Below are 57,671 nucleotides of genomic sequence, written 5' to 3'. Positions count from 1 at the left end.
CAAAGTCTGCTTTCGATGACCAGAATAAATCAATATTTTCATGTACAAATTCTATATTCTTTAGATCTGAGTTCTCCCAATCCAGCATTTTAAGATTTATAGTTCTAGTCCCATTAGTCTGCGTCGTAGGCGGCTTGTGAAGTAACTTGAACACCATCTGTTCAAACGGATATAGCTTCCTAGAAGGAAACATCAATTCCAGATTCCATTCATCATGTTGACCAGAAACTTCGAAATGTTCCATCCCGAGTTCCTTCATTCTAGGTACAATATGATCTGTTACATAACTGTCCAGTACATGGATAAAGGCTTGATTGGTGTGATCGCCAATAAGATAAAACCCTTCAATCCCCTGACTCCATACTAACGCACTCTTTGGTGCTGTAAGTTGATCGACAAAGATCCAACCAGGATTATTGCCTTCAATCACAGAGAGAGTTTCGGGATGGATATGCTCGCCCTGAAGTAGTGGCTTCACTTTATAATAATCCTCATGAGGTATTTCATGCATACAAACACTCCCCTTATTTTCCTTACAGATGCTGTATACATAAGTATAAAGTAATCGTCCTTCATCGGCTGGTAAAGTTCATTCATAACTGAAAATTACTGTCCACGTATAACTGTTTTTCTAGCCTTAATTATTAAAAATGAAGGTCTCCTTCTTTCATTTATTAATTTGGGCATCTTCTCAAGACCCTCAAGGCTGGATTCAGGTTCAACAATTCCTTCAATAGTCAGTCCATTTTGGATCAAAGTATTAAGTAATGTTGAAAGTTTTCTATGATATTTTATGACACCATCGATTCCCCAAAACTGTGATCTGAGACCTTCTTCTCCATAATTATCAATGGGCCAATGTAGGATATTTTGATCGGAATCTTTAACCCACCCACTTTGAATCTTTTTTGATAAAACAACAGGATGCTCTGTTGAGAATACCAAGTAACCATTGGGTTTAATCCATTCTGAAATCCTACTAATGAGTGTTTTATAATCCTCGACATAATGAAAAGCTAACGAACTTACAACCAAATCAAATTCATTTCGATTAAATTCGATTTCTTCCATTGAGCCCTGTATATAACGGATCTCAGGTCGTTTCCTTGCCATAGCTAACATCTTCTCTGATATATCTACACCTGTTACCTGTGAAGCATTGTTATCAATCATATAGTTTGCCATTTCACCAAAACCACAACCCAGATCGAGAACATTTAAATCCTGTAGGTCTGGAAGTAACCCTCTTATTGCAGGTTGTTCAATAAAGTCATTGTATGTAATTCTTGACTCCCTTAAGTTCTTATACATTTGGAAAAACTCAGGGTTGTCATAAATGTTCTGTTGCATCATACACCTCCACGATATTATTGATGATGTTTACGAAGTCGGTTGTAATATAGCCAAGTCCGACTAACATATGATCCAAACATTAGAATTAAGATGGCGTACAAGATCATATTTATGATCTGCAATCGATCCAGGTTAGAATAAGTCGATAATCTTACATTTAAACCAATGATATACATATATAAAATAGTGAGGGGTAAGAACATAGCAGAATACGTTAAAGCTATACGTCTAGCTAGTTTCAACTGATTTAACTTATCGCTGTATATTTGCGGTTTGGCTTTACCTGGTACATATTCTTGGCCCCATAAAACCCATTTCTGACTCCATGAACTCGAATGATACAGACATATCCAGCCAGAATCAGTATGAATGTTGAAGTAATTGGTATCAGCAGTATTTTGTAAGTCCGCACAATAACACATCTTACGAGGCTTCCCTTTTTTAAAATAAAAGGCAGTTCCTGTTTTGCCAACGCTGTACAGATTATATCCCTTTTCTTCCATTCCCTCTAGCCACTCTTCAAGCCGATCCGGCGAATACATCCATCCAATCTTCCACTTCAAAACAAGTTGACCTGAACTTTTCAAACGCTTCTCTTCATTCTTACTTAGCCTGTCTTTCAGAGGGGATGTCCCCTGACCATTTTGCTTGTTTGTTTGTATGAATTCCCCTGTTAATCTTTGGTTCGTCTTGTTTAATGTGATCAGCGAATATACGGTGAAAATGCATAAGATAATGCTAAGCCCTAATGCAGTAGCGGGAATAAAACCAAAAGGTCCGTTGAAGACATTAAAATGACCAGACTTGGAAACACTCAATGCTATCGTACTTATTAAAATTACATTGAGTAATGCAACCATTAAATAAATCAATATCCCCATAAAAATATACATGATCTTCTTGTTATGCTTTACGATTCCCTCTCGATCAGGGAGAGCTCTAATCTGTTCTAAAGGCAGCCGATTCATCGTCACAACCCATTTGCCGCTCTGTAACACCTTCGTCCATCCGAAATTTAATAGACCCTTAGAGAGGGATTGGTTGGGAACTTTATCGAATACGATTCGATAGTTTGCTGCTTTCGGTTCGCCCTGCTGAAAGTAAAAATATCTATTTAAACGGTTGATTCGGATAAGTTCGTAGCCTTTTTGGGCCATAGAAGCTAACCATTCTTCAGTTTTCTGAACATCATAACTCCAAAGGGGTCTAAATATTTTGATAATCATCTATGTCACCTCCATATTTTGTAGCATTCTCATGTAGCTCTTTAAGTCTATTAATCTCCGTAGCAAGAATTAGCATCCCTATGTCTGTTCTTTCATAAACTGTTTTTCTCTCCTCATCAGCAAAAACAGTAATCATCCCATCTTTTTGCATCTTCGTTAACGTGCCATAAACTGTACCTGAACCTAACAAAAGACGTGCTTTCGTGATTTTCTCCACATGCTTCACTATTCCATATCCATGACGTGGTTCATCTAAGGATAAAAGAATATAGAATGCTGTTTCAGTCATGGGTACGTATTTCTTCAATACTTTCTCAGGGTTCAACATGCCCAGCTCCCTTTATTTATACGTCGCATTTAAATATGTCTTAACGTGACTATATCACGTCGTGACATAGTCTACAATATTAATGCTCGAAAAAAATAAAAAAAGTATGTAGAATCGCTTCATCAGCCATTCTACACACTCTACATTTAACTGCTCCAACCTGCCTAACGAATATCTTTTACACGAATATTACTTCCTAACAGACTCGAATCACTACTTAATCGGAATGACGGGTAATTCTCATCTGCTTCAAGTCGCATCTGTTCATCAAATAAAGACTCCTGTTGCCGGTCAACAAAAAAAGTAAAAGGCTCTTTCTGAACTTCAATATCTGTAGCATGAGGTTCACTAATGACCTGAATTACGATCACGCCATTACAACCACAGCCCTCTGTATCGAAGAATAATTTAAAATATCCTGGTCGTTCACCAAGGCTTTTTTCTAACTTTTCAATAGTGTGGGAGTTCAATTGTATGAACATAGGATGATCTACTCCTTATTTATAATTGAGCTATTACTTTCCCAAAGTATAATTTGCTTTTCTTCCATCCTCGTGTGAGTGCCATCACTTCTATTTTGACAAACATGAGTCTGAGCATAAATTAAACCGCCTTCTGCGTCTCCCGTTCACCACCTAGCTTAAACACGAGAATGCCTCCAACAATAACAATCACTCCGACCAACTGCTTCCAAGTAAAAGGAACCTTCTCCAAACCTAACCAGCCTAGTGAATCCCAGAGCAGTGCGAACCCAAGCTGAGAGATTAATACGATTGAAATCGCATACGTAGGGCCCAATCGCTTAGTTCCTTGCACAAGGCATATTACTACCCCAACCCCGATCAAACCACTGATCCAATACCAAGGCTCCATATTTCTCAAAGTAAATATACGGTTTCCTTCAACGATAAGACTCATGATAAATGAAGCTAGGAATCCCATCCCTAACACTAAAGTTGTCGTGGCCCAAGATCCAACCTTTTCATTAACTTTTGTATTAAATATATTTTGCAGACTCACTAGTGATCCCGCGATAAGCGCTAATATCAAACCAATAATCATAACTTACTCCTCCATTTATCGACTTTACGCAAGGCCATTAAAATTTCAGTATCACTACGCCAGCGATCATCAAACCGATGCCGATGAACTGCGGCAGTCTCATTTTTCTCTTTTCCATTCCAAACCAGCCTTTAATATCAATTAAGAACGTCAGACATAGCTGAGCAATCAACAATGAGGATATCGTAAACGTAACACCAATTTGCTGAATGGCCGTTACTTCACTGAAAATAATGACAGCCGCAAAAGCGCCACCGATCAAATATAAGGGTTTTACTTGCTTAAAGCCTCCCCTTTTCCCATCTCTAACGAACAAAAGAATTAGGAAGGACATGATGAACCCTGTTAACTGTGTAATTGTCGCTGCCTGCCAAGTCCCGATATCTTGACTAATTCGAGCATTCGACACGCCCTGTAGCGTAATACAAGCCCCCGCTAAAAATGCAAATATAATTCCTCTCATTTCTCTCTCTCCTCAACTTCGATCTCTTCCATATTAAATAGCATTTCGGGGGGTTAAAAAAGGACATCTGTCCTTAATGAGAAGAAACGTTGCTATCGCCCAACAATGACCTTTGGCTCATAGAAATAAAAAGACCGTCCCAAGCCAACTCGCTGGCTTAAAACGGACTTCAAATGCTGTATATGGTTGATTATGAGAGCAAATTCTTCTCATGCAATTGATCAAAAATAATTTGGGTAACAACAGATACGCGATCCCGATCCTTATAGCTTAACCAAGATAATTCCTCGATTTCGGACGCTGGCGTTAATGTCCCTTCATAATCCGCAATATAACAAGTCATTTTGACTGTAACACCCTCTGCTTTCCCATGAGCTTCTGCCTCAAACGTTCCAAAATAAGAAACAGTCTCTGTCTTGATCTGAACAGAAATCTCTTCCTCGATTTCGCGCACGAGCGTCTCTTCGTCTGTTTCTCCGGCTTCTCTTTTTCCTCCCGGTAAATAATACATATCTTTCCCTTTGGAACGCGCACATAAGACTTGTCCATTCTCGATATGAATCCAGGCGATTTTATCAATGATTGTTGTCATATTGTTCTCCCCATGCCTTTTTTTCAACAATTATATCATACAGCTGAACGTATACATTTATGCAACGTCAGCTTTAGATTTTTGAACGCGAAGCTTAGATTGAGGTAGATGATGAAGCAAATAGTATACAGCAACTGAGATAAGCGTCACGAACCCTGCAACTTCGTACATCATACGGTAATCTGTATAAGAAGCAACTACACCCATAATATAGGAACCCGCTCCATACCCCAAATCAAATAACAAGAAAAAGGTTCCATTGGCGCTTCCTCTACGTTCTTTATCGGCTAATTTAAGTGCAAGCGTCTGAAAGCATGGCATAAGTGCGCCATACCCAACCCCCATAATGATGCCTGAGAACATCAACATGAATCCGGATTTAGCTTGACTTAAGCTAAGCAGACCTACAGCGAAGATCAGAATTCCGGGATAAATGAGAATATGTTCATTATATTTATCGAATACTTTACCGATTAGCGGTCGAAACAGCACAATCATAATCGCAAAGGCCACAAAAAAATAACCGGTAAGCTGTGATTGGTTAATTTCTTTTGTAAAAGAAGCGATAAAACCAGATAAAGAACTATAGGAGAACGCAAGCGTAAATCCGACAAGCGAGATGGGCAGTGCTTTGGGTTCAATGACGTCACTCCAGCGAAGACCCTTTCGCATCTTCACAGGTTCCTTAACGGCTTCTTTAACCGTATCCTTCTCTTCTTTGGGCATACGAACGCCTAATGTGAATAACAGCGAAAGCGCAGCAATCACACATACACCTAACAGCAATACATGAATGTTCTCATCTTTCCATAGAAAAAGACCCAAAGCTGGTCCAATGACCATCGCAATGCTCATAAACATACTGAAATAACCGATACCTTCTCCTTGGCGTGAGAAAGGGATTAACGTGGAAGCTATTGTACTTGTCGCTGTCGAGGCAACCGCATAACTCATACCGTGAATGAAACGAATCACCAGAAACAATACAATTCCATTAGCTCCAAAGTATCCTATACAGGCGAGTAGAAATAAGACCAGCCCAATAACCGCCATTTTCTTTTTACCGAATTTATCAACCCATTGTCCTGAAAAAGGACGGATCAATACACCTCCGAGGACATAGATGGTAATGGCTAACCCCATTTGTTGCTGATTCCCGTGCAAGCTTTCCTTCACGTATAACGGGAATGCAGTCGCCAGAATGTAAAAGGTCAGAAACATAAAAAAACTACTCAAACAAACAACAATAAAATTCCGGGTCCATATCTTCTCTCTAATCACAGCAGACTCTCTCCATCCTACCTAAATCTTTTTATATGTTACAATAGTATAGGACCGAAAATTAATTAAGTAAAATACATATTATATGATGGATATATCACATTAGAGTTATGAATAAAGAGAGGTCAATGTTATGGAATTCCTTCAGCTTCAATATTTCCGTGTAGTTGCTCGTCTTGAGCACATGACTAATGCCGCCAAAGAATTAAATGTATCTCAACCCTCACTTAGCAATTCCATCCAACGTTTAGAGAAAACCTTAGGTGTTCCCTTATTCGAACGCCAAGGCAGAAATTTAAAATTGAACGAATTCGGAAAAACATATCTTCGTCGTGTGGAGCAAGCATTTCTGGAACTGGATGAAGGTCAGCATGAGCTCACGGATATGGCTGGACTTGAACATGTAGTAATATCTATAGCAGTAACACTACCGTATGTATTGCCCACTTTACTAAAAGAGTTTCTTACCCTTCACCCGCACGTTCGGATCATTCAGCGTCAGCTTGGCTCAGCATTAGAAATGAGAAACGATTTGGAGAGTGCGGTGATTGATTTTTGCATATCTTCGACACCTGTCACCGGACCAGACATCGAATGGTTTACCTTAGCAGAAGAGGAATTATGTTTAAGTGTGCCGAAGAATCATCGTTTTGCCAATCGAGAGAGTATTTCTTTGATTGAAGCTGCTGGTGAGAATTTCATTTCTTTGTCTTCTAGATCTAATTTCCGTGAAATTACAGATGCATTTTGCCGTCAAGCTGGATTTGAACCGCTAATTGCTTTCGAGCTCGAAGAAGTAAGTGCCGTTCAAACCTTAGTTGAGATGGGGCTGGGTATCACCTTTACTCTCCCTTTAGCCTTAAGCAGGAGAAGTAAAAACACAGAAATCGTTCAATTGAAAATAACCGATCCGTTTTGTCAGCGCACTTTTGGCATCGCTTGGAGCAGAAAACACTTTTTATCACAAGCGGCTATACAATTTCAGAAATTTGTTGTGGATTTTTTTAGTAAACCTCATGAGTATAGTTAAGGAGAATATGCCATCTTATATCTACCGTAATCACATCTAATAAGCTACTTATACCAAGAGGATTGTAAAGCGTACATGTTTGCATAAATGCTATTGTGATGTACTAAGTCTTGATGATCTCCTACTTCAGCAATTTCTCCATGATACATAACATAGATCGTATCAACATTCTTCACCCAACCCAAGCGATGTGAAATAAAAATAGCTGCTTTATCTTGGCAGATTTCTAATAATTTCGTATAGATCTCCATCTCGGCATTCGGGTCAATTGCAGAAGTAGGTTCATCGAATACTATAAGCTCCGCATCATTGTATAACGCGCGCGCAATCGCCAGCTTTTGCCATTGTCCCCCTGATAGCTGCCTGCTTCCTTCTACTATTTGCCCCAAATTCACATCTAATCCGCCTAATTCATGGAGCAAATCTATCAGCTCACATTGTTCTAGAACCCTTAGTATTTTAGCATCATCCGAAGGTGTATTCGCATCGCCCAATAGGATATTTTCTCTTAGTGTCAGTTCAAACTTCACAGCATTCTGAAATACAACGGACACCTTACCGTGAGGTTCTAAATGATCCTTCCAGCAAATCGTTCCGGAGCTTGGTCTATATTGACCTAATAACATTTTAATCAACGTAGATTTCCCTGCTCCATTTTCCCCGACGATCGCTATTTTCTCACCCGGCTTTATGGTCATATTGATGTTAGATAAGACATTCTTGTTCGATTTGGCGTATTTAAAATAGACATTTGAAACGGTAATTGGGAGCATAGAATCAGTCGAATTATTTATGTTATTTTTGCGAAAATCCCTGTTCTTATATGTAAGTACTTCATTTAAGTCATATAATTTGCTACTGCTGATGTAAAGCTTGCTTAACGGCCAGGTCAAACTCATAATTTTACCACCACTCGATAACAGCGCCAGAAATAACACCGAAATTGTTCCAATTGTAACTGTATTAGACTCCCCCATTTTGTTTAACAGGTATACTAGAACTACAAAGATAGCACTCGTCTGGACCATAGCCACGACCATCCCTGTTTTGATCTCGAATTTTCTGGCGCTAAATCTTTTATTATGCTGCTTCTTCATAAGCATTGCCCAGAGATTTGTAAAATAAGAGATGGAATCATAAATTCGCATTTCTCGAATCGCATTAGGGTCTTCCAAAGTGTTAGCAAGATAGTCTCCCATTCTTCCATCGAAGGTGAGTTCTCTTCCTGTTCTTCTCACTTTAATTTCCGTAAATAATCGAATGGATAAGGTAGTCACGATCATAAGTGCTACCACGAATGTGACCAAGAAATAACCACTTGTCGCCGACAACCAGATGATGCTTATTAGTCCTGAGATAATTCCTACACTCGATACCAAAAAACCTGTAATCCCCTCTAAATCTTCTCCAACTACCTTTTTAGCTCTTTGCAGTTTATTTCCAAACTCTTCATCATCAAAATCCTCAAAATCAACCCGGTTTGCAATATCTATCAGTTCGGATTGAAAAGCGAGGGTTAGTTCCGCATTCATTCGATTCTTCATCATGTTGGTTATGCTTAATGAACAAGCTTGTACGCCATGAATCACAACAAACCATAGAATAGGGAGCAGCGTCATAACACCGCGAGCCACACCGTTAATGATATTCACTTGGACAGCGTAAGAATAAAAAGTTAATAAACCACTGATTATAGCGACTATGATAGTGATTGTTGAGATCATCGGACTTTTTCTAAACATTCTCACGAGTATCATTACAAGATTAGTGATGTCAGACTTCAGCATGGATTTCTCCTTTCTTATACATATAAAGAGGACTGGCGATTAAACATCTTTTTGTATTTACCATCAACCCTCATTAATTCTTCATGCGTTCCACTTTCCACGATTTCTCCATACTCAAACAGAAAAATTCTATCGACGAATTTGGACATATACAGCCGGTGAGTCACAATAATGGAGGTCCGCTGCTCTCCTAATTTCATAAAGGTATCGAACGCCTGTTGTTCCGCATAAGGATCCAGGGCAGCAGTCGGCTCATCAAAAATCATAAGAGCGCCGTCATTGAGATAGGCTCGAGCAATCGCTAGTCTTTGCCATTGTCCCCCAGACAAATCTATCCCTCCAAACTGAGGACCTACTAAAGTATCCAATCGAACACCATAATTATCGGCTTCTGCTTTTTTCATCGCGGCTAATAATCTTGAATCGTCATGAATAGTAGCCATATTACCTAATGCAATGTTTTCTCTAATTGGTCTTTGTAACTTAATGAAATCCTGAAAAACAACTCTGGTATCCTGTGTCACGTTATGCGCTAAGACTTCATTCTCACCTTTAAACCACTGGATGTTTCCAGCTGTTGCAGGATACAACCCTAAGATCAACTTAACAAGCGTAGATTTACCCGAACCATTCTCACCTACAAAAGCAATTCGTTCACCTGGATGAATGGTCATGTTTATATTACTCAGGGTGTTCTTAGCGTTGGTCGGATATCTAAAAAACAGCTGATGAACTTGGACCTTCATCGGATCGGTGTTCCTGTTGGAATTCACCTCCTGATCTCTAAGCACCTGCTCTTCCAAATCTAAATAAGACGTATAATCCTCGTACCGTAAACGACTCTTCGCTAAGTCCGCGTAAACTCTTGTTAATGCAGGAATAACAATGAATAATTGACTGGATATCTGAAGTAATAACACAAAAAGCCCAGCGCTCTGTCCGCTACTTCCAATCGTGATCGCCAAAATGGCAATCGTTGTCCCATTTAATAAGATCATGATTAGACTTTGGGAGAAGTTGAGGGTTTCAGAATAAATAACCTTACGGTGCATTTGTTTGAAGTTATTCGTAAAGCTCTCTTTCATTGAGGAAAACAAATAGGAGGACATTCTGTACATTCTTACTTCCGGAATGGAATTTCTGTTAATCAACAAATCGACTAAATAGTTGATCATTCGCACAGAGGAGGTTTGATTCGCTGAAATGGATTCTACTTTCTGTGACATTCGCTTCATAAAATAAAGCTGTAGAATCTGCACCCCTAAAATAATCAAAGCCAGAATATAGAAGCCATAAACAGATAAGACAACCATTAACACAACTAGTGTTATTAGGTGAACTGTCACACCTGTCCATTGGTCTAACAGATCAATCAAGGAAAGTCGTTTTGCTTTTTCTCTTTTAGTTTTTGTAGCGGGGGCCTCCATAAGTGTCGTAGATAATTTGGAAGTTTTTTCCAAAATTCTATGTTCCAGTTCATATATACTGGTGGATGTTAAATTGGTGATAGCAATGGCTCGAAGAGAACTATTAAGGCCAGCGAGATATAACATTACCATAAGCAAACTTACTAATAACAAGATATGTTGGTAGGTGTTAGGATTGAAGTTCTGAATGAGGTCAACCACATATTTCGTTGTGAATAATTCTGCAAAAAGGATTGGGGCACTCAGTAAGTTAGTGATAAAATATAAAAGTGAGTTTCTTCTGTCTTTCACATATAATAGTTTTACAACATAGAGAAAGTCAGGCAGGCAGCATCTCTCCTTATAAGTGTATTCCATTCTGTAAACACTTTCATTGTTTAGACGTGGAAACCGATTATAACGTTTAATGTTTATAATTGGAAGAGATATTTTCGAAATGACCAAACGAACAGGAGTGTACATTCATGAAACTTCAATTTAACTTATTCCCGGGCGGATTGCCCAAGGCGCTCACCATGAGCTATGATGACGGACAGAAACACGATATTCGCTTGGCGGAGATTTTTGATCAACATGGGATTAAAGGTACTTTCCATTTAAATAGCGCAATGATAAACGCACCGGGATTCTTATCATCTGCTGATGTTAAACATTCGCTCAGAAACCATGAGGTATCTGCCCATTCCGTTACCCATCCACATCTAGAGCGTCTACCTTTACCTATGGTGATTGATGAGCTGTTCGAAGACCGTAAGCGACTGGAGAAACTAGTGGATTATCCGGTACGAGGCATGTCCTATCCATACGGTACATACTCTCAGGAAATCATTGCTCCTCTACAGTCTGTTGGGATTGAATACAGCCGAACTGTCCATTCAACCAAACAGTTTGATATGCCTTTGAATTTCATGGAGTGGCATCCAACTTGTCATCATATAGAAGATCTGCATCACGTATGGGAGCGATTTACAACGGAAGGGCCATCCCAAAAGCTGAGACTCTGTTATGTTTGGGGTCATAGTTATGAATTTGCACAGCAGAACAATTGGGAGCTTATCGAATCCTTTTGCCAACAAGCAGGTGGACATTCGGATATTTGGTACGCTACCAATATAGAGATTTATGATTATGTTGATGCGCTATATTCACTGAAGATGAGTGCTGACAAAACGGTCATTCGTAACAACTCAGCTATTGATGTTTGGGTATCCGTAAATGATCAACCTGTTCATATTAAAGGTGGAAGTACGATGATGATGAAATAATCCAAAATGCAAAAAAGAGCGATTTTAAGCATCGCTCTCTTTTTGCTTATTACATAAAAGTGATTGAAATTATTTGGATTGAAGTGTAAATGTCACTGTTTTTGCTTTTTCCTCAAGGATTGGAGTATAGGTGAATGTCATTACATTCCCTTTGCGACTCTTCAACACTAACATTCTGGTCAATACATATGGATCTCTGCCATCATTTACTCTATCCCATTCCTTACGATCCTCACTAGTAATTAGTTTTTCATAGAGATTGATGATTTTACCGGTGTTGCTATAAACTAAATATAAGTGTGTCGTATCTAATAAACGAACGAGCACAACGTCTTCCGCAGCATACTCCACTATGAAATCTCCGGTTGCTCCTGTTAACTTTTCCATCTCAAATAACTTGCCCAAACCGCCATCCTTAGTAATATATTGAACGTTCTTCCCATCGGTCATATACACCTGAGTGGAAGGCACTTGTGGTGCATGGATATAAGCCGAGTTATTGTAATGATAGTCCATTTGCTTGAGAATAGTGCCCGCTTTGACCAATACTTGATAACTGCTATTAAAATCGGTGAACATGGCATAATGATTGTCCGTTAACTGGAGTAAGTCCGTACCATTGCCCATTTTTTCAATCTCAAAAGCGTAGTTGTACGCAGATTCCTTAAAAGGTAGTCGACCAATAATTACTGGTTTCCCAGTTTCCGTTGCACGGTAATACAAATCGCCGTTTTTTTGAGATATCCAATAGGATCTTCCATCTACAGAAGCAGAAACCAATCTAGCTTCATCTATAATTTGGATAACCCCATCCGTTTTATTAAGCCCCGCCTTACCTCCAAGTACACTGACCGCTGAGACCAATGGAACGTACACCGAGCCTTTTATAATACGTGGGGACTTTGTTAAGGTCACCACTGCCTCATTCACTTTTGACTTTACAGTACCAGCCGTGAAGTTAACCTCACGCTCAGGACGAACCAGTTTGGCCGTTTTGGACGGTTGATCCCAAGATAATGTATACCCCATAGCATCTGCGAGTGATTTCAGGGGTACAAAAGTTGTATTCTCCGTGATCACCTGTTTACTGCTGATTCCGATTTCTTTATAGTTGAATTGAATTTGGTTTTCTGCTTGGGCTGATACCGATCCATACCCCGTACTTAAAATCAAAACAGTCAAGATTCCTAGCGTTACCTTCCATTTGTTCATTTCTTTTCGTCTCCCTTGACTCTATAGTCATATGTAATTAGACGACAGAATTTGGAAAAAGTTTCTTGTTTCCGTTTTACGTATAAAAAAGGCCTGATCCACGGTAGACTACCGCAGTCAGGTCTTCTGTCTTTTATAAAGTAATCTTAACTTCTAGCAAACTCATAAAACGCCAAGGCATCTCCCCATGTCTGGAATCCTGCTTGCGCTAGTTTATCACTGCCTCCGCCTTTTCCATTGTAAGTACTAAGATGCTCTTTGAAAAAAGCTCCACAGGAGATCTCCGCGCTGCCATTCTGTGCAAATACAACCTTATTTTCAGCAGAACTAGCCAATAAAACCGGAACATCACATTTCGCGGTAAGCTTGTTAGCTAAACTTTGTAAATCTTTCAGCGATTTATCCTCGAACACTTTTGAGATCAGCTTTCCTTCTTGTTGTGCTAAAAGCTCCTGTACGACATAATCATCATTCTTCTCTTTAAGTAGGGTAATTTCAGCTTGCAGCTGCTTTTGTTCATTCTCCCATTTTTCAATGCGATCGATAATTTCATCTTTTCCCGTATTGAATTTGGAAGATAGTGTTCCAACAATTTGCAGACTGCTATTAAACTCCTCCAAAGCACGGTATCCACATTTAAAATAGATCCGCGTATTGCCTTTTTGTTTCTCCGCTTTCAGAAGCTTTATTATACCAATCTCACCTGTTGAAGATACATGCGTACCACCGCAAGCGTTATATTCAACATCTTTAATTTCTACAATCCGGATGTTTTCCGTCACTTTAGGTTGTTTGACCAATTTAAGCTGTGAAGCCTCTTCCCCTGTTACAAAATAGCTCAGGATACTATGGTTCTGGTAAATCTGCCGATTAACCTCCCACTCTATGGAATGAAGTTGTTTAGGCGACAGTTCTGAAGCTTCTATATCAATGGTGCAATAATCCTCACCCAAATGAAAGCTTAGAGTCATAAACTGGTACAAATTGAGACAGATGGCTGAGAGCAAGTGTTGTCCACTATGCTGCTGCATATGATCAAATCTTCTCTTCCAATCGATCTGACAAGTGACGGATAAATCATTAGGCAGACGTTCCAGCATATGCAAGACAAGATCTTCCTCACTGATTACATCAAGTACCGGAATATCCCCAATAGTCCCTAAATCACAAGGTTGCCCACCGCCATGCGGATAAAAAGCGGTCTCCTCCAAAATAACATAGCGTCCATCTTCTCGTTCTATGGTTTCAGTAATACAGGTCTCCCAATCAGTAAGGTATGTAGAATTGTAGTATAGTTTGTTGGTCATGTATGTATCCCTCTCTTTTATACGTTTATGGCACATTAAGCTTATAGTATCATATCGGATTTCAAAGACAAACTGCACAATGAAAAACGCCTTGCGGCGCTTTTGGAAGGAATTCACTTTGTTGTTCTACTTTCAGTTGTCTTCTACCTTGTTCATCAGTAATCCTGTACTCTCATCCAAGAATTCCGCTGTCATACTCTAGAACCATTACCCCTGTTCAAGGAAAATAATGCCCTAGCCGAGCAAGTGCTTCACAGTGTCATTTGGACTTTCTGGCACCACCGTAGACATGGTTTGATTTTCCACAACGTGGTTCGCGAGCCAAGGACCCACCTGTGGGGGTATGGTTGGTTTAGTGCGAATGATACTGAACTGCTCTTATTAATCAGGACGAGTGGGATCAATTATGGAATAGTGATGATTATCTATGTAAGCATCAAAAGCATCTATGCCTTCTTGTAAAATTATACGCGATTCTTTGGGGGTAATTGGTACTACCCACAAGACATTAATTATTTCTTCACCTATTTTTATTTGTTCTAAATCCTCACTTTCTCCTCTTAGTTCATCAATCAAAAGGGCTTTTGTAGTCCAGTTTTCTGGTGCGAGTGCGCTCTCAGTCATTACTCGTGGTACTTCCGAAGATTGGATATGTTCAATATTATGGGCAATTATGTCACAGAAATATGAGAATATGCGATCAATGTTTTCTTGTCCCAAATCGGGTTTTAAAGCTATCATCCATTCATTCTCAATAGGTTTTCCAGTTTTCCGAATGGAATTAGATAGGCCGACTGTTGCGAATCTTGCAGGATTATTAACGTCAATTGATGGAAAATAATATAACTCAATATATACGCCAATCTCCGGTTTTGTCATTATGACTCTATATTCTGGCATAGACCATTCTTTAATATATAAATTGAGAATAATTGTTCTCCTAATGTCGAATTCCAGATTGATCCCTCGGCATGACTCTTTATTGATTTGCACATCCATCACCTTTTTTCAATATTGGTTTTTTGGTTTAGAATTTGGGCTGGTATCATCGTCCTCCTTCATCGTTCGCGGTCTGCCATTTCAGTAATTGAAAGGGCAGATCTCTCCAATTAAGAAGTTATTAATCTCTTTTCGATGAATGGTGCTTCATGACTGCTTCCTGAGCTTTAAGGACAATATCATCTACTTCGGAAAGCTGACGCTCAATAGAGGCTAGAGCCTTTAGTAAAAATAAGCCAAGACTTTCATCCCCTAAGGATAATTCCAATTCGGCGAAACATTCGATGTCTTGGAGTTTTTCTATATTTTTTTTGCTATTGATTTTTTTAGGGTATTCGATGTATTTATAGAGGGTTAAGACTGCTTCTTCCCCCTTTGTTTTAAAGTTGTGAACAGTTCCTTTGAATAGGGTGTCTTTGAATCCTTCCTTAAGCCTACCTTGTTCATTCAAGGCATCCAGATGAAAGGTTGCTAAATATTTTTCGTTTCTTACGGCATGATCATTAATGCTGTAGGATACATTCTCTTCGTCAAGAATCTTTATTATTTCATCAATTGACTTGAACTTCAGTCTTGCAAATCTCGCCGGAGAAAATTGCTTGCGCAAAGAATCTTCATTATTTGAAAGGTATGCCTTAAAAGAAATTTCAGCATTTCCTTCCAGGAGTTCTTTGAAATAAACAAGATGCCTTTCATCTACCATATCTACCTCCTGCAACTCTTGAGCTTTTGGGTATATTATGTTTACGAGTTATTTTTTTGACTCAGGATTGGAGATCATATTGAAAAATGTGGCCCAGAGATAGTGTATGATGCCGGAGAACTGATATTTTGAAGCGATTAATCCAGATCTCTAGCCCAGCTAACTAACTCTTCATCGTCGAAGTTATATGGATATTCGTAAATATTAGAGTAATAGTACTCCGATTCTAATAAATCTCTAATTATATTGAAAACCTTATTGGTGGCATGAAATCCATTCCTGATGGGCGCGGTGAAGGCAAGCGAGCCATTATGAAATCCATCTAAAGAACCGGAAAGCTCTCGTTTGACTATAGATTCAGCTGTCTCTATCTTTTCTTTAATAAGCTCCTCTTTGTAAATTTGAATGCAGAAATTTCCACCATGTTTTATTAATTCAAACTCTCCATTGGGATGGAGTTTTATTGTATCTCCTTTCGCAAGCCCTAGAGCCAGCCCAGGAGATGCACATAATTTGAATATTTTATCGCTTATGCATTCTGCAGGAAGCTCTTCAAAGACTGCTTCCTCTGAATTTATGCCGGCAAAAACATTAATTAAGGTTAATTTATGTTCCATACGAATACTCCTCAAAACTGTCTTTTTAATGTATGAGATTTGAGATTACATCCTTCATGTATCCGCTATCGCTTGTAATTCAACGGGGCGATAATAAAGGAGGTTCCTCTTTTTTGAAAGGGGTTACTTCAAAATGCTTTCAAGGCGGCAATGTCATGTGCCTTGTTAATAATTTGGGCGTTGCTGGCCCTGTTTTCTCAAATCTAGGAAAGATATTCAAGAAATCATAGCAGGTACTAAAACGCCTCGTCAAGTGCTAGAAGCGGTAGACAAGTCTTCGACGCCGGATATACTCGGATAACGAGATTCCGGTAATGAACGGAAACCCAACAAATCCGATGTATAGTAACATTGAGCTTTACTGCCAGTATGTAGATTGAGAATCACCAAGGATTGTGCAAGTAATTCAACAAAAGAAAAGTTCAAGTGGTATCTCTGCTTGAACTTTAAATGGTTATATTGAGGTGAATCTGGCGTTAAATCAATTCTTTCTCACTATTTCGTAACTCTACTTTCCGCTGTACCAAACCAAATACGCTATACGCATTTTACCAATAAAGCGAACGAATAAAATACTTATTTTCGGAGCGAGGCATTATATAGGTGAGTGTATACAAACCATGTAATGCTTGCTGTTAATAATGCCGACGAAATCAAAGCTGTAAGAATACTATATGTTTGCCAAATAAGTATCGTTGGCCAATCTAATGCACAGCACATTATACATAGGGCAATCGTAGCAATCAGCAAAATAGCTGTTACGATTATTCGCTTTTTTGTAATTGGCTGCCGCTCATTCGTTTTCCTTCTGCGTAATCCTAAGATAAAGAACAGAACAGCCAATAGGCAAAGAATAATTGTGATAGACGATAAAATGATGTCCAAAAGCTGTGTGCCGCTTATTTCATATGACTGCGTTAGATTGCCGTCTAATATATCTTTAACTTTTAGTACCATGCTTCTATTGATATTTGCGCCGTTGGTCAGCAAGCAGACGGCTGTTCGTTCATTTGGCAGTATGATCACTTCGGTTCCAAAATTGGGATTTCCCCCGGGGTGCTCTATAATCGTTTGGTTGGCGTTTACCGTCCAGCCCGCCGCATAGTACATTTCGTTGACAGCCGGAACAGACATATCGCCCTGATGTGACTTTTCGATAACCGTATGGAATATTTCGGGTATGTCCTGCACAATACCCATCTGTATGCCCATCCAACGCGCCATATCTTTTGTACAAGAAATGATGTAGCCTGCGGGTTTATTCCCGGAATAATCCGGTGCGTTATATGGAGTTGTCATAAAAAAGGAAGAACGGTAGCCCTGTGCCAACTGTCCGGTGGCTTGAGCATCTTCTTTATAAACATACGTCTGGTGAAGACCTAACGGCTGAAATACCTGTTCCCTCATAAAGTCTTCATAGCTTTGTCCCGACACAATCTCAATAACCAAACCCAATACGTCATAATTAACGGTTCCATAGCTATACTGTTCACCGGTAGGGAACGTCAACTCAGCATCTACCAGCATTTCCACAGTCTTTTGCAGCAAATCTGGTGTATTGCCTTGTGGAATATTTTGAGAATGCCTACTATTTGTTAGGCCGCTAGTATGGTGAAGAAAGTTATTGAGTGTAAGGCTTTGCATATCAACAGGTTTGCCTTGATATTTTAACGTAAACCAAGGTAAATATTTTTGGACAGTGTCAGTCATTGACAGCAGCCCTTGCTCCTCCAACAGCAGAATACCCATGCCGGTAAAAGCTTTACTGACCGAGGCCAACTCATATAGTGTATTTTCACTTGCAGACAACCCACTTTCACGGTCTGCATACCCGGAAGAAAAGTAGAACACTTCATCATCAGCAAGTATTGAGATCGACATTCCTGGCACACCTGATATACGACGGGCATCATCCAGCAACGCCTGTATTGCCGCAGATTGCGTATCTGAAAACGACGCATAACTTTGTGTTGCGAATCCTGAGAATAATATAAGTATTGATAATACAAAAACAATAGTCTTTTTCATAAACTCTCCATTTCGAAAAAATATAAACAACGGAGACTAACCAAAATGGCTAGTCTCCGTTGTTTTTTAAAAATTTCGCCCTATTATGATAAAGCTCAGTGTAGGCAAGTTTCATTAATCTTTCCATGTTACCTGCCATCCATATGAATGAAGTTTAAAGTATTTATTAAACTCCGCGACTACGGACTTTGCGTTCTCCTTCGATATTGCATGAAATATAGTTATATCGACTATATTACAGTTTGAAATTTCCTCCAACCCTTTAAGTCTTGATGCATCTACTCCAATCTGCTTTAGACTCATACAATTTTTGAGTATTGTTAAATCTCCAACCGGATAAGTGAATTGCTTTAATTTCTTCAATTCTCCTATAACCTCTATATGTGATTCATCTATTGCACAGCTATCCGTCTCAAAAAACGTTAGATTCTTTAAACCTTTTAAGAATGATAAATGTGGTATAGTCACTTGTTTGAGCTCTAGTTTTATTAACTTACTAAGGTTTGAAATATAAAGCAGGTCGCCAACCTCCATTTCTTCTAAACTTAGTTCCTTCAAATTTTTTATAGTTCCTATTAATCCCCTATCAATTGAGTTCATTCTACATAATCTCAAACTCTTTAATTTCTTTATATCTTTCAGTTTATGTATATCTTTTAATGGAAGTCCTATTAATGTTAGCTGCCTTAGCCCATCTAAAGAAACTAAGTACTCCAAATCAGACTCTTTAAAGGCTTCTGATCCTATCACAAGTTCTGCTAAAGAAGGCAACCGTTTAAGTACATCGAAATTAGTAATTTCATCCGCATGTATAATAAGTTCTTTAAGATTAACCATATGGGTTAAAATATCCAAAGATATTGCTCCGTATTTTTGAGCTTGATCAGCTCTAATAAATACCATTCTCTTTTTTTTCAATGTTTTTGAAGATACAAAACCACTCTCAACATCGTCTTTAAAATACTCTTCCCAAAATCCGCTTACAGGGATAAGGCTGTTCTCTTCGATATCCATTTTAGTCAAAGCCAAAATATCATCCAACAAACTTCCACTTTCACGGGATAATATGATTACATCATCTTCTTCACGAATACCAATACTACTATTTCTGAGGCTCGAATCGATAAATTCAAAGAAATGTCCCAAACTTTCCGCAATAACATATGAAAAACTAGAATTGTGATCTATCGTTATAATTTGCCCATAAACGCCCTTATCTCCGGGGTCTAAATCAATTGCCAAATATGAGCCTCCACCATCTTCGGCAAAAGGAATCCAGCCTTCTCTGTAGTTCCCATCTCTTATTAAATCTGGTTTGCTGGATATAATATCGTATGCTGATTCCAAAAGGGACTTCCAGTTGCTTTCTATCGATTCAATGTTCATCCAACCAAGACCAGCCATAACGCCAAAAATCTGCTCTCCTTCTCCATTAGAATTCATGTACAACTTTCTGAAATCTTCTGGAAATTTGCAGTTCATCATGCTTTCAAAAAGGTTTATTTCTGATTCCTCAACTGCTGGATTCAGTAATTCCTCTACATTTGGTATATGCGATTTTAATGTCTCGATAAGTAAACACTCTTCTTTTTCATTAACTAATGACATATAGTGGCCCCCATTCTACAGAATCATAATAGTTTCAGTAAACGTCCTTGGTTGATCATCAATCATTTTGTTATGAATCATCTTCAACAGTTCCATCAATAATTAATTCTATCTTACATATGGAGCATCTATTTCCCGATTTAGCAATATCGTATCATGAATTTGTAAATATTGTTGTATTAAGTCATATAAAAAAACTAAGAGTCATCTTAGGGGTTAAACCCTATTTATGATACGTTTTCTTGCGTTTGAACTTCAACTATCCTGCCCGTTTGCTGAATAAAGGCAGCCGATCACATTACTGACCGGCTGCCTTATCGTGTTTATTGAGCTATCGCTTCCCGTCAGATCAATAAGAAAGAAAACAGTATCCTCCTAATGTGAGAGGAAAAAGCTTTACTTTGATCGTTGATACAAGGATCAGAAGGTCAACGAATTAACAAGCACAAGTAACGTCTTTTAAATTTCGTATAGCAATAGCATTGAGTCGGAGCGCTTCTACGATTGAATCTCTTACTGCTAACAATTCAAATCTTTCACGACTGCCAATAGGCAATCTGCAAAGCAATGCTTCAATTCTTTTAAGGCTTTCCTTCAGAACCACTCTTTGCTTACGCAAAGCATTCAAAGCTCTTTGAATTCTTCTCTTCTCTGCAGCAGTCATAAACTACCACCTCTTTTCGATTGTGATAGTATATAAGATGCGACAGAGCTCCTAGCTGCTTGTACAATCCGGAAGGTAAATGATTGATTTTACTGCTTTTTGCTAGCTTCCATGATAGGAACGGACCAATCTACATTGGTGTACAATCGGTGCAGTAAAATCATTTAACATCAGCTCATCTCCATCAAATACAAAGGGGATCGGATGCTACTTCAACTTGGATGGCTCAAATAATTCTTCTTCTGGATTATCAGAGAGAGAATGTTCGGCATTGTCATCCGGCAAACTCGCTGGTGGTTGGTCTTTTTCCCACATATCCTTCAATAATATTCTTATATCGATTCACAAGATACGAATAGTCTTCCTTATGACCATCCAGAACGTTTAGGATCCATTGCCTTTCTTCCTCTTTTTCAACTTTCGGTACATGTCCCTTCACCTTTAAGCCTCCTTGAAGCACGATACTCTATAGACGATCCCTAACAGAAAAACTCTCACTTCATACAAAAAAAGTAGATCTTCAATTGTATTGAAGACCCACTCTGTTATCTAACCTCGAACATGCCCCATCTGTAGCCCAAATAGGCTCACCCCAGTGCTAGTGATACAAGTCTACTCCAATATATAAGCTCTTCATCCTGCCCGTAAGCCCCAATACATTGAAATCCTAAAGGCATGTTATGAATAGTGGCCGAAGGAATGCTCACAGTTGGCGCTCCTGCGTATGACCAAATAGCCGTCATTCCAGCCCATCCTGTCCGTGTTCCCCACAATGGAGCAGTTCCTGCTTGAGCGGGCGAGACCCAAATATCAATCCCCTCTGTCTTTTGAACATAAAGTAGATCATATCTCAATTTGATTTGTCCTCTACGATATCGCTCCAGTTCTTCCTCTTTGATGGTTTGACCTGATTCAATACCAGCACGCATCGCCGAACCATAGTAATCTTTATATTTTTCAAATCGTACGGCATGCACTTGAGCCATTTCCCCTTGTACTAATCTCAACATTGCATCCCCATAGATGAAACTATCTTCCCATGGCATCTTAACCGTTTTTATGATGAAGCCCGCCTCTTCCAACTTCTTAATCTGGCTCCAAAAAGTATGTTTAGCGTCCTCTTCCAATAAAGTCATGAATACCCCTTCTGGAATACCAAGCACGGGTTTACGGTTAGATTCGAAAGGCCTCCATTCCGAGATGAGTTCTGAAGAGATCCGCTCCATGCTAACCATATCCTGTGTAAAAAATCCCATCGTATCAATTGAAGGGGACATCAACTGAACACCATCCAAAGGGATACGTCCATAGCTTGGCTTAAATCCAACAACACCACAGAAAGAAGCAGGTGCCATAACAGAACGTAAACTTTGTGTGCCTATCGCAAATGGACACATCCCCGTGGCAACTGCCGCTGCAGACCCTGCACTAGAGCCGCCTGGTGTATGATCCAAATGATGAGGATTACGAGTTGGGAGATGCCCGGCATATGCGAACTCTTCGGTCACCGTTTTGCCTGTGAACCATACTCCTTTTTGCCGCAGCTTTTTAATAAAACTACCTTCTGAACGTGTTAATTCCTGTGGAGGAAGATTTGAACCGGCACGAGTGGGCAAGCCGTCTATATGAATTAGATCCTTAACTCCTACTGGAACTCCGTATAATGACGGTTTTGGGAGCTCATGATAGGTTTGTCTTAGCAGCGCTACTTCACTCATGATTCTATCTGTTCTTTTCTCTTCCGATACAAAAGCATGGATGTGAGGCTCCAACTTATCATAACGATCTAAATGCTGATTAAGGAATAGCTCGAGGGATGAGTCAATTGGCTCTAATCCTTGGAACTGTGTTAAAGAAGATATATGGATATACATACCTAACCCCCTCCACAATTTACCGATCTAAGATCACCTGGGCTATGATTGTATTTATTTGGAATAACTTCATGTTAATCGTAGTCCTTTGCTAAGGCAAGAAGTTTAATCACTGCATACAAGGCGCACATAATCACTACAATCCCTGCGAAAATAAGAATTGTCTCCACTTGGACACTATCAGCTAGCGGACCGGTGCGATTCTTTTTGTTCGTCGCATGTGCCGAATGAAGCATGAAAACAGGTTTCTTAGATCGTTCCTTAGATTCTTAAGATCGTTCACCGGTCAATAATAGGATCTTGCAATTATCGAATTGACGAACCCAATACGCATAAACGTCTCTTTTCATATACGAAGTGCAGAAACAGCAGCTAGAGTCTGGAAACATTTTACGGTTCCTAATTCTCTCTTCTAAACTTAATTAACCCCATATAACAATTAAGGGAAGATCAAGTTTTTCGCTTAAGTACTGAAGATATACATCAGTCTGCGGCCAAAAAAATTGTCTATTAGTCGTACCTTCTAAATCTCTATCGACACGCATATGGACAAGCTTGATTTTTCCTTTGGGAGTATGATAATCGTGAAGGCTACAAGCACCGTCGCGTCAATATCTACCCTACCCGATACATTGATATGAACTTCATCATATTCATGTAACGGGAGCATTTCTGAATGCAACACAGCAAGTACTTACTCAGCTGCTCGACTAATATCAACCATATCCACTTTATCTCCTCCAATAGGTACAAAAAAGCCATGGAGACGATAGACAGCAAACAGGTGTCTATCGTCTCCATGACAAAATAAGCCCTATGTTTATGAACTGGGTGTGTCCCAGTACAAATCCAACTCTGTCGTATCACTAACGACAATAGAAAATTTGATTAATCATAACATAATATATTTACCACATTTACAGTTTTTCATCAACAAACTGCAATTTACAACATAAAAATTAATTTTTTAGATTGAGTTTCTAAACTATAATCTTTAAGATCTTTTTAGAATGTCTCAAATATTATTCTCACTTTTCTTTACTTAAAAGATCAGCTAGCTCTACCGCATTCTTATCTTTTAAATTCAGCATCTTTTCGCTATTGCTATTTTTAATCAGAAAGCCATTTTTAGCTTTAAGATCTATATAAAGGCTAAAATCAACAACCTCAGAATCAGCGTAAGTAACAGTCATTCGATAGGATGGTGGCCCCACATCGACAGCCCCGCGTACTTTTTTAACAGTTCTTATAGCATCTTCGAAGATTCGAATGCTTTCACTGTCAGTGTAAGTGATTTCCGTTGTTTCCGATACAAGGCTAACGCTAAGGATCTCTTGCGTTGGTCTGATTAATACAAATATTAAAATCAATAAAATTATCAGTGAAATTGAAATGATGCTAATTTTTTTCATAACTACCTCCTTACTGAAGAAAGATGGAGACTGATCATTCAGTCTCCATAATAAATTTATAACTCATTTGAGTATGCGTTGGCAATTTCATTAAGTAAATTATCCCTAACATTATTATCTCGTGTTATAAAAGTTCCCAGTTTATTTGTAGTTGCAGAATTTACCTCATCCAGAGTAAAGGTTCCTTGTTATAACCCATCAAAAACATCACGGCGAGGATAAGTGTAGCGATCCCAATCACGTCATCCGCTAGCATTATCATTTTTTCACGACTATAACGGTCCAAATAAAGATATGGTTTGAGCCGTTAGAAATAGGGTTATTTTTCTTTTCCAATGGTCATTCATGGTTTGCATTAGTACTTAACTCCTTTATTTCTGGTTTCATCTCCTATGTTGAGCACACGATCAACCCAACCCTTATAAAACTGTTCTTCATGAGAAACAAGAATCACAGTTCCACCAAATTGGATTAAAGCTTTCTGTAAAGCATCTTTCGTTTCAGCATCTAAGTGATTGGTCGGCTCATCCATAATTAGAAAGTTGTATTCTGAAAGCAGTAATAGGCACAGCTTAACTTTAGATTGCTCCCCGCCGCTGAGTGTACGGATTGACTGTGTTACAAGGTTATCTTTAACAACACACTGCGCTAGATAGCGACGTATCTCCTTTACAGTCAGTTTGGGATCGTAAGCTGAAATCACCTGAATAGGTGTCATTGTATCGTCTTCCCAAGTTAAATCTTGCTCGAAATAACCCATTTTAACTTGTTCTGCGAACTGAAAACTACCGGTAATCCCTTGGATCTCTCCAACCAACGTCTTTAGTAAAGTTGATTTCCCGATTCCGTTGAAGCCCGTAATCACGAGCTTTTGTCCACCGCGAATGGAGAACTTCAATTTAGGCAACAAAGGCTTATCGTAACCTACGACTAAGTGATCCACTTTAAGGACTACTTGTGACATGCACGGAAGCTCCTTAAAGCGAATAGACGCTTTGGAGACAAATGTCGGAGCAGCGATTCGTTCCATTCTATCCAGCTGTTTCTGGCGACCACGGGCAATTTTGGAATTAACACCTGCACCGTTTTTTCGAATGAATTGCTCAGTGGTTTCGATTTTTTTCTGCTGTGCATGATATTGCCGGATATGACTCTCTCGTAAATGTTCCTTCTGCTTCACAAAATCCGAGTATTTCCCGTGGTATTTTTTAATCGTTTCGCCCTCAATATCGCAAATACTAGTGGATATTTTATCGAGAAAGGCATAGTTGTGAGACACTACAATGAACGCTTGATTGAATGCAATCAGATACTCAGCGAGCCAGTTAACATGTTCCTTATCCAGATAATTGGTTGGTTCATCGAGTAATAACACATCAGGTTGTTCAAGTAAAAGCTTGGCCAGAATGACTTTCGTCCGTTGCCCCCCGCTTAACTGCTCGATGGGAAGGTCGATTCCAATCGCGTTGATCCCTAGACCGGTAACCATCTTACTGATGTTGCTCTCCATTGAATAATAGTCTAGCGCTTCTAATCGTTCCTGGTAGTCTGCTGCCTTTTGTAATAACGTTTCGTTGCCAGTTACAGCGCACTCTTCATAGAGCTCATTTATTTTTCGTTCTAGTTCATATAATTCTGAGAAAGCCTGTCTTAAATAATTATGAACCGTACGGTTTCCATCCATGACAGCATATTGATCGAGATGACCGATTGTAATATTGGGCTGCCACTTTATCATTCCTTCATCCGGGATCACTTCGCCTGTCAAAATGCTAATAAACGTACTTTTCCCCGTTCCATTCTGGCCAACCACACCGACATGCTCACCCTTGTACAATTCCATAGAAACATTCTTGTACAGAACCTTATCGCCAAAAGCATGTGATAAATTAGAAACCTCAAGTAAACTCATTTCCTATTCCTCTTTTCTAAAATTAATTAAGAACGCAAAAAAAGCAGAAGACACTGCACCCTTAGGTGCAAGCCTTCTGCTTGTCAGTACACGAATGAACGGCACAAACATATAAATGTCAGTGTAGAAACTGAGCAATATAACACAAAAGGCTGTAGACGAAAATTGTCTACAGCCTCTTAATCATTAACATCGGAAGATGGCGCAATCAAATAAGCATGAATAATCACACTAAAATGACCTAGCTATCTTTCGATGATATAAAAAGCGATTCGCTTTTCGATTAAGCTCCGGACAACGTTTCATCGTTTGTATCCGATTGTTCGGAGCAGCCTCTGGTATATAACTTTACAGTTTCTACATGAATCATGTTAAACCATCCCTTCGTTTGGTAACAGTTTAAAACGCATGCCGTTACTTGTCAACTTAGAACGGGAAATGTTGTTATTTTTTGCGAGGTCGTTTAACATTACTTATTCTAGTCCCTTGAGGAATTGAAATGAACTGGCTCTTCGATACACCAATAAGCTGTGAAGTATAAATACTACTATGTCCGGAGAATAAATAACTCACCACACAAGCGATGAACATGTATACAGCACCCTCTGAACCAAATAGCTCTATCCCCATTAAAAAGCAAGCGATAGGCGTACTGGTAGCTCCACAGAAGACAGCAATGAATCCGAGAGCAGCCAGAAACGGTCCATATACATGTAAAATGCCAGCCAAAGCATTGCCTAACGTGGCTCCAATCGCAAACAACGGTGTAACCTCACCACCCTGAAATCCTGTTCCTAAGGTAAAGGCAGTAAAGATCAGCTTCCACAAAAAAGCGAACGGCGAGACATCACCCTCAAAAGAATCCTTGATTAAAGGGATACCGAGCCCCAGATAGTCGCGTGACCCTACAACGAATACTAAGGCAATGATAATTAAACCACCTACTGCACCTTTTATCATTGGATTGCTTATCATGGCGGTGAAGGTTCTTTTTAGAAAATGAGTCAGTTCACTAAAAAGCATACTCACGAGACCAAAAATTACAGAGGCCAATACCACTTTTAGAATAATCATTAAACTTAAGGCTGGAAATTCATTCACTACATAGTGAGTATGATGAACGCCCCACAATCGAGTGGTGACCAGATCACCAACAAAGCTAGCCACAAAACATGGAAGTAATGCCTGTTGGCTAATAAGTCCAATGGTTACTACCTCTAGACCAAATAAGGTTCCAGCCAGCGGTGTTCCGAAAATAGAACCAAAGCCTCCGCTAATCCCGCACATTAACAGTATTTTGCGATCTAACGGGCTGATTTTGATTAATTTCCCAAACCACTCCGCGAGGCTTCCTCCCATTTGTACAGCTGTTCCCTCCCGTCCGGCAGATCCACCAAACAAGTGAGTGACTAGTGTTCCTAACAATACTAAGGGTGCCATGCGTAATGGAATGGTCTCTGTACCATCCTGAATTTGTTCTATAATAAGGTTATTTCCTTTAGCGCTGTTTTTTCCGTAACGCATATATAAGAAACTAACAAATACTCCCCCAAGAGGCAGCAAATAAAGTAGCCATGGATGCTCTAAACGTACATCTGTTACATAGTCTAAGCTTTTCAGAAAGAAAGCCGAGGCAGTTCCCGATAAGAGTCCAACCACACTTCCGAGTACAATCCATTTGATAAATGTACTCCAAAGTGCAAAATGACTTCTTTTCTTCACGAATTCATGCCATCGTGCAGACCATTGATTCATAACAGCAACTCCCAAAGTCAGTATAAATTAGTCTCTAGCAACAAAACAGACTCCTACCAGTGAAGCTCACTCTGGTAGGAGTCATTAGTCTGAAGAGACGGTTGTGGCGAACTCCATCGCCTTGTTATATGTTATTCTTAGTCCTCAGAATCTACGTTATGATACACTTGTTGAACATCTTCTAAATCTTCTAAGGCATCAATCAATTTTTCGAATTGAGCTTGTGCATCTTCAGGAAGTGTTACATAGTTCTGTGGAAGCATGTTCAGCTCAGCAACCGTAAACTCAGTGATTCCTGCATTCCTGAACACTTCTTGTACAGCATGGAACTGATCAGGTTCAGCGTACACGATAACCGCTTCATCCTCTTCTAGAACATCACGTACATCAAGTTCTGCATCGAACATCATCTCAATCACTTCATCGGCACTTTTACCTTCTACACCGATAACAGCCGTTGAGTCAAACATGTAGGCTACAGATCCGCTGACACCCATATTCCCGCCATTCTTACTGAATGTAGAACGGATCAAAGGCGCTGTACGGTTAACGTTATTCGTAAGTGCATCGACGATGATCATCGAACCGTTAGGTCCAAATCCTTCGTAACGAAGCTCTTCATAATTCTCATCACCGCTGCCTTTGGCTTTATCCATTGCGCGGTCAATAATGGCTTTTGGTACATTGTAAGTTTTTGCACGTTCTAATACAACCTTCAAGGCCCGGTTTGCTTCTGGATCGGGTTCACCTTTCTTGGCTGCTACATAAATCTCAACACCAAACTTTGCATAGACGCGACTTGTGTTGGCGTCTTTGGAGGCTTTCTTTTCCTTAATATTATTCCACTTACGACCCATATTGTTCCCGCTCTCTTTCAACATGAATTAATAACAATTGTTACTTATTATACCCTTGATTAATAGCTCTAGTAAAGTGCGCTGGTAGGTTAATCCTCTAAGCTGTTACAATACACGCTTAAAAAAGGCCCCTAAATCAAACAGGAGCCTTCTAAAAACTTATTTTATTTATACCCAAACCTCTTGGGCTGTTTCAATTACGAGACGTATTTTATCCCACTGCTCTTCTTCGGTTAGGATATTTCCTTCCTCGGTGGAAGCAAACCCACATTGAGGACTTAAGCAAAGCTTCTCAATATCTACATATTGTGCCGCTTCTTCAATACGCGCTTTGAGCTGCTCTTTGCTCTCAAGACCACCATGTTTCGTAGTTACTAGTCCCAATACCACAAATTGATCTTTAATAAATCGTAAGGGCTCAAAATCGCCCGCCCGCTCATTATCATACTCCAAGAAAAAAGCATCCACTTTAGTATTCGAAAAAAGTTCTTCGGCCACAGGCTCATAACCACCAGCTGCGAACCATGTGGAACGGAAATTACCTCGGCATACGTGAAGCGCGATCGTCATATCACCTGGACGATTGGCAATGCTCTCGTTAATCAGCCTAACATAATCCTTAGCCAACTGATCTGGATCTGTACCTCTGCTTCGTAAATGCGCCCGATGTCTACCACTACACAGCGTTCCCCAAGTTGTATCGTCTAACTGGAGGTAACGGCAGCCTGCATCATAGAACGCTTGGATTGCAGTTCGGTAAACAGCAATAATATCTTGGAATAGGGTTTCTTGATCCGGGTAAACTTCATTCCCGTTAAAGTCCTCCACAAAGTGAAATAAAGCGGGTGAAGGGATCGTCATTTTCGGAATTCGGTCTCCTGCCATTTGTTTCAAAGCGATAAATTGGTCGATCATTGGATGATCTTCAAAGGCAATCCGGTCCACGATTCGAAAAGATTCCGCGCGCTGAACCGCTTCCGCTCTTCCTTGATTTAAGTTAATCTTCTCAGTTCCTTTAATCCCTACAAAGAAATCGAGATGCCACCAGGAACGGCGAAATTCCCCGTCTGTGACCGCCAATAAACCCACTTCTTTTTGCAGTTCCAGTAGTTTGGCGATTTCAATATTCTCAATTTCATGAAGCTGACTGCCCGTGATTTCACCATTGTCATATTGGAGGCGGGCTGCTTTTATCTCATCCGTTCGTAAGAAGCTGCCAACGATATCGTAGCGAAAGGGTGGAGCATTTCTCTGGGTGCCAATTACGGGTCTAATCATACCGATCCTCCTACTGCTATAGTAAAAAATGATTTAGATCAAAATAACTTCCTGAAACCAGGTCATTCAAAATCTCGATATACTTAGATGCCATTACACTCGGTCTGCGATCTTTATGCGCTATCCAGCCAACCGTAAATACTTCATTGCTCTCAAAAGGAATCGTCTTCAGTCCATCACCATTTAGATCAGACGCCAGAATTCCTGTGCCTACCGTATAGCAATCCGTACCCATTAATAAATTGGTCAGTGTCGCTCGGTCATTCACCTTAATATTCTTCTCAATTTGTGAAAAGCTTAACATTTCCTCTGAGAAGTGCAGTGAATTGTTCTCCCCCTGTTCAAAAGTAATATAGGGGAATGGCACAATATCATCCTGTGTAATGACGTCCTTATGAGCCAGCGGGTGCCCGGTTCGAACATAAAGATGCGGATCGGTATTAAAAAGTGGTGTGAATTTCAGATTGCCATCACTAAACAGTTTATTCATATGCTTATAGTTACTCTCGTTAATATAAAGAATTCCTAAATCACTGCGCAAGGTACGTACATCTTCGATAATCTCGTAGGTTTGCGTCTCTCTCAAGCTAAAGTTGTATTCTGAGACATCATTGTGCTTCATGAGATTTACAAAGGCGTCAACCACAAAGGCGTAGTGCTGCGTAGAGATGGAAAAATAGATCGGACTACGCTTTTTCCCCGTATAACGATTCTCCATAAGCTCTGTCTGTTCAATAATTTGGCGGGCATAACCCAGGAATTCCATTCCCTCAACGGAAATACTGATTCCACGGTTGGTCCGCTCAAAAATCGTAATCCCCAGTTCACTTTCTAACTCTTTAATGGCATTGGACAGGCTCGGTTGAGAAACAAAGAGCTTCTTTGCCGCCTCATTCATGGAGCCACTATTTGCAATTTCGATAGCGTAGCGGAGTTGTTGCAACGTCACTCCTATTCCCCCTGTTCCAGACCTGTTAGTTCTGTATTCTGTTTCATGCTAGGTGATATCGTAGCATATTTTCATATGGCAATCCAAGATAATCCTTATCTTATTTACGTATTAAGAGTGCTTTAGCGTGTACGCTTCTTAGCAGCATCAATTTTGGAGGGGTCAAGTCCCTTCCAAATATTCGGCATATCGACTTGCTCAGGGTGCTCAAACACAAGAAAAGCCGTAGGTAAATATCGTTCCCCATATTGAGAAGATGGCTTGTTCATAATCTCGTTGTCTTTTACCAGTACGGTAGAAGAACCCCCATCCAAATTGGCAGCAATCACTGCTCCATGCTTAAGAAGGATTTGCTGCACATCGTATAGATTTGCACCAATACTATAAGTAGGTTGTCTTCCATCAATAACAACAAATATAATCGCTCCGTCAGCTCGCTGGCCCATCGCTGTTCTTGGTGCAATTCCCCAACCTTCAGCCGCGTTCTTAATTAATCCTTTTCCATTGACGATTAAACGAGGGCTAAAAGTTACTGCCTCCTGAACACCCATTCTACTAATCTCGTCTAAAGAATAATTTCCAGCAACCATCTTCCCTTGTTTATCAAGACCTACGATTTGCGTGGATTTCTTGCCACCGAGACCGTTGTAATATAACTTACCTTGTGAGATCACAATACCGATAGGTTTAAATCCGTTACCTTTCCAGTTGGGGTCAGCGAATCCACCACCGTTGACTCCAGCGATAGCACCTGTGCGCTTCACCATACTAGTTACTTTCTCACCTGATCCTACCTTATCCGGAATTCCCAAACGAACTTTAGTAGGATCATTAACGATCATGACATATCCGGAATATCCAGTACCTGAGACATTTTCTATCTCGACCAGTGGTTTCTCTTTTACTTCAGGTTCAGGAGTGATGGTATGTGTGTCCTTTTCGACCCCCATCTCTTCAAATTGGGCGCTATATTCAGTCACTCTGTTCTTTAATCCGTCCTCACCAATAATATATTTAGCCATGTAGCGGTGCTGTGTTGTAATCAGTGTATCAGCGATTGAATAGCGCAGATTTTTAGCCGAAGGTGCAAAGTAAAACCAACCGCCTCCAGCAATCAACAAAATTAAGCAGAATAAAAACACTTTGGATAGTGTTCGGAAAAAGCTCCGTTTCTTACGTTTTTTTGTTGGCTTCTTTTTACGTACGGTGGAACGTTGAGGTAATGATGAAGTGCTCACTTCTTTTTCCTCCCTGACTATTACGGAATTTGAAAATAAATGTCTAACTTTATCATAGACGATAAATTCCATGAAAAGTTTCTGTTAAGGGAATTACTAGTTATACGTAAGTTTCTGAGCATACACAAAAATATCGCCGTACGATCCTCATCATACGACGATTGTTAGTTCTCTTTTATAATTTCGCCATTATTTGTGGTCTCTTTATTCGCTGCAATACATAACAAATGAAGAATAGATTTATTCCCAGCAAAATAATCATAATCCCTGCTGACCATTCTAATGGATGCTTTACACCAAATGTAACCAGTAAAGAAGGTACCATCGTCAAGAAGCTTAGTGCTGAAGCAATATGTAATCCTTGTCGTGGCTTTTGCATTACCATGGATAATATTCCAGTTATAAAGATCATGAATATGCAAATCAGAAGATTATCAAAGATTAATATACTTTGTGCTGTTGAGAACCAAATGAGGCTGGTTTCATGCATGAAAACATATTGGATGAAGTTTGCGCTCAGCCAAGTAAACAATGACGACACTACCAGCATTACTAATGAAATCAGGATTGCAATCATACTCTTCCCAATGAACATTGACTCTGTTCGTATTGGCGTTGACAATAAAGATTCAAAGGTCTTATATACTTTTTCTCCTCCAATCGAATATGAGATCATATTTACTGTTATTCGAGGCACACCTAGAGCCATAATGATGATTGGATAATAAAAGTTCAATTTGCCAAAATAAATATAGGCTAGCATCGTAAAGATGGCTGGTGCAACGATTAAGAAAAGCATGCTAAACCGAAATCGCTTTAAAGCTACGAAATATTTCCATTCATGATGAAGAACACTAGACATTTGTGATTTCATCAAAAACACCTACCTTCTTATATGACTCTGCAAGAAAATACGAACGATCCATTTTCTTAACTTTTATAAAGATAAAATAAGAGTTAACCCCTACCAAAACGACTAAAAATACTGCTGATAGTAAATAAGTAGCCACCATCAAATGCTGAGTAAATGAATTAAAAAGAATAACAATATAAATATAAATCGGATAAAAAACTACGCTTAGCTTACTATTCGCCTTCAGGATATCATCAGAAGTAATGGATCGATCTACTCCTATTAAAGTGACGGCTAATAAAATATGAAAAAATAGAATCAACATACCTACCCATTCCCTAAAATTGATTTGAAAAGGCTCATATGTGAAACTCTTCACTAATAGCATTAAAATGAATATGGATAAATAACAAACTCCACTGCTAACGATGCAAAACATACATTTTCCATAAAATAGGCTTCTGCTCTTAATTGGTGAGGATAATAATGTTTCTATCGTTTTCATTTCTTTCTCACCCGCAAAGCTATTGGCTGTCCATTGCTTTAACAGAGTAAGTGGAAATAAGATTGATCCGCTCAACAAAACAGTATCGTTCATTTGAAACACAGGAGCTACGATCCCTATGAGAACTACAGCACATAAATGAAAGATCAGAGCGCCTTTATCCTTGAAATACTCTTTTATCTGCATCCTAAAGACGGTTTCTATTTCATTCATTTGGTTTCTCACCATTTTCTACCTGCATATACAGCTCTTCGAGGTCAAATTCCTTAGTTTCAATATTCTTCACATCTATCTCTAATGTGGCTAACACTTTGATCAACTTCGAAATCGCAATATTTTCTGTTAGTTCAACGATAATGGTGTTTTGCTGTACCTTGTATTCAATATTTATTTCAAGACTAGACAACGCCTTATGAAGACGTTCCAAATCAGCGGACAAATCTTGGTTGCAGATAATACGGACTTTACTATTGGCTTGCTCTTTTAATGCTGCCATTGTGTTAGTATATACGTTTTTCCCATGTCGCATTATTGTGATCTTATTACAGATCTTTTTTACTTCTTCTAAATTGTGTGTGGTCAAAATAATGGTGGTCCCGTACTTTTGTGCTAAATCATGCAGCATTACTCTTAAATGATCGATGCTTACTGGATCTAGTCCATTCGTGGGCTCATCTAATAAAAGGATTTTAGGTTTGTGAAGTAAGGCTCTAGTTAAAGCAACCTTCTTCTTCATCCCTGTAGAAAAGCCCTTAACAGGCAAATGCTTCTTATCTAGTATTTCAAAATCACTCAATAGCTCGTCTATTCGTTTGTCGTAATCACTACGTTTCATACCATATATTTGAGCAAAATAACTTAAGTTATCATATACACTCAAAGGCTCATATAACCCAACGTCTTCTGATAAAACACCACACATTTTACGAACAGTGTCACCCTCTAGATTAGGATTACAACCAAATACAGATACCTCTCCCTCATCAGGCTCTAAAAGTCCTAATAAGAAACGAAGAGTAGTTGTTTTCCCAGCTCCATTATGTCCCAATAAGGCGTAAACATCTCCCGCCTGAATGGAAAGGCTCAATCCATTGATAGCATCTACACGCCCGAATGTCTTTTTTACATCTTTCAGTTCAATTTTCCGCATCGCACAATCCTCCTTAATAAACCCAATTTAAGTATAGCAGACTATACATTTATTGTATAGTTAACTATACTTATTTTGATTGTGATAATTTTTTTTATTGATATAATAAGAAAGTACGACGTTGTCGTTTTCGGTTTTCATCATGAAAGCAATTTTCGATATTATTTAATACATGGGAGCATGACATGAAAACAAGAATAAGAGAATTGCGAAAAGAGCGAAAAATATCTCAAGAGGAATTAGCAAAAGCGGTTCGTGTCACTCGGTTAACCATTATTTCAATTGAGAATGAAAAATACACAGCTTCTTTAATCCTTGCTTATAAAATAGCTAAGTATTTTGGATTAACGATTGAGGAAGTATTTGATTTCTCTGAGGTGGAGGAAAATGATGAATCAAAAATATAAAGCGAGGATTCAAAAACGTTTACGTACCAAAATAATTATCGCTGTTATTGGTGGACTTGCTGTAATAGGTACCTATATTATTAAATTGCTCAATACCACGGCAGATTTTGCTTCTATTGATGCGTATATCACAGGATTTTTCTTTGGTATTGAAGGCGTCTGTATAATGAACATAATACAGCTTAGAAAGATGCTTAAAGACGAGAATGCGCTTGAAGAAATGGTGATTTATGAAGAAGATGAAAGAAATCAAAGTATCAAATTAAAAGGTTACAACTCCACTATAAATTTAATGATTTGGTTGCTTTCATTTGGAAGTATTATCTCATCTTTCTTCAACCAGGTTATCTTTTTCACATTGGCAAGTGTTCTTGTGGTCTTGTTAGTCGCGTCTTCATTATTCAGATGGTTTTACACTAGAAACTGAGTGGGGTACATAAGCTCCCTCCTCCAATTAAAATAGCTGTCTCAGTAGTAGAATTTCTACTTGTGAGACAGCGCCTTTGCACCTCTTATTAATTGCATGATTTATTCAGTGTCTACCCGCTCCGCCACCACTGCTGGCGCTACCCCCACCACCTGATGAGGCACCACCGCCGGAATAACCTCCTCCACCGGAAGAGCCATTATCATTATTAGAGTAGCTGCTGCTGGAAGAGCTGGAAGAGCTAGAAGAATGTCTACCTGCACCTCCGCCACTACTCGAGCCTCCGCCCCCACGATTCTCGTTGCTTGAGGAATATCGTCCTGCTCCGCCACCTCTAGTAGATCCGCCTCCACCACTGTTTCCCCAGAAGCTTGACTGTGAGTTATTGGATGGTGTGTTTCTATGATGATGGTGGTGATTATGATGGTGATTATTATAACGTCTGTGCCAACGTCTACCATAACCGTAATCCGCTTGACCGTACCAATTCCCATACCGACGAATATTTCTTGGGCTATACGGATTAAATGGCAAACCGTACATTTCAATATATTTATTGCGTCGTGAAAGACCATATCCGAACAGTATGAGCGGAGCAAATATCAATAAGTAAATTAGAAGGCCTTTTCCTACACTAACACTGGTCTCCTTTGCTGAAGTGGTTGTTGAGGAAGAATTGGCGGCTGTAGTGCCTCCACTGTTTCCCGTCGCTCCAACGGATTGATCCGCTCTAGCCAATAAGAAGCTGTACAAAGCATTAGAAGTTGCCGTAGCTCCCGTTCCGTAATCTTTTTTCACAAATTGGGGCTCAAGTACAGTATCCAAAATATTGCTGATTGCATCATTAGTTAGAACCTTGTCGATGTCCTTCCCTTGCAGAACATGATAGTTGTCTCCACCTATGTCTAGCACGAGCATAACATCCTTAGGGCCAGCAGCAACGGAGGCAAACTTCATGTAGGTATAATCCTGAAGTGTTTTATCTCCTGCGTTCTTTACAGTAACCACATAAATTCCGCTGCCAGTTGTAGTTTTATATCTGTTGCTAGATTCATTCAAATAATCCTTTGTTACTTTTTTGAGTACACCGGCATTATCTGATACATAGTTTTTAGTGCCGACATTTTCCACCCAGGTCCCACCCATGGCTTGAATAAAAGCGCCATAAGTTTTACGTGCACCGTTACTATAAGTTTTAGCTGCAAAATCCGGCTCAAGATATTGAGAGAGAATATCTTTAATCTTACTGTTAGGCAACGTGTCCTCAATACCCTTACCTTGTACCGCCCAGTAGTCATCATCTTTTATAGAAAGCAGTAGCAACAGCCCGTTATTCTTATCCGCAGAGCCTACGCCCCAGCTATTGAATAGCGAAGTTGCATACTCTTCCATTGAAACTCCATTTGTAGAATCGACTGTCACCACTACGACTTGAGCACCCGTATCCTGATGTAATCGGATTCCATAGTTCACCATGTAATTCTCAGCTTTCTCGTCGATCACATTCGCAAAATCATTCACGTAAAATGACCCAGTATGCTTAGGTACAGCTGTCTTGGCTGAAGTTAAAACCGGAAGAAGCAAAACACTTAACATCAGGGTGGCAAGTGTGGTAAGAAGCATTTTTCTAAAAATTCTGTAGTTCATATGTACCTCCTGCTCTATCATAATCTCTTTTATTTATCGGTTACGCTCAGTTTACACAATAGTTCCATTTTGTTCTATTCAATAAACCACACATCCAGATGTTACATAAAGCCCCGGCCGCCAAATTCACATAAAGAAATTAGCACTTTCAGGTTTAGATATAGCTATAATAATGAAAATAATAATAATTAGGTTAATCAATATGCTTATGAAAAACTCTGATAATTTATTTTGATCTCTACGAAAAACTAATCGGTTTAACTGAAACCCTAATGATATTCCCTCACCAATTAAATTAATAGGCAATAATATTAAAGGATAAAGGGCTATTACATAGAGTAATTCCCAAAGCAGCGCCCCAACAATAAATAAGAGAATTACAAGACCAATATGTATCAACGGCCACATTAAAATGATTGTACTGAACACGGATGTCCCTTCAATTAAAAATCCAAGCATTATTCCAACACTAATCAATAAACAAAGAAAACTCAAAGAGGACCCAAAGGGTACAGCCGCGTGGCTGAATACCTTTCCATCGAATTGATCAATAATATCAATACCATATATAAAGCAAGCGATTGTTAAAATGATCAGAAGAATGAACTGAGAAACTTTAATCCCAATTAATCTATTCATGTTTTTCTCCTCTATCTTCCTAATCTAGCGCAATATAATCTACTTCTGAATTCTACTAATCCATATGTACTTATTTTACTATCGTGAAATCTTTCTCACTCTCATGAATAGGCAGATCACTCATAGTTACTTTCTTTACAGATGCCCGTTTCAATGATTTCATGCAATGGACTAGAAATGAGATTTGCTGTTCTTCCCCTTGCACTTCTACCTCTACACTTCCGTCTTTTAAATTTGTAACCGTACCCGTTAATCTCATTCTTTCGGCTATCGTATATATTTCCAAGCGAAATCCCACCTTTTGAACTCTACCCGAGAAAACTATTTGTTTTCTAACGACAGGACTTGAAGGAAAATCCAGTAACTGAATACGATTTGCATGCCAAATCACATAATTATTTCTAACTTTTTTGAACACATTCACACGTTTCATACTCCTTTTTTAGAACTACTACGATTTATGCTATATTGTACCATAGCTGTTGGTAAAATAAGGGGCTGAATTGATCACTCTTTAGTTACTAAATGCACAAAAAGACTCAGCATTCCGCTGAGCCTCCAAATTTGTATCAACTTCAAGTCATAGGTTGGTTCAAGCTATTCATTAAAATCAAACAGAGTAGTTGTTAAATAACGTTCACCAGTATCCGGCAAAATCACTACAATCGTCTTCCCTTTATTTTCTGGACGTTTAGCAATTTCTGTAGCTGTGTATACTGCGGCGCCAGACGAGATCCCTACAAGTAATCCCTCGGTCTTGGCAATTTCACGCGCTACATTAAATGCGTCTTTATTCTTCACCTGAAAAATCTCATCGACAACCTCTTTATTGTAAATCTCCGGAATGAAGTTAGCCCCAATCCCCTGAATTCCATGCGCACTAGGCCGGCCACCAGATAATACCGGTGAATCAAACGGTTCGATAGCGACGATCTGTACCGAAGGGTTCTTAGCCTTCAAAGCTTCCCCAACCCCTGATATGGTGCCTCCAGAACCAACACCCGCAATAAAAATATCTACATTTCCATCAGTATCCCGCCAAATTTCCTCTGCAGTTGTCGTTCTGTGAATTTCAGGGTTAGCTGTGTTGCTGAATTGTTGTGGAATGAATGCATGTGGAATTTCCGCTGCCAATTCCTCCGCCTTTTTCAGAGCACCGCTCATCCCTTCAGCTCCAGGTGTTAATACAAGCTTAGCACCAAGTGCAGCCATCACCTTACGGCGTTCAATACTGAACGTATCCGGAAGTACGATAATCAACGGGTACCCAAGGCTGGTCGCAGCCATTGCAAGGCCAATGCCGGTATTGCCACTTGTTGGCTCAATAATTACAGAATCTTTGTGAATTAAGCCTTTATCCTCAGCATCTTTGATCATCGCATAACCTATACGATCCTTGACGCTACCTCCAGGATTAAAAGACTCTAACTTGGCAAGGATTTTTGCTTCAACGTTCTGAGATTTACTATATTTCGAAATTTCCAATAACGGTGTATTACCAATCAAATCTGTTACGCTTTTATATATATTAGCCATAATAATCTCCTCATTTCATATTCCCCCATCAACTTACTTAGTATTAAGTCTAACAGGATTTAGAGGATTTTCAACCTGTCGTACTACGCTTAACTGAAACACTAGACTCTCGCACAATTAAACGCGGATCAAGCTGTACTCTTTGGTAGTCGCCCGTAATATTATCCTGAATGCGTTGCAACAGAAGCTGAGTAGCCAAACGGGCGACTTCATTTCCCATGATCGAGACCGAACTAATCTGCGGACTTGTAATGGTTGTCCATGCGTTATTATCCACCCCTACCACTGCCACATCCTCAGGAACACGAACGCCTAACTCTTTAAATCGGTTTACGATCCCTATAGCAACCATGTCATTTACAGCATATATTGCATCTGGCATATGGGTCAGGCTATAGAAATAATCTGCAGCTTGTACCCCCGTTTGCAAGGAGAAATCCTCTCCAAAATAAACCAAAGAAATATCCACTTGATTTAACGCCTGCTGATAGGCAAGATAACGATCTTCAATGAGATCCTTCTGAGCTCCTGCGTAAGCAATTCTAGTTCGGCCAATATTGCTTAGATGTTCCATGATTAGCTGGCCCTCAAAACGTGACAGGCTCACGACATCCGCTTTCACATTCTCTGTAATGCGTTTCCCGTAGTTAATGATGGAGACAGGAACACTCGATTTATTAATTAGCTCTACCATAGTCTTGGGATAAGCAAGAGGCATGATAATGAGTCCATCAACATGTAATTTCTTGATCTCACGAATCGTTTCGAGCTCTGTCCGCGGATTTCCGGAAGTATTAATCTGAATGACTCGATAGCCGTCCTGTTTAGCTGCTTGCTCCACGGACCAGGCGATATCTGGAATAATGGCATTTCGAATGTCGGGAACGGCCAGAGCGATTTGCTTCGTTTGGCGAATCTTCAGACTTTGTGCAGAGGTATTAGGTGTAAAACCCATCTCCTCAATCACTTGCAGTACTAATGCCTTAGTCTTGGAACTAATTCCCTCCGAATTATTAATCGCTCTTGAAACAGTAGCAATACCTACTCCCGCTCGTTTCGCTACATCCTCTATGGTTACTTTGTTTTTATTAGCCAAGTTGATAGTCCCCTCATTTTCGGAATCGTTTCCGTAATCATAGCTATTATTAAATCTATCCGTCTCATTCAAGCCGTTTTTACAATGTATTTATTATAACATATATGGACTTATAAAAGCACTTATAGCAAGTACCACACAGTCTATATATGCCTGCTACCTCTAAGTTTAGGTGAAATTTTTCACTAATTTTCGATATTAATATTTTAGTATTTAAATTTGACAATATGAAAATTATGTGACATATTTGTTCTCGGAAACGTTTCCTCTTTTCCAGGAGAAAAACACTATTTATTATCAATTAATTAATCTAGGAGATGAATGATATGCAAGCATTAAGATGGCATAACGTCAAAGATCTACGGTTAGAAACGATTGAAGAACCAGCAGCACTTGAAGGAAAAGTGAAAATTAAAGTAGAATGGTGCGGGATTTGTGGCAGCGATCTTCACGAATATGTAGCCGGTCCTATTTTCATTCCCCAAGGTACAGATCATCCCCTTACTGGTGAAAAAGCGCCAGTCGTATTGGGACATGAATTCTCTGGACAAATCGTTGAAGTAGGTCAAGGCGTTAGCAAGTTTAATGTTGGTGATCGAGTTGTCGTTGAACCCGTTTTTGCATGTGGTGAATGTGTAGCTTGTCGACAAGGCAAATACAATCTTTGTGAAAAAATGGGCTTCCTAGGTTTGGCTGGAGGCGGCGGTGGATTCTCAGAATACGTTGCAGCAGACCAACATATGGTGCACAAAATTCCTGACAGCTTGTCCTATGAGCAAGGCGCTCTAGTAGAACCTTCTGCAGTTGCTCTGCATGCTGTTCGTTCCAGTCAATTGAAGGTCGGAGATAAAGCTGTAGTATTTGGCGCTGGCCCTATCGGTTTGCTTGTGATTGAAGCTTTGAAAGCTTCCGGTGCAGCTGAAATTTATGTTGTTGAACTCTCAGAAGAACGTAAGAGCAAAGCTGAGGAACTTGGTGGTATTGTAATCGATCCTAAACAATATGATGTGGTTGAAGAAATTCAAAAACGTACCGATGGCGGCGTGGATGTTGCTTTTGAAGTCACAGGTGTCCCTCCCGTTCTAACACAAGCTATCAATTCCACTAAATTAAGTGGTCAAATCATGATCGTTAGTATTTTTGAAAAAGATGCTACGATTACTCCAAACAACATCGTACTTAAAGAACGTAATTTAACTGGTATCATCGGATACCGTGATGTATTCCCAGCAGTAATTAGTCTCATGGAACAAGGTTACTTCCCTGCGGACAAACTGGTAACTAAAAGAATCAAATTGAACGAAGTGATTGAACATGGATTCGAGGCGCTTTTGAAGGAAAAAAATCAAGTGAAAATTCTTGTAAGTCCTAAACAATAACCATAAACAGCCAAGTGGCTGATCTATAGAGCAAGAGTCCTTCTCCATAAGAGAGGGACTCTTGGCTTCTTTTATATAATTATGAGTACTTCTCATTTAATAAATAGTGCAGATTCTCTTTTACCGATGGCCATTCGTTATCCAAAATACTAAAGACAACATTATCATGAATCGAACCATCAGATCTAATTCTATGCTGGCGTAGAACCCCTTCTTTTACAGCCCCTAATCGTTCTACCGCTCTTTGTGACCTCAAGTTAGTCTTCACCACTGTAAACTCTACACGAATCAGCTTTAGCTCTTCAAAACAATAGTGAAGCAGTAATGACTTAGCCTCGGTGTTCACACTCGTTCTCCAATATTCAGGTGAGATCCACGTACATCCGATTTCAGCATTGCGATGAACCAAATCCGGATGCATGATTCGAGTGGTACCGACGATTTGTCCAGTAGCTTTTTCAAGGATGACGAAGGGAATTTGCGATTCATTGTTTTGATTTGCGAATGCGGTTGTGATTAAATCCTGTACCTGCTCGTCCGACGTTATTTTTCGCCAAGTAAATTCCCAGATGTTTGGATTTCTTAATACTCTCGCTAGCCCTTCTACATGGCTGTCATCCATTGGAATCAGCTTGACTGTATTGCCCTCCAAGATTGAATTACGAGGTTGGATCATTTCGCACACCGCTCTCTTAATGATATATGTTGGATGATATCCGCAATTTCTTCTACACGATAAGCGATATGATCTGCCCCAGCATTCTCCAGTTCTTCTTTAGGTCCGTAACCAAAGGTCACACCAATAGATTCTACTCCACAACCTATAGCACCGATAATATCATGCTCTCGGTCCCCAATCATCACAGCTTCCTCCGGAAGAATAGCATTCTGATCGAGTACGTACTGTATCACATCTTTCTTTTTAGAACGGGTGCCATCTAGATTACTACCACCGATATGCTCAAAATAATGATCTAGTTTATAATGCTCAAGAATTTGTTCTGCAAAAACAGTAGGCTTGGAGGTAGCTACATACAATGAAAATCCTTTATTCTTGAGGTCTTCCAGCAATTGCGGTATACCATCAATCACCATATTCTCAAGCATTCCAACGGTGCTGTAACGCTCACGGTAGAATACAACTGCTTGTTGCGCTTGTTCCTCTGAGAACTGATGCAGCTCGATAAATGAATCATAAAGAGGTGGGCCTATGTAAGGAAGAAGTTTATCCAAATGCTCGATCTGAATATCAAATTTGTTCAATGCGTATTCTACGCTTTTTGTTATGCCTTCTTTAGGGTCCGTTAATGTACCATCCAAATCAAATAAAATACTTTGTAGTCCTCTTCCCACTGCTGTCTTGCTCCCCTCAATTGATATTAATGGATGTATTTATAATACCTTCGTTTTTACATACTTTCCACATACTTCTCGAATACGATCAGTACGAAAGTTATTTTTATATATCGGAGGAGTATTTTATGAACATGACCCATTATATGTCTTTGCTAGCGGATAATCAGCCTTGGAACTTGATTTTATTTATGGCGATCCCTGTGATTTTTGCTGAGACGATCACCGTTACAGAGTTTATTATTTTGTTCACCAAAAATCTAAAAGGCTCTTTACGGACCTTTAACAAATTCTGTAGCATTCTGGCGGGGTTGTACTTCACAGGGGTATTCCTCTACTTGTTTCCTACCGCATTCATCCCTTTGTCAGTGAATGGTGAGTGGCACACATGGGTTGACGTGGTAGCCGTAGGCTTCTATTTGAGCGGAGTGCTTTTCTTATTACCGCTAGCTTTGTTAGATCTTGGTCTGATCGCTCGTAAACGAACAGATGAACAGAAAATGAAGCTTCATTTTATACTCATCAGTGGATTCTTGGTTGTAGCACATATCGCGATGATATTCGGGATGATCAATCCGGAAATTGTGGGCAGCATGGGTGGAATGGGCGACATGATGCACTAACTTAACATATAAAAAAAGCAGATCAAGGCTAAGCCCTTGGTCTGCTTTTCTAATGTGATGCGAAGGTTATCCCGCACTTTGAACAGAAATTACACTACGCTTCTTGCGCAATAAAAACATAAGTGGTAATCCAAACAACACGATGATAGAGCCGACTACGAATACATCATTCACACCCATAGTGAACGATAATAATCTTATCGAATCTGCATTACCTGCACCTGAACTGATCAATTCTTTAGAGTGCAGTAAGGATCTTGTGGACAAAATAGAAGTGAACACCGCAATCCCAAGTGAGCTTAACACATTCCGAACCCAGTTGTTGATCGATGTGGCATGACCTGACCATTCGACTGGAATTTCCTCCATAGACGCCGTGCTACTCGGAACGTTAGCTAATCCAATACCTAAATTCCGAACAACCATTGCCCACATAATGAAGCTGTAAGAAACATTTGTATGCAGCCGGCTCATCATGAATAAACCGATGAAAATAAATAAAATACCAACAGAAATTAACTTCACAGGCCCAAACTTTGGATACATCTTACCCACGATTGGACTAAGTAAAGCCAGCAGAATCGAAGATGGCAATAAGATAAGCCCCGTTTTAAGTGTTGTTGCTCCTTCTACCGTTTGTAAGAACAATGGAGTTAAGTAAGTTCCAGCATACATTGCTATCGTCACCAAACTATAGATACTAAGCATGGCAGTAAAGCGCCGATTTCGAAAGACACGCAGATTCAGCAATGGTACTTCCGCCTTCAGCTCGTGCAAGACGAAGAAAACTAAAAGTACGATCCCCATAAGTATTAAGGATAGGGTCTTCCATGAGCTCCATCCCCAGCTATTGCCTTGGCTAAATGCGGTTAATAAAGATAAGCTGCCCAGTACAACAGTTAGGAAGCCAGGAATATCAAATGATTTCGGAACATTCATTCGATAGTATGGAATTAACGTTACGGTTAGAATAACAGCAATGATCCCAATGGGAATGTTAATTAAAAATAACCAGTGCCAGCTAGCATACTGAAGTAACCATCCGCTAAATGTCGGACCTATGGCTGGGGCTACCATCGCGGATAGCGACCATAGGCTCACGGCGAAAGGTCTGCGTTCAGCTGGAATCACTTGGAATATAATCGTCATCGTACAGGCCATAATCAGCCCGCTGCAAGACCCCTGAAGCATTCGAAATACAATCAAAGAGGTTGGATTCCAAGCTATTGCACAGAGTAAGGAGAACATGGTGAATCCCATCAAAGCGAATAGATACAGTCGCTTATAGCTAAATCTGCCTCCCAGATATCCGGCAAGTGGTGCAGTTACTCCCGTTGCTAGCATAAAACCTGTAACCATCCATTGCATAGTGTTCAGGTTCGAATGGAAATGATTCATTAAAAGAGGAACAGCTATGTTGATGGTCGTTGTACTTAAGACAGAGACGAAGTTTCCGAAGAATATGGCAATCATTATAGGCCAAAAATGAATTTTACTTTCTTGTTTAACGTCCATGCTACCCCTCCTCATCTTTTTTATATGTCTACTTTTACATATATAATTCAACTTAAATAATGTTATAATCGTATGGATAATATGTCAATGATGACATATCGCCAAAAATCACAATGAAAACGGATTTATAATAACTGGAGGGCTTCATAGTAATGAATACACTGTCTTATGGACTTCTTGCTTTACTAAGTGCTAACTCGTTGTCTGGATATGAATTAACACAGAATATAAAACCGTTATGGCGAGCAGGACATAGTCAAATCTACCCTCTTCTTATGAGCATGGAGCAGCAAGGTTACATTTCATATCAGCTCATTGAGCAATCGGATAAGCCGGATAAAAAGGAATACTCCATTACGGAAGCAGGACTTGAGCAATTGCGGAATTGGGTGGAAACTCCAGCTGAGCCTCCAGTCCTACGGGACGAGCTACATTTTAAACTGTATAGTCTATGGCTCTCCAAACCCGAGGAGGCAAAAGAACTTCTACAAAAACGAGCGGAGTTTTGTAAAAGTGAGCTAGAACGATACAAGGTCTTGCTGAAAGCTAACGAAGTCTTACGTGATGAACGAAGTGAGAGTCGTGAATTAAAAGCAACGACTTTTGGACGCTATTTACTCATTCGGAAACGTGTGCTCGATATGGAGAGCTCTATACAATTTTGCGAGTGGGCACTTGAAGAGCTTGAGCCAGCAAAATAGCGTTAGCTGACAACAATTAAAAAGAGACTTCGCGTACATACGCAAAGTCTCTTTTGGCTCTTACTTTTCGGATTTTGTTAATCTAGGCAGCCGTACCTCGCATCGGGTTCCAACTCCAGGCTGACTTGTAATTCGAATCTTACCGCCGTGTAATTCTACAAGCTTTTTAACAATGGATAGTCCAAGACCTGTACCACCATATTGCCTGGATCGTGATTTCTCAACTCTGTAAAAGCGTTCAAAGACATAGGGCAGTTCTTCCTCAGGAATACCTATTCCGGTATCCTCTACAATAAATAAAACGGTATCTCCGTCGACATCCTCATCTACATGAACGGTAATCTCACCTTCATCCGTATAACGGATCGCATTCTCCAGAAGATTCATCATAATCTGTTCCATACGCTTTTCATCTCCACGAACCCTATACGAAACTCCATGATACATAATCTTCAGCTGAAGTCCCTTTTCTTTGGCTTTCAATTCCACTCTGCGTACCGCTTGTTCTGCCATGTGCTTAAGATCTATCCAGTCCAGCGTAAGTGAGATTTTACCTTCTTCCATCTTTGCCAGTTCAAATAAATCTTCTACCAGATGCTCAAGCCGATGCGCTTCCTCGTGAATAATATCCAAATACAGATCTCGTTCCCCTTCGGTCTCATAAAGCCCATCCTTTACGACCTTAGTATACCCCTTCAAATAAGTGATGGGTGTTCGTAGTTCATGAGAAATGTTGGCTAAAAATTCCTGACGCGTGTCTCTATATCTTTGCAGATCTATAGCAAGGTCGTTGATAGCTCCTGCCAAAAATCCGATTTCATCGTTACTCCGTATGGAAAGTCTCGTTTCCAATTCACCGGCAGCAATTTTTCTAGTCGCCTTCTGCATCTTGATCAGCGGCCTGGATAACAATAAACTAATTATTCCCGTGATCCCTAGTGCCAATATAAAGGCCCCAATTCCTGCGAGCAACAATAGATTACGGATAGAAGCCAAGGATTGCTTCATATTCTCTGTAGAGGACATTACATATAGTGCAGACTGGATGGTTTGACCATTTGAAATTGGTTTCCCAGTGATGAAATATCTGTGTCCAGTAGGATCTGTATACTCAAAATTCACACTTTTTCCGGCAAATATCCGACTAATATCCGAAGCATTTATGAATGAACGATCTGCGCGGTCATGAATACCCGAATGGAGAATGACACTACCGTCTTTTGAAATATTAAATATACTCACGTCCGAAAACTCTGCAAAAGTACTCATCATCTGCTCATTTGAACTATCCGGTGATTCAGCCATTCCGATAAAATGCGAGGTTAGCTCCTCAGTTTCTTTTTGCATCTCGTTGTAATAAAAACTGGTAAACATTCGGTCTATCGTTATCCCAAGAATAAACAAAACAACTAAAAAAACAGACATAATAACTGACCCGAGCTTCAGTCCGATCATATTATTCTTCATAGATGATTACCTGGGATCTCAAATTTATAGCCTAACCCCCATACCGTTTGAACAGGATTATAAGACAGACCCGCCTTATGTAATTTCTCGCGAATATTCTTAATATGTGTGTCGATGACACGGTTCTCACCCTCATAATCATTACCCCATAAACGCTCCACTAGTTCTTCTCTCGTAAAGACACGGTGCGCATTTTGCGCCAAGGCCGTTAGCAGATCAAATTCCTTGAGTGTAAACTCAACTGCTGTATCCAGAATATGTACCTCACGAGCATCCGGGTAAATCGCTAGCTCAGGGTAGCTCAGAACTTTTTTCAGAGGTTGTTGGGTCGATGTAAGCATTGAACGCCGTACCAAAGAATAAATTCTTGCCACTAATTCCTCTGGCTCGAACGGTTTGGTGAGATAGTCATCCGCTCCTATTCCGAGGCCACGAACCTTGTCCTTAGTTTCTGAGCGAGCTGTTAGCATTAGAACGGGGACAGAGCTTACCTCTCTAACGGCTTTACAGACCTGCCAGCCATCCATATCTGGCATCATCACATCCAGCAGGATTAGATCAAAGTTCTGTTGTTTCAGCAAAGTGAGTGCCTCATGCCCCGTTGACGCTTCTCTAGTCGTTATTCCTTCTCTTGTTAAATAAATCCGAATTAAATTCCGCATGTTCCATTCATCGTCAACGATCAGTACCTGAAGCTTATTCAAGTTGTTCACCCTCTTCGTGGCCTAGTGACCGGAATGTGGATTGCCTCCTGCCGCCGGTGAGATTTCCAGCATATCATCGATTTCGCTTTGGGCACTTTCTTTTATTACGTTGATGTCCCCAGTTAACCAAGCATGATTATAGGGGCCTTCTGCTGGTGAATCTTGAAATTTAGGTTGAAGGGTCATCATATATTCCATCACGGAATCTGGCAACCCGTCTTTTTCCGTAAAGATAAGCGGTGCATGTTTCCCTAAATGCGAAAAAGGTGCAGCGGCGATCGCCAGCATCGTTGAATCGGTAGTCAACAAAGACAAGTTATGTCCAGGTGTCGTTATGCCCCAGCCGAAACCGTTGCTGGCGTCCTTAAAAGTAGCAAAAGCAATGGCATTCTCATAAATGTCTTTTCCAGCTATACGGGTTACGGTGCCGAATTCCTGTAATTGCTTTTCTACTGCTGTAGATACAACTTTTTCAGGTCCTAAGATATAAATCGTAGCCGAACCTCCACGCTCTTTCAAAGCATTAACGGTAGGGTCTGGAATTTCATCTTTTGTTACATAGAGAAGCGGCTCTGGCATATGGGCGATCCAATTCACTGCAGGCAGTGTGTACTCAGGACTATCCATAGAACCTACAATGACTGCCTTTGGAAGTTCACCAGAAGCTTTTGCATAATAAGTATCAATGGCTTGTGCTATAGCTGCCGGCTCGTCCCCTTCAATTCGGTCTACTTTCAGATCCATTGTCTTTAATTGTTCTTCGACATTGGAAGCCATGGGTCCGACGAGCACTACTTGTACACCATTATTACCTTCTGCACCTAAAGGATTCAATCGCTTAAGCTCTGCTAACGTTGCCTCAGGGACACCCTCTTTAGTTGTAAAAAGAATAGGGCCATTATTCGGATGATGGATCAAATCCGCACTAACCGCGGCAATCTGCCAATTGCTTACATCCGTTAATACTACACTTGAAGGTCTGTTGTTCTTCGTCTGTGCAGTCCATAGGGTTTGTGAAACGATAACTGCTGCCGCAGTCGGGTCAGAAGTGTTTATACGAGTTGTGTTTTTTGATGCGATCCATGGTTGATCCACTGACGATATAGAAGCTTGCTTATCTGATCCAGATGGGGCATTATTGCCCGATTGACAGCCAGCTAACACTGCACTTAGAAGCAATGTTACAGCAACTATGGGTATGATTTTTTTCATCTTAAACCCTCCATTTTAATTTCTCGCTTAATTTAGAGTAGTTTAGTCTATAAATGTGTAGAAAGTATGTAGAATTTAAAATATATAAAATTTGTATATGATGCAAAAAGAGCACCTGTAAGCCATGAACGACTTAGGATGCTCTTTTACTTTAGAAATTCCGTTTCTGCAATTACCAGTGTTTAGCGATAAAGGTATCCCGTCCGGATTGCTCACGATCCTCTTTATAATGCTTGGGATTCTTGTGATGATAGTCCTGATGATATTCTTCCGCTCGATAAAAGGTTGGCGCTGGAAGGATTTCCGTCACAACGGGTCCTGAGAATCTGCCACTCACAGCAACCTGCTCCTTCGAGGCAAGGGCTGCTAAACGTTGTTCTTCGTTATAGTAAAAGATGGCTGTCCGGTATTGTGTTCCTCTATCCTGAAATTGTCCACCATCATCCGTGGGATCAATCTGAGGCCAATATAATTCAAGCAGCTTCTCGTATGAAAAAAGCGATGGATCAAACGTAATTTGTACCACCTCGTAATGTCCTGTTGTTCCTGTTTTGACTTCTTCGTAAGTTGGGTTCTCAGTTAATCCTCCAGCATATCCCGATACAATCCCTTGGATACCTGGTAACTCCTCGAACGGTGTAACCATGCACCAAAAGCAACCACCTGCAAACATTGCTTGTTCCATATGTTCAAGTCTCTCCCTATCCATCATCATCTAGTAAATAACATATGCTATGACGATAATGCTTCTAGGTTATAATGTCAAAGGAAATCATTCATTTACATTCGAATTCGATGCTTTAAGGCGTTATAATATAACAAACAACGGAATTAGAAAGGAACAACCTATGAATAAAAATCGTTTGGGTCAGTCCGATTTATATGTAAGTGAAGTAGGACTCGGATGCATGTCCTTAGGTACGGATGAGGCAAAAGCCATTTCCATCGTCCATGAAGCGCTCGATCAAGGCATTAACTTTTTAGATACAGCCGATCTGTATGATGAGGGTCGTAATGAAGAGATCATTGGTAAGGCGATTCGCCACCGCCGCGGTGAGGTGATATTGAGTACAAAAGTGGGTAACCGCAGAATTCCAGGTCAAGAAGGCTGGAGCTGGGATCCATCAAAATCCTATATTAAATCCGCAGTCAAAGACAGCCTAAGACGCCTCCAAACGGATTATATCGATCTGTATCAGCTGCATGGCGGAACGATTGATGATCCGATAGATGAAACTATTGAAGCCTTTGAAGAACTTAAGCAAGAGGGTCTAATCCGATATTATGGGATCTCTTCTATACGACCTAATGTCATTAGAGAATATGTAAAAAAATCAAATATTGTCAGTGTAATGAGCCAATACAGCATTTTAGATCGACGTCCTGAGGAGGAAATCCTCCCTCTGCTGGCCGAGCATGGGATCAGTCTAATTGCCCGGGGTCCTTTGGCGGGTGGCATCCTTTCGGAGAATGGCCGCAGCAAGGCAGAGAAGAAGTACTTAGATTACAGTAGTGAGGAGATTCTGAAGTTGCATGATCAGCTTGTGCACGCAACGAGTCACACTCGCCCCCTAGCACAAACTGCGCTTCATTATTCGCTTGGTCATCCGTCTGTAGCGGTTATTATCCCTGGAGCGAGTAGTATGGAGCAGTTGAAGAATAATGTAACGGCTGCTAAGTCAGCCCCACTGTCTTCGGAGGAAATCGAAATGATCCGCGGGTTGAGTAAAGCGAACCGCTACACACTACATTTGTAAAGTAGTCTGTCATTTATAAAATTAAGAGCGCCAGTTAAGAAACTGGCGCTCTTTTTTATTTTCTTTTACCGATGTATAACAAATGGGATGAGATGCCCAAGATTGAGGGATCATTTGCTTTGGATATGAGAAAGTTAATCAAGCTCTCTTCCCCCTCTTGGTGAGTCCAATACTGTTGCTGCTCTGCAGATAACATGGCTGCAATACTTGATGAACCAATTAAATCTATCGACTTAAATCCATTCCTTTCCATGAAAGGCTGAATCTCATCAATGTTAAAATAATATGCACCTGTAAATCGGCCCTTGTCACTATGATTAAAGATTCCGCTCTCATAGAATTCATTGATGGTGTTCATGTTATCGTTCGGTTTCCACTGCTGCGGGGATTGTAACGAATTAATGGTCATTCTCATTCGACTTTGAAAAGCCACGAATACTAAGCCATCTTGCTTGGTCACGCGGTGCAACTCTTTTACTGCTAAAATTCGTTCCTCTTCCTTCTGCAAATGATACAAAGGACCGAGCATCAATGAAACATCATAATTCTCATTAGGTATTCCTTCTAAATCAATAGCATTTAAGTTATGAAACCCGTCAAATCGCTCAGTTAATTCTAGTTCAGCTGCCTTTTCCGTTGCTACTTCAACTAATTTAGGTGTGATATCTGAAAGGGTTACTGTATATCCGAGCTTAGCCAGTTCGATCGCGTATTTACCGGGTCCCGCGCCATTATCCAGCACCTTCCCAGCTGATGGCATATATTTCTTGATATAATGGAGATTAATAATGAACTCTAAGGGTTCTCTATCCAGCCTGCCCCACTCATCAAAGCTAGAGTAATAATCAATAATATTGCTCATCAACATAACACCTGCCTTCTTTTGAAATATATTATCTTCGATATGTCGAAATTTTTCTATAGTTCTTTCTTACATTTTACCATTAAAAAGTTTATCGACGGTTTATTGATCATGTCCTTGTGCGGCTCATCAATTTCAGAGAACTCAACTAGCCCATAGGTTTCAAACTCTTGTGTAATGGATTCAGCATCATAAAAAAATATTTTTACGCCATAATCTGTCTCGTAGTAATTTTTATCCAATAGAATACCTTTTCCAAACATAGGAGCTTTTTTCGAAACTGTTGTAAAAATCATATAACCACCTGGCTTTAACTGGTTGTAGCAATCCTTAATGAACTTTTCTCTTTCACTTTTATTCAACAGATGAATAAGACCATGGCAAAATATTCCCTCATAGAGGTTATTATCATACGGCATGTCATTCACTGAACCATGAAAAATGCTAATATCAATTCCATTTTGCCTCGCCAAATCAATTGCTGTTTGAGAAATCTCAATACCCGTTACATTTATCCCACTCTCTATAAAAACCTTTGCATTTCTGCCATATCCAATCCCTGGTACCAATATGTCTTTAACATTCCTCTCAAGGAAAAAGTCCTTAGTGGCGATCGCAGAGTCTGTAGGTTCAAATCCCCACATCGTTTGTTTTTCTATAAAGCTTGATTCCCAGAATTCCGTCATATTTCATTCTCCTTTATATTAAAGTCATTACGGACTTATATTATCTTTAATTATATTCAAAAAAGAACGGATCTTTACTCCGTCTTCATTGTTTTCGCCAAATCTGCAATTTTCTTGTTCTCCAAGTACTGCTCCATCTGTCTTTCAGCGTCAATAACAACCTGTTGAATCAGGCACTCGCTACCGTGATCCAAGCTACATTCGAACAAAGATGCAGTCCCTTCGATCGCATGGATAATATCCAGAAAAGAGATCTCTTCGGACTTCCGTCTGAGACGATACCCACCGTTTGCTCCGGGTGCAGATTGAATCAATCCAGCCTTGACTAGCTTGGTCATCATTTTGGACAGATAGGTTTGCGAAACACCCAGCTTCTCAGCAAGTAATTGAACACCTACAGGCTTATCGGACGCCGCCGTCACCAGATAAAGCATTGCATGAAGCGCATAGTCTGTCGCTTGGGAATATTTCATTCAGCACCTCCATTAACGACTTTGAAAATCCATAATAACTCTAATCGTTAAAAAAGACAAGCATGTGCAATCAGCTACTTTCTTCTATACTCTGGAAAGAAATTCAGATCTATATAATTTCCCTTACAACTGGTTCCGATGTTGAAATAATATCAACGACATGGTCAATACAACAGATCCCATAGTGCTTATATGGTTTTGGAAAATCCTTTGATGCGAATATTCCATTAGAAATAAAATCAAGATACCTTGATTTTTTATAAATCCTAAATGTTTTTCCGTCAAATTCCTCGTAATCATCCCAAGAAGTAAAGAATTCATTTCTAATCGAATATGCAATATAGGAGTGAAAATCAACTTGTATTATGGGAGAGCTTTTCTCACCATCCATAAGAGGCTCAGCTATATCACTAGCTTTGCTTTTACAAAAAGATAACCTTAGTTGATTTACCTCTGGCTCTATTAGACCAAAGAAAAACACATCCTGCAATTCTTTTAAATCTGTATATTCCATCTCATCTCCCCCTCATCACTAATTTGTTCTTACTCCATGTACTACTATTTCCTTTGAAGACAATACTCTACTCTTTCGCGTTACGGTTAGCTTTAACATGTTTAAGCTGAGCAACTATAATGACACTAATAATGACCAGAAGGAACCATGAACTGATCTTACTGACACTAACCACATGCCATACCTGATTCTGATCAGGATATTTCCAAGCATTAAAGAATGTAGCGATATTCTCAGCTAACCAGATAAAAAAACCTACTAAGAAAAAAGCCAGTGTCAAGGGCATCCGATAAGTAGTGTTTCGTACCCGATAAATGATCCAAGTCTTCCAAAAAACAATGAGTACAAGCCCCTTTAGCCACCAGCGAAAATCAGGAATGAAGTGATGCGTGAAAAAGTTCAGATAGATAGCTGCTCCGAGCGATCCAGCAGCAGCAATTCCCGGCCAGCCCGTCATATCCATTTTCAGTCTACGCCAAATTTGACACATATAGCTCGCGACGCTCGCGTACATAAACCCGCTATACAGTGGCACTCCAAACACCTTGGTTAGCCCGGGTTCAGGGTATGACCATGACCCCATTCTTATCTTATAAATTTCCAACAGCAAACCAATAATGTGAAATACACAGATGACTTTAATTTCATCTAACGTCTCTAATCCAGTACGGTACATAAGGTATTGAACGGTAAGCAATATAATAAGAATGGCATCATATCGGTAAATGTAAGGCAGATCTATTACGTTAGAGAGAGCTAAAGTCCCAAAGATCGCAATAGGAAATATGCAACTCATCGCCTGATGATAGCCAAAATGCAGAAACTGCGTTGTTGATTTCAATGATGCTCTCTCCTTTCCAGGCAATGCTGTTCTTTTCAATCTGCGGAGTCGATTACTCATTACGATTTAAGCATCCTCGTCCATTAGGTATTCTAAAATATCTCCAGGCTGACATTCTAAAGCTTTACAAATCGCATCAAATGTTGATAGTCGAATCGCTTTTGCTTTTCCATTTTTCAATATAGAAAGATTGGCCATTGTTATTCCAACCCTTTCTGTAAGCTCTGTAACACTCATTTTTCTTTTAGCTAACATCACGTCAATATTCACTATAATCGCCATTATTTTCACCTCAGACTGTTAAGTCATTTTCTGATTTAATTTCTATGGCATTTTTCAAGAGCTTTTGAAGAACAGCAGCAAAGACCGCAATCACAATTGGAGCACAAGTCATGACAAGTCCAAGTACGATTAGACCTGGTGCATCGGCTTCCTGTGCCATTTCGTAAATAAGTGGCATACCTGCCGCATATAAGATACTGATGATGATTGCACAGTAAATTATATTTTTTAAAGCCTTAATGGATAGTTCTGAGAACGCTTTGTTCTTGTCAATATAGCTTAGAAGTCTTAACGCCTGATATAAAGCTACGAAATAGGCTATCACTGTTACATACACCCCTATAAGAACGGGATAAACCAAATACACCGGATAATCTCCAGCTGCCTTGTTAGGTATCGTAGGTAACCAAAAAATACACAAAGCAAGAACCGGAAGTCCAATAAGAATTACAACTATCTTTAAAAAGAGTGTTTCACGTTTCATAAACTGCACCTCACAAAGTTAATAATCTGGATTCAATTTATCACATAATTTATCGTTATTCAATATATATCGATTGTATTACAATTATTTTTTATCATTAATATATCCCCTATTATTTTCCACCTCCAATTATTGCACATCAAAAAGGCCCCCTTCTCATAAAGATTGAGAAAAGAGCCCTGCCTCTACTATTCATTGATTTTTTAAGTCTCCTCGTCACTTTTGTATTCTAAAATATCTCCAGGCTGACAATCTAAAGCTTTGCAGATCGCCTCTAATGTTGATAATCGAACCGCTTTCGCCTTTCCATTTTTCAATATAGATAGGTTAGCCATTGTTATTCCAACCCGCTCCGAAAGCTCGGTTACGCTCATTTTTCTTTTAGCCAGCATCACGTCAATATTAATAATAATCGCCATTGTTTTCTCCTCAGACCGTTAAGTCATTTTCTGATTTTATATCAATAGCTTCCTTCAAAAGCTTTTGGAGCACCGCAGCAAACACTGCAATCACCATGGAAGCAAAAATCACAACCACCCCAATGACAATGAACCCCGGGGCATCATCTCTCTCCGCGACGAGATAGAAAAGTGGCAATCCCACTACATAAATTCCACTGATTGCAATTGCACAGTTCCTGATATTTTTTAATACCTTTACAGATAATTCTGAGAAAGCGTTGTTGTTGTCAATATACCCTAACAGTTTGATCGCTTGATACAATGCAAAGTAAAAAGGTATCGCCGATGCATACAAATCAATGTACAAGAGATATTTAATATAGGTTTGATCAGGGTATAATTCTGCTGCATAATTCGAAATCGCAGGCACAAAAATTATACACAAGGCAAGAACTGGAAGTCCAATAAGAACAACAGCTATCCTTAAAAAAAGCGTTGATCCAAGTTTCATAAAACACACCTCACAAAGTTATTTTCAAAATTGAATCTAACATATAGTTTATCGTTTTACAATATATTTTAATCGAAAAATAGTGTTTAATGACTGTTTTATATTTTACGACTAAAAGGCCGAGCTAATTGACTATTAAAAGTCATTAGCCCGGCCTTTGTCACCTTTTTATATCTCTTTATATCTCTTTATGTCTCTTTATATCTCATTTTCTATTCTAAAAATTATGCTAGAACTGACCGAGATCGATAAAATTCAAATCCATGTTAGCTTCATCTTCAGCCTGATTTGCGGCCTCTGTTGATATTACTTTTCCTTCGTACTCAAGGTTACCGCTTGTCAAATTGAATACATATAGACGATTACCTTTGAAATTCTTATAACCCATAATATAGAGATGGTCTTGTTTAAAAGCATAGGTAATGTTTTCACTTAAATCTATATTTGTATTCTTCAGAGTAGTCTCATATTCTTTACTCACGAGATCGTAAGAAATAACAGTGAATCCTACATTTTCCTTACTCGATACAGCTTTTTGCAGGAAATAAATTTTCTGTCCATAGGCGTACATAATATTATTCAAAAACATTTCATGCCCTTGGAACGTGAGCGGCGAGATTTGCCCTGTCTTGACATCCACTTGATATGCCTTTCTATGATTATCTCTACTAATCCTTAAAATCCATTGCTCAGTGTGCTCCAGATTTTGATTGGCTAGCCATGCATATTGAGTATCCCCGTCTGCCGCTACAGATTTACCGCCTGGTAACGCGAGCGGCTCATTCTTAATCTCTTTTGTGGTTAGATTGACACGGAGGATCTGCGGTTCAGATACATAACCTTTGGCACTGTGATTCATAAACACCATAGCAACAAGCTGCTGATCAATAAGCTGTACATTTTGTACATACATATCTGAAATATCATGATCTACATTGATATCGGATGTGATTTCAAGCGTATTGTTCTTCTGCTTGTTGAGTACAGAAATACTAAGCTTTGCATTTCTCTTCGCTGATGAATCATTTGATCGCTTCGCATCTACTGTCGCCTTAACATAAGCAAGCATTTCCTCATTCTCATAGAAACCAGATGTGTTTGTCTTACCGCGCATGAACTGACGATGCTCTTCAATCCACTGATCCAATTGCGTTTTCATTGGTCTTCGATTTAAGCTTTGGCTAATCGCCGACTTTTCATCTGGATAATCTGTACCATTTGTCGTGATATAAGCTCGTTTGATGCCAAAAGTACTATCCTTAATCATGTAGTTTCCGTATACAGCTATACCTTCAACGAGGGAAGCATCCCCTTGAACCGTCGTCAGCTTATAATTAGGTGGTGTCTCTTGTGAAGCTTGTACATAATACGTCCCGATTGTAACAACCGCGAACACTACAAGAACGGCGGTAACCATAT

General features: G+C 39.7%; 62 protein-coding genes, 1 pseudogene and 1 riboswitch (2 of these 64 running past the window's edge). Of the genes and pseudogenes, 8 read left to right on the top strand and 55 right to left on the bottom strand.

Annotated elements, in window-relative coordinates:
* The 9 genes from MKY99_RS13990 to MKY99_RS13950 all read right to left on the bottom strand — a co-directional run.
* Positions 1–511, bottom strand: partial view of a GNAT family N-acetyltransferase gene (locus MKY99_RS13990; RefSeq protein WP_339271141.1) — the 5' portion only. Its footprint begins 290 nt before the window's first position; 511 of the gene's 801 nt are visible here — the first part of the coding sequence; its start codon is at positions 509–511; the stop codon falls past the left edge of the window.
* A 95-nt stretch (positions 512–606) separates the two neighbouring features.
* Positions 607–1,350 (bottom strand): class I SAM-dependent methyltransferase, encoded by a 744-nt coding sequence (locus MKY99_RS13985; protein ID WP_339271637.1) that lies wholly within the window; start codon positions 1,348–1,350, stop codon positions 607–609.
* A 17-nt stretch (positions 1,351–1,367) separates the two neighbouring features.
* The gene (locus tag MKY99_RS13980; RefSeq protein WP_339271139.1) at positions 1,368–2,579 is read right to left on the bottom strand and encodes a DUF2812 domain-containing protein; all 1,212 of its coding nucleotides are present in this window, start codon (positions 2,577–2,579) and stop codon (positions 1,368–1,370) included.
* Entirely contained in the window at positions 2,560–2,904 is a 345-nt protein-coding gene (locus MKY99_RS13975; RefSeq protein ID WP_179086676.1) for a PadR family transcriptional regulator, read from the bottom strand. Before MKY99_RS13975 ends, MKY99_RS13980 begins: the two co-directional genes overlap by 20 nt.
* A 167-nt stretch (positions 2,905–3,071) precedes the next feature.
* Positions 3,072–3,389, bottom strand: a complete 318-nt coding sequence (locus MKY99_RS13970) for an iron-sulfur cluster biosynthesis family protein (protein ID WP_339271137.1) — start codon at positions 3,387–3,389, stop codon at positions 3,072–3,074.
* A 121-nt stretch (positions 3,390–3,510) separates the two neighbouring features.
* On the bottom strand, positions 3,511–3,969 hold the full coding sequence (locus MKY99_RS13965; protein ID WP_042187996.1) for a DMT family transporter: 459 nt from the start codon (positions 3,967–3,969) through the stop codon (positions 3,511–3,513).
* Positions 3,970–4,006: 37 nt separating this feature from the next.
* Positions 4,007–4,432, bottom strand: a complete 426-nt coding sequence (locus tag MKY99_RS13960) for a DMT family transporter (RefSeq protein ID WP_042187994.1) — start codon at positions 4,430–4,432, stop codon at positions 4,007–4,009.
* Between the two features lie 190 nt (positions 4,433–4,622).
* Positions 4,623–5,024 (bottom strand): NUDIX domain-containing protein, encoded by a 402-nt coding sequence (locus tag MKY99_RS13955; RefSeq protein WP_149644449.1) that lies wholly within the window; start codon positions 5,022–5,024, stop codon positions 4,623–4,625.
* Between the two features lie 57 nt (positions 5,025–5,081).
* Positions 5,082–6,305, bottom strand: coding sequence for an MFS transporter (locus MKY99_RS13950; RefSeq protein ID WP_339271134.1), 1,224 nt, complete (start codon positions 6,303–6,305; stop codon positions 5,082–5,084).
* Positions 6,306–6,438: 133 nt separating this feature from the next.
* On the opposite strand from MKY99_RS13950, the gene MKY99_RS13945 reads away from it, so the two are divergent.
* Complete coding sequence (locus MKY99_RS13945; RefSeq protein WP_339271132.1) at positions 6,439–7,335, top strand: LysR family transcriptional regulator; 897 nt, start codon at positions 6,439–6,441, stop codon at positions 7,333–7,335.
* A 44-nt stretch (positions 7,336–7,379) separates the two neighbouring features.
* On the opposite strand, the gene MKY99_RS13940 is transcribed toward MKY99_RS13945, so the two are convergent.
* The gene (locus MKY99_RS13940) at positions 7,380–9,122 is read right to left on the bottom strand and encodes an ABC transporter ATP-binding protein (RefSeq protein ID WP_339271130.1); all 1,743 of its coding nucleotides are present in this window, start codon (positions 9,120–9,122) and stop codon (positions 7,380–7,382) included.
* Between the two features lie 14 nt (positions 9,123–9,136).
* Complete coding sequence (locus MKY99_RS13935; RefSeq protein WP_339271128.1) at positions 9,137–10,498, bottom strand: ABC transporter ATP-binding protein; 1,362 nt, start codon at positions 10,496–10,498, stop codon at positions 9,137–9,139.
* A 515-nt stretch (positions 10,499–11,013) separates the two neighbouring features.
* Here MKY99_RS13935 and MKY99_RS13930 point away from each other — a divergent pair.
* Positions 11,014–11,814, top strand: coding sequence for a polysaccharide deacetylase family protein (locus tag MKY99_RS13930; protein WP_339271126.1), 801 nt, complete (start codon positions 11,014–11,016; stop codon positions 11,812–11,814).
* A gap of 69 nt (positions 11,815–11,883) precedes the next feature.
* Here MKY99_RS13930 and MKY99_RS13925 read toward each other — a convergent pair whose 3' ends face one another.
* The 22 genes and pseudogenes from MKY99_RS13925 to MKY99_RS13820 form a co-directional block, all read right to left on the bottom strand.
* The gene (locus MKY99_RS13925) at positions 11,884–13,026 is read right to left on the bottom strand and encodes a copper amine oxidase N-terminal domain-containing protein (protein WP_339271124.1); all 1,143 of its coding nucleotides are present in this window, start codon (positions 13,024–13,026) and stop codon (positions 11,884–11,886) included.
* A gap of 146 nt (positions 13,027–13,172) precedes the next feature.
* Positions 13,173–14,333: a DHHA1 domain-containing protein gene (locus tag MKY99_RS13920; RefSeq protein ID WP_339271122.1), complete on the bottom strand. Its 1,161-nt coding sequence runs from the start codon at positions 14,331–14,333 to the stop codon at positions 13,173–13,175.
* Positions 14,334–14,567: 234 nt separating this feature from the next.
* Positions 14,568–14,660: pseudogene (locus MKY99_RS13915) on the bottom strand (SDR family NAD(P)-dependent oxidoreductase); the annotation flags it as partial.
* 54 nt (positions 14,661–14,714) lie between these two features.
* The gene (locus MKY99_RS13910) at positions 14,715–15,212 is read right to left on the bottom strand and encodes a suppressor of fused domain protein (protein WP_339271120.1); all 498 of its coding nucleotides are present in this window, start codon (positions 15,210–15,212) and stop codon (positions 14,715–14,717) included.
* A gap of 241 nt (positions 15,213–15,453) precedes the next feature.
* A complete protein-coding gene (locus MKY99_RS13905; RefSeq protein WP_042187979.1) occupies positions 15,454–16,035 on the bottom strand; it encodes a hypothetical protein in 582 nt (193 codons plus the stop codon).
* Between the two features lie 137 nt (positions 16,036–16,172).
* Positions 16,173–16,652 (bottom strand): DUF4265 domain-containing protein, encoded by a 480-nt coding sequence (locus tag MKY99_RS13900; RefSeq protein WP_339247977.1) that lies wholly within the window; start codon positions 16,650–16,652, stop codon positions 16,173–16,175.
* Positions 16,653–17,228: 576 nt separating this feature from the next.
* Complete coding sequence (locus tag MKY99_RS13895; RefSeq protein WP_339271117.1) at positions 17,229–18,680, bottom strand: serine hydrolase domain-containing protein; 1,452 nt, start codon at positions 18,678–18,680, stop codon at positions 17,229–17,231.
* 114 nt (positions 18,681–18,794) lie between these two features.
* A complete protein-coding gene (locus MKY99_RS13890) occupies positions 18,795–20,288 on the bottom strand; it encodes an SMI1/KNR4 family protein (protein ID WP_339271115.1) in 1,494 nt (497 codons plus the stop codon).
* A gap of 436 nt (positions 20,289–20,724) precedes the next feature.
* A complete protein-coding gene (locus tag MKY99_RS13885; RefSeq protein ID WP_042187971.1) occupies positions 20,725–20,952 on the bottom strand; it encodes a hypothetical protein in 228 nt (75 codons plus the stop codon).
* A gap of 274 nt (positions 20,953–21,226) precedes the next feature.
* Complete coding sequence (locus tag MKY99_RS13880; protein WP_339271113.1) at positions 21,227–21,391, bottom strand: hypothetical protein; 165 nt, start codon at positions 21,389–21,391, stop codon at positions 21,227–21,229.
* A gap of 148 nt (positions 21,392–21,539) precedes the next feature.
* Entirely contained in the window at positions 21,540–22,826 is a 1,287-nt protein-coding gene (locus tag MKY99_RS13875; RefSeq protein ID WP_339271111.1) for an amidase, read from the bottom strand.
* A gap of 74 nt (positions 22,827–22,900) precedes the next feature.
* Positions 22,901–23,062, bottom strand: a complete 162-nt coding sequence (locus tag MKY99_RS13870; RefSeq protein ID WP_339271109.1) for a hypothetical protein — start codon at positions 23,060–23,062, stop codon at positions 22,901–22,903.
* A gap of 792 nt (positions 23,063–23,854) precedes the next feature.
* On the bottom strand, positions 23,855–24,238 hold the full coding sequence (locus MKY99_RS13865; RefSeq protein ID WP_339247963.1) for a hypothetical protein: 384 nt from the start codon (positions 24,236–24,238) through the stop codon (positions 23,855–23,857).
* A 355-nt stretch (positions 24,239–24,593) separates the two neighbouring features.
* Positions 24,594–26,150: an ABC-F family ATP-binding cassette domain-containing protein gene (locus MKY99_RS13860; protein WP_339271107.1), complete on the bottom strand. Its 1,557-nt coding sequence runs from the start codon at positions 26,148–26,150 to the stop codon at positions 24,594–24,596.
* A gap of 444 nt (positions 26,151–26,594) precedes the next feature.
* Positions 26,595–27,905, bottom strand: a complete 1,311-nt coding sequence (locus MKY99_RS13855; protein WP_339271105.1) for a voltage-gated chloride channel family protein — start codon at positions 27,903–27,905, stop codon at positions 26,595–26,597.
* A gap of 68 nt (positions 27,906–27,973) precedes the next feature.
* A riboswitch (Fluoride riboswitch) is annotated at positions 27,974–28,035 on the bottom strand.
* A gap of 7 nt (positions 28,036–28,042) precedes the next feature.
* Positions 28,043–28,762 (bottom strand): YebC/PmpR family DNA-binding transcriptional regulator, encoded by a 720-nt coding sequence (locus MKY99_RS13850; RefSeq protein WP_339271636.1) that lies wholly within the window; start codon positions 28,760–28,762, stop codon positions 28,043–28,045.
* 168 nt (positions 28,763–28,930) lie between these two features.
* Entirely contained in the window at positions 28,931–30,040 is a 1,110-nt protein-coding gene (locus tag MKY99_RS13845; RefSeq protein WP_339271103.1) for a 5-methyltetrahydropteroyltriglutamate--homocysteine S-methyltransferase, read from the bottom strand.
* Between the two features lie 16 nt (positions 30,041–30,056).
* Positions 30,057–30,989, bottom strand: coding sequence for a LysR family transcriptional regulator (locus MKY99_RS13840; RefSeq protein ID WP_042187960.1), 933 nt, complete (start codon positions 30,987–30,989; stop codon positions 30,057–30,059).
* Between the two features lie 122 nt (positions 30,990–31,111).
* Entirely contained in the window at positions 31,112–32,227 is a 1,116-nt protein-coding gene (locus tag MKY99_RS13835) for a phosphodiester glycosidase family protein (RefSeq protein WP_076285807.1), read from the bottom strand.
* Positions 32,228–32,402: 175 nt separating this feature from the next.
* Positions 32,403–33,104 carry a hypothetical protein gene (locus MKY99_RS13830; protein WP_339247948.1) on the bottom strand — a complete coding sequence of 234 codons (702 nt, stop codon included), beginning with the start codon at positions 33,102–33,104 and terminating at the stop codon, positions 32,403–32,405.
* On the bottom strand, positions 33,082–33,798 hold the full coding sequence (locus MKY99_RS13825) for a hypothetical protein (protein ID WP_339271101.1): 717 nt from the start codon (positions 33,796–33,798) through the stop codon (positions 33,082–33,084). Before MKY99_RS13825 ends, MKY99_RS13830 begins: the two co-directional genes overlap by 23 nt.
* The gene (locus MKY99_RS13820) at positions 33,791–34,735 is read right to left on the bottom strand and encodes an ABC transporter ATP-binding protein (protein ID WP_339271099.1); all 945 of its coding nucleotides are present in this window, start codon (positions 34,733–34,735) and stop codon (positions 33,791–33,793) included. Before MKY99_RS13820 ends, MKY99_RS13825 begins: the two co-directional genes overlap by 8 nt.
* Positions 34,736–34,920: 185 nt before the next feature.
* Between MKY99_RS13820 and MKY99_RS13815 the strand changes: the two genes are divergently transcribed.
* On the top strand, positions 34,921–35,142 hold the full coding sequence (locus tag MKY99_RS13815) for a helix-turn-helix transcriptional regulator (RefSeq protein WP_042127498.1): 222 nt from the start codon (positions 34,921–34,923) through the stop codon (positions 35,140–35,142).
* Entirely contained in the window at positions 35,123–35,569 is a 447-nt protein-coding gene (locus tag MKY99_RS13810; protein WP_339271097.1) for a hypothetical protein, read from the top strand. Before MKY99_RS13815 ends, MKY99_RS13810 begins: the two co-directional genes overlap by 20 nt.
* Positions 35,570–35,674: 105 nt before the next feature.
* Here the strand turns inward: MKY99_RS13810 and MKY99_RS13805 are convergent, their stop codons facing one another.
* The 5 genes from MKY99_RS13805 to MKY99_RS13785 all read right to left on the bottom strand — a co-directional run bounded on the left by MKY99_RS13805 (position 35,675) and on the right by MKY99_RS13785 (position 40,487).
* Entirely contained in the window at positions 35,675–37,216 is a 1,542-nt protein-coding gene (locus MKY99_RS13805; protein WP_339271095.1) for a TPM domain-containing protein, read from the bottom strand.
* A gap of 126 nt (positions 37,217–37,342) precedes the next feature.
* Positions 37,343–37,855, bottom strand: coding sequence for a hypothetical protein (locus tag MKY99_RS13800; RefSeq protein ID WP_339271093.1), 513 nt, complete (start codon positions 37,853–37,855; stop codon positions 37,343–37,345).
* A 70-nt stretch (positions 37,856–37,925) separates the two neighbouring features.
* Entirely contained in the window at positions 37,926–38,288 is a 363-nt protein-coding gene (locus MKY99_RS13795) for an acylphosphatase (protein WP_339271091.1), read from the bottom strand.
* A gap of 164 nt (positions 38,289–38,452) precedes the next feature.
* Positions 38,453–39,391: a cysteine synthase A gene (gene cysK / locus MKY99_RS13790; RefSeq protein ID WP_339271089.1), complete on the bottom strand. Its 939-nt coding sequence runs from the start codon at positions 39,389–39,391 to the stop codon at positions 38,453–38,455.
* Positions 39,392–39,461: 70 nt separating this feature from the next.
* Complete coding sequence (locus MKY99_RS13785) at positions 39,462–40,487, bottom strand: LacI family DNA-binding transcriptional regulator (protein WP_149644424.1); 1,026 nt, start codon at positions 40,485–40,487, stop codon at positions 39,462–39,464.
* Positions 40,488–40,813: 326 nt separating this feature from the next.
* Between MKY99_RS13785 and MKY99_RS13780 the strand changes: the two genes are divergently transcribed.
* Positions 40,814–41,866: a 2,3-butanediol dehydrogenase gene (locus MKY99_RS13780; RefSeq protein WP_339271087.1), complete on the top strand. Its 1,053-nt coding sequence runs from the start codon at positions 40,814–40,816 to the stop codon at positions 41,864–41,866.
* Positions 41,867–41,945: 79 nt separating this feature from the next.
* Here MKY99_RS13780 and MKY99_RS13775 read toward each other — a convergent pair whose 3' ends face one another.
* Complete coding sequence (locus MKY99_RS13775) at positions 41,946–42,542, bottom strand: GNAT family N-acetyltransferase (RefSeq protein WP_339271085.1); 597 nt, start codon at positions 42,540–42,542, stop codon at positions 41,946–41,948.
* Positions 42,539–43,219, bottom strand: a complete 681-nt coding sequence (locus MKY99_RS13770; RefSeq protein ID WP_042187950.1) for an HAD family hydrolase — start codon at positions 43,217–43,219, stop codon at positions 42,539–42,541. The genes MKY99_RS13775 and MKY99_RS13770 overlap by 4 nt, the downstream gene beginning before the upstream one ends.
* A 128-nt stretch (positions 43,220–43,347) precedes the next feature.
* Here MKY99_RS13770 and MKY99_RS13765 point away from each other — a divergent pair, with 128 nt between their 5' ends.
* Positions 43,348–43,842, top strand: a complete 495-nt coding sequence (locus tag MKY99_RS13765; protein WP_076298958.1) for a DUF6803 family protein — start codon at positions 43,348–43,350, stop codon at positions 43,840–43,842.
* A gap of 66 nt (positions 43,843–43,908) precedes the next feature.
* Here MKY99_RS13765 and MKY99_RS13760 read toward each other — a convergent pair whose 3' ends face one another.
* Positions 43,909–45,357 (bottom strand): DHA2 family efflux MFS transporter permease subunit, encoded by a 1,449-nt coding sequence (locus MKY99_RS13760; RefSeq protein WP_339271083.1) that lies wholly within the window; start codon positions 45,355–45,357, stop codon positions 43,909–43,911.
* A gap of 152 nt (positions 45,358–45,509) precedes the next feature.
* Between MKY99_RS13760 and MKY99_RS13755 the strand changes: the two genes are divergently transcribed.
* Positions 45,510–46,058: a PadR family transcriptional regulator gene (locus MKY99_RS13755; protein ID WP_076285812.1), complete on the top strand. Its 549-nt coding sequence runs from the start codon at positions 45,510–45,512 to the stop codon at positions 46,056–46,058.
* A gap of 60 nt (positions 46,059–46,118) precedes the next feature.
* On the opposite strand, the gene MKY99_RS13750 is transcribed toward MKY99_RS13755, so the two are convergent.
* The 4 genes from MKY99_RS13750 to msrA all read right to left on the bottom strand — a co-directional run bounded on the left by MKY99_RS13750 (position 46,119) and on the right by msrA (position 50,126).
* Entirely contained in the window at positions 46,119–47,525 is a 1,407-nt protein-coding gene (locus MKY99_RS13750) for a HAMP domain-containing sensor histidine kinase (protein WP_339271081.1), read from the bottom strand.
* The gene (locus MKY99_RS13745) at positions 47,522–48,229 is read right to left on the bottom strand and encodes a response regulator transcription factor (protein ID WP_179086671.1); all 708 of its coding nucleotides are present in this window, start codon (positions 48,227–48,229) and stop codon (positions 47,522–47,524) included. The genes MKY99_RS13750 and MKY99_RS13745 overlap by 4 nt, the downstream gene beginning before the upstream one ends.
* Before the next feature lie 21 nt (positions 48,230–48,250).
* Positions 48,251–49,441: a cell wall-binding repeat-containing protein gene (locus MKY99_RS13740; RefSeq protein WP_339247913.1), complete on the bottom strand. Its 1,191-nt coding sequence runs from the start codon at positions 49,439–49,441 to the stop codon at positions 48,251–48,253.
* Positions 49,442–49,613: 172 nt separating this feature from the next.
* Positions 49,614–50,126, bottom strand: a complete 513-nt coding sequence (gene msrA, locus MKY99_RS13735; protein WP_149644416.1) for a peptide-methionine (S)-S-oxide reductase MsrA — start codon at positions 50,124–50,126, stop codon at positions 49,614–49,616.
* 163 nt (positions 50,127–50,289) lie between these two features.
* Between msrA and MKY99_RS13730 the strand changes: the two genes are divergently transcribed.
* A complete protein-coding gene (locus tag MKY99_RS13730) occupies positions 50,290–51,198 on the top strand; it encodes an aldo/keto reductase (RefSeq protein ID WP_339271080.1) in 909 nt (302 codons plus the stop codon).
* A 55-nt stretch (positions 51,199–51,253) separates the two neighbouring features.
* Here the strand turns inward: MKY99_RS13730 and MKY99_RS13725 are convergent, their stop codons facing one another.
* The 10 genes from MKY99_RS13725 to MKY99_RS13680 all read right to left on the bottom strand — a co-directional run.
* Complete coding sequence (locus MKY99_RS13725; RefSeq protein WP_339271634.1) at positions 51,254–52,060, bottom strand: class I SAM-dependent methyltransferase; 807 nt, start codon at positions 52,058–52,060, stop codon at positions 51,254–51,256.
* A gap of 56 nt (positions 52,061–52,116) precedes the next feature.
* Positions 52,117–52,746: a class I SAM-dependent methyltransferase gene (locus MKY99_RS13720; protein ID WP_339271078.1), complete on the bottom strand. Its 630-nt coding sequence runs from the start codon at positions 52,744–52,746 to the stop codon at positions 52,117–52,119.
* A gap of 74 nt (positions 52,747–52,820) precedes the next feature.
* Complete coding sequence (locus MKY99_RS13715; RefSeq protein ID WP_042127470.1) at positions 52,821–53,219, bottom strand: Rrf2 family transcriptional regulator; 399 nt, start codon at positions 53,217–53,219, stop codon at positions 52,821–52,823.
* Positions 53,220–53,328: 109 nt separating this feature from the next.
* Positions 53,329–53,733, bottom strand: a complete 405-nt coding sequence (locus tag MKY99_RS13710; RefSeq protein ID WP_339271076.1) for a hypothetical protein — start codon at positions 53,731–53,733, stop codon at positions 53,329–53,331.
* Between the two features lie 67 nt (positions 53,734–53,800).
* Positions 53,801–54,574, bottom strand: a complete 774-nt coding sequence (locus MKY99_RS13705; protein WP_339271074.1) for a DUF817 domain-containing protein — start codon at positions 54,572–54,574, stop codon at positions 53,801–53,803.
* 66 nt (positions 54,575–54,640) lie between these two features.
* Complete coding sequence (locus tag MKY99_RS13700; protein WP_042187934.1) at positions 54,641–54,856, bottom strand: helix-turn-helix transcriptional regulator; 216 nt, start codon at positions 54,854–54,856, stop codon at positions 54,641–54,643.
* 10 nt (positions 54,857–54,866) lie between these two features.
* Entirely contained in the window at positions 54,867–55,340 is a 474-nt protein-coding gene (locus MKY99_RS13695) for a DUF2975 domain-containing protein (RefSeq protein ID WP_339271072.1), read from the bottom strand.
* A gap of 203 nt (positions 55,341–55,543) precedes the next feature.
* Positions 55,544–55,759 (bottom strand): helix-turn-helix transcriptional regulator, encoded by a 216-nt coding sequence (locus MKY99_RS13690; protein WP_042127458.1) that lies wholly within the window; start codon positions 55,757–55,759, stop codon positions 55,544–55,546.
* A 10-nt stretch (positions 55,760–55,769) separates the two neighbouring features.
* A complete protein-coding gene (locus MKY99_RS13685; protein WP_076298949.1) occupies positions 55,770–56,252 on the bottom strand; it encodes a DUF2975 domain-containing protein in 483 nt (160 codons plus the stop codon).
* Positions 56,253–56,481: 229 nt separating this feature from the next.
* On the bottom strand, positions 56,482–57,671 hold the 3' portion of the coding sequence (locus MKY99_RS13680) for a hypothetical protein (protein WP_339271070.1). 10 nt of this gene lie beyond the right edge of the window; only the last 1,190 of its 1,200 coding nucleotides appear in the window; its start codon lies beyond the right edge, outside the window; its stop codon occupies positions 56,482–56,484.

It is taken from the genome of Paenibacillus sp. FSL R5-0470 (assembly GCF_037975205.1).
Taxonomy (GTDB): domain Bacteria; phylum Bacillota; class Bacilli; order Paenibacillales; family Paenibacillaceae; genus Paenibacillus_AQ.
Note: the sequence above shows the minus strand (reverse complement) of the source record. Positions and strands in the feature narration are given on the sequence as shown.

Bases quoted from the DNA above. Each gene is read 5' to 3' on its own strand.
- MKY99_RS13985 (WP_339271637.1), bottom strand. From the start codon at position 1,350: ATGCAACAGAACATTTATGACAACCCTGAGTTTTTCCAAATGTATAAG.
- MKY99_RS13980 (WP_339271139.1), bottom strand. From the start codon at position 2,579: ATGATTATCAAAATATTTAGACCCCTTTGGAGTTATGATGTTCAGAAA.
- MKY99_RS13970 (WP_339271137.1), bottom strand. From the start codon at position 3,389: ATGTTCATACAATTGAACTCCCACACTATTGAAAAGTTAGAAAAAAGC.
- MKY99_RS13965 (WP_042187996.1), bottom strand. From the start codon at position 3,969: ATGATTATTGGTTTGATATTAGCGCTTATCGCGGGATCACTAGTGAGT.
- MKY99_RS13960 (WP_042187994.1), bottom strand. From the start codon at position 4,432: ATGAGAGGAATTATATTTGCATTTTTAGCGGGGGCTTGTATTACGCTA.
- MKY99_RS13955 (WP_149644449.1), bottom strand. From the start codon at position 5,024: ATGACAACAATCATTGATAAAATCGCCTGGATTCATATCGAGAATGGA.
- MKY99_RS13945 (WP_339271132.1), top strand. From the start codon at position 6,439: ATGGAATTCCTTCAGCTTCAATATTTCCGTGTAGTTGCTCGTCTTGAG.
- MKY99_RS13940 (WP_339271130.1), bottom strand. From the start codon at position 9,122: ATGCTGAAGTCTGACATCACTAATCTTGTAATGATACTCGTGAGAATG.
- MKY99_RS13930 (WP_339271126.1), top strand. From the start codon at position 11,014: ATGAAACTTCAATTTAACTTATTCCCGGGCGGATTGCCCAAGGCGCTC.
- MKY99_RS13925 (WP_339271124.1), bottom strand. From the start codon at position 13,026: ATGAACAAATGGAAGGTAACGCTAGGAATCTTGACTGTTTTGATTTTA.
- MKY99_RS13920 (WP_339271122.1), bottom strand. From the start codon at position 14,333: ATGACCAACAAACTATACTACAATTCTACATACCTTACTGATTGGGAG.
- MKY99_RS13910 (WP_339271120.1), bottom strand. From the start codon at position 15,212: ATGACAAAACCGGAGATTGGCGTATATATTGAGTTATATTATTTTCCA.
- MKY99_RS13905 (WP_042187979.1), bottom strand. From the start codon at position 16,035: ATGGTAGATGAAAGGCATCTTGTTTATTTCAAAGAACTCCTGGAAGGA.
- MKY99_RS13900 (WP_339247977.1), bottom strand. From the start codon at position 16,652: ATGGAACATAAATTAACCTTAATTAATGTTTTTGCCGGCATAAATTCA.
- MKY99_RS13895 (WP_339271117.1), bottom strand. From the start codon at position 18,680: ATGAAAAAGACTATTGTTTTTGTATTATCAATACTTATATTATTCTCA.
- MKY99_RS13890 (WP_339271115.1), bottom strand. From the start codon at position 20,288: ATGTCATTAGTTAATGAAAAAGAAGAGTGTTTACTTATCGAGACATTA.
- MKY99_RS13885 (WP_042187971.1), bottom strand. From the start codon at position 20,952: ATGACTGCTGCAGAGAAGAGAAGAATTCAAAGAGCTTTGAATGCTTTG.
- MKY99_RS13875 (WP_339271111.1), bottom strand. From the start codon at position 22,826: ATGTATATCCATATATCTTCTTTAACACAGTTCCAAGGATTAGAGCCA.
- MKY99_RS13870 (WP_339271109.1), bottom strand. From the start codon at position 23,062: ATGCTTCATTCGGCACATGCGACGAACAAAAAGAATCGCACCGGTCCG.
- MKY99_RS13865 (WP_339247963.1), bottom strand. From the start codon at position 24,238: ATGAAAAAAATTAGCATCATTTCAATTTCACTGATAATTTTATTGATT.
- MKY99_RS13860 (WP_339271107.1), bottom strand. From the start codon at position 26,150: ATGAGTTTACTTGAGGTTTCTAATTTATCACATGCTTTTGGCGATAAG.
- MKY99_RS13855 (WP_339271105.1), bottom strand. From the start codon at position 27,905: ATGAATCAATGGTCTGCACGATGGCATGAATTCGTGAAGAAAAGAAGT.
- MKY99_RS13850 (WP_339271636.1), bottom strand. From the start codon at position 28,762: ATGGGTCGTAAGTGGAATAATATTAAGGAAAAGAAAGCCTCCAAAGAC.
- MKY99_RS13845 (WP_339271103.1), bottom strand. From the start codon at position 30,040: ATGATTAGACCCGTAATTGGCACCCAGAGAAATGCTCCACCCTTTCGC.
- MKY99_RS13825 (WP_339271101.1), bottom strand. From the start codon at position 33,798: ATGAATGAAATAGAAACCGTCTTTAGGATGCAGATAAAAGAGTATTTC.
- MKY99_RS13820 (WP_339271099.1), bottom strand. From the start codon at position 34,735: ATGCGGAAAATTGAACTGAAAGATGTAAAAAAGACATTCGGGCGTGTA.
- MKY99_RS13815 (WP_042127498.1), top strand. From the start codon at position 34,921: ATGAAAACAAGAATAAGAGAATTGCGAAAAGAGCGAAAAATATCTCAA.
- MKY99_RS13810 (WP_339271097.1), top strand. From the start codon at position 35,123: ATGATGAATCAAAAATATAAAGCGAGGATTCAAAAACGTTTACGTACC.
- MKY99_RS13805 (WP_339271095.1), bottom strand. From the start codon at position 37,216: ATGAACTACAGAATTTTTAGAAAAATGCTTCTTACCACACTTGCCACC.
- MKY99_RS13800 (WP_339271093.1), bottom strand. From the start codon at position 37,855: ATGAATAGATTAATTGGGATTAAAGTTTCTCAGTTCATTCTTCTGATC.
- MKY99_RS13795 (WP_339271091.1), bottom strand. From the start codon at position 38,288: ATGAAACGTGTGAATGTGTTCAAAAAAGTTAGAAATAATTATGTGATT.
- cysK (WP_339271089.1), bottom strand. From the start codon at position 39,391: ATGGCTAATATATATAAAAGCGTAACAGATTTGATTGGTAATACACCG.
- MKY99_RS13780 (WP_339271087.1), top strand. From the start codon at position 40,814: ATGCAAGCATTAAGATGGCATAACGTCAAAGATCTACGGTTAGAAACG.
- MKY99_RS13775 (WP_339271085.1), bottom strand. From the start codon at position 42,542: ATGATCCAACCTCGTAATTCAATCTTGGAGGGCAATACAGTCAAGCTG.
- MKY99_RS13765 (WP_076298958.1), top strand. From the start codon at position 43,348: ATGAACATGACCCATTATATGTCTTTGCTAGCGGATAATCAGCCTTGG.
- MKY99_RS13760 (WP_339271083.1), bottom strand. From the start codon at position 45,357: ATGGACGTTAAACAAGAAAGTAAAATTCATTTTTGGCCTATAATGATT.
- MKY99_RS13755 (WP_076285812.1), top strand. From the start codon at position 45,510: ATGAATACACTGTCTTATGGACTTCTTGCTTTACTAAGTGCTAACTCG.
- MKY99_RS13750 (WP_339271081.1), bottom strand. From the start codon at position 47,525: ATGAAGAATAATATGATCGGACTGAAGCTCGGGTCAGTTATTATGTCT.
- MKY99_RS13740 (WP_339247913.1), bottom strand. From the start codon at position 49,441: ATGAAAAAAATCATACCCATAGTTGCTGTAACATTGCTTCTAAGTGCA.
- msrA (WP_149644416.1), bottom strand. From the start codon at position 50,126: ATGGAACAAGCAATGTTTGCAGGTGGTTGCTTTTGGTGCATGGTTACA.
- MKY99_RS13730 (WP_339271080.1), top strand. From the start codon at position 50,290: ATGAATAAAAATCGTTTGGGTCAGTCCGATTTATATGTAAGTGAAGTA.
- MKY99_RS13725 (WP_339271634.1), bottom strand. From the start codon at position 52,060: ATGAGCAATATTATTGATTATTACTCTAGCTTTGATGAGTGGGGCAGG.
- MKY99_RS13720 (WP_339271078.1), bottom strand. From the start codon at position 52,746: ATGACGGAATTCTGGGAATCAAGCTTTATAGAAAAACAAACGATGTGG.
- MKY99_RS13715 (WP_042127470.1), bottom strand. From the start codon at position 53,219: ATGAAATATTCCCAAGCGACAGACTATGCGCTTCATGCAATGCTTTAT.
- MKY99_RS13710 (WP_339271076.1), bottom strand. From the start codon at position 53,733: ATGGAATATACAGATTTAAAAGAATTGCAGGATGTGTTTTTCTTTGGT.
- MKY99_RS13700 (WP_042187934.1), bottom strand. From the start codon at position 54,856: ATGGCGATTATAGTGAATATTGACGTGATGTTAGCTAAAAGAAAAATG.
- MKY99_RS13695 (WP_339271072.1), bottom strand. From the start codon at position 55,340: ATGAAACGTGAAACACTCTTTTTAAAGATAGTTGTAATTCTTATTGGA.
- MKY99_RS13690 (WP_042127458.1), bottom strand. From the start codon at position 55,759: ATGGCGATTATTATTAATATTGACGTGATGCTGGCTAAAAGAAAAATG.
- MKY99_RS13685 (WP_076298949.1), bottom strand. From the start codon at position 56,252: ATGAAACTTGGATCAACGCTTTTTTTAAGGATAGCTGTTGTTCTTATT.